This is a genomic window from Rhizobium sp. AC27/96, from assembly GCF_001692325.1.
GTDB lineage: Bacteria > Pseudomonadota > Alphaproteobacteria > Rhizobiales > Rhizobiaceae > Rhizobium.
The window spans coordinates 171,602-226,866 of record NZ_LXKN01000058.1 but is presented as its reverse complement, the minus strand read 5'-3'; the positions used below and the strand labels follow the sequence as shown (position 1 = coordinate 226,866).

Below are 55,265 nucleotides of genomic sequence, written 5' to 3'. Positions count from 1 at the left end.
CGCCTGCTTGGCCGCTCCGGCCTCAAAGTTTCCACCATCACCATGGGCACCATGACCTTCGGCGGGGTTGGCTGGGCCAAGACCGTCGGCGATCTCGGCGTCAAGGACGCCAAGAAGCTTGTCGACATGTGCGTCGATGCCGGCGTCAACCTGCTCGACACGGCAGACGTCTACTCTCAAGGAGCATCTGAAGAAATCCTCGGCGAGATCATCGGTGGCCCGCGCAAGAACGGCGTGCTCATCGCCACCAAGGCCCGCTTCCCGATGGGATCCGGCGTCAACGATGCCGGCTCCTCCCGCCAGCATCTTATCCAGGCTTGCGAGGCCAGCCTGAAGCGCATGAAGACCGACGTTATCGATCTTTATCAGCTGCATGAATGGGACGGCCAGACGCCGCTGGAAGAGACGATGGAAGCGCTCGATACGCTGGTCCGTCAGGGCAAGGTCCGCTACATCGGCTGCTCGAATTTCTCCGGCTGGCACATCATGAAGGCGCTCGCAGTCAGCGAACGCGACAAGCGCGAACGCTTCGTCAGCCAGCAAATCCACTATACGTTGGAAGCCCGCGACGCCGAAAACGAGCTGGTGCCTGTCAGCATCGACCAGGGCCTCGGCATCCTCGTCTGGAGCCCGATTGCCGGCGGCCTGCTGTCAGGCAAGCACCGCCGCAACCAGGCGACGCCGGAAGGCACGCGCCAGTTTGCCGGCTGGACGGAACCGCCGATCCGCGACGAGAACCGTCTCTGGAACATCGTCGACACTTTGGTGGAAATTGCCGATGGCCGCGGCGTCTCGGCAGCCCAGGTGGCGCTTGCCTGGCTCATCGGCCGCAAGGGCGTCACCTCGGTCATCATCGGCGGCCGCACGAAAGCCCAGTTCAAGGACAATCTCGCCAGCGCCGAGCTGAAGCTAACCGACGAGGAACGCAAGCGGCTCGATGATGTCAGCCTGCCGCCGCTGATGTATCCCTATTGGCACCAACGCAACACCGCCAGCGACCGTCTCAGCGAGGCCGACCTTTCTCTGATCGCTCCGCATCTGGCGAAGTAAGACACTCCTTCTCCCCCTCGGGGAGAAGGTGCCCAAAGGGCGGATGAGGGGGTGGCACGGGGCATTCGTTGTCCACCACAGTGGTGCAACGCCCCCTCAACCAGCGCCCCTTCGGCAAGCTTAGGAGCGCATCCTGCTCCCCGCCGGGGAAAAGGTAAATCAGGCCGCCAACACCCCGATTTCTCCTGAGATCAACTTGCCAAGCCGTGAAATGCCTTCTTCAACCATCTCGTCGCTTGTGGCAGGCCTGATGTTCGGCAATCAGGGACGATCGATATCGTAGATGATGCTTTTGTCGTATAACGCCTTCAATTCGTCGGCCGAATAGGTCGCCGTGTCATCCGCGTCGAAATAGCCGGGAATCTTATAGGCTGCCCCATTATAATCCTTCGAGACGCTTCTCTTCTTGTCATAACCATTATGTGCAATCTCGAAGGTAGCCTTGCCATCGGCAATTCCGACAATGCGCAAAAGGCCATAAACATGCTCATCGCTGAAACCCGAGGATATTTTCGAGATCTCAGCCTCGTAGATATCGCCGACCTTGGGTTCGGCCAGCATCTTTGCAACCTCACCATCATGCTGGACGCCAACCATCACAGCCAGGCCAACAAAGGCGACGATGGCGCCCAAACCGACCATCCAGCCACGCCGGTCCATAAAGGGTACGGGATCGGATGTAAGCTTGTCGGCAATCGCGGCACGTTCAATGACGTGACCATTGTTGCATCGATTGCAGTGGGCGGCATATTTGCGGGAGGTCACAAAGCGGATCAAATACCAGAAGTGGCGATAGCGGTAGGTCAGCATCGCGCGGTATGTCTGGTCGTCCTTACATATCTCGCAGCGTTGTACCCCGATGTCTTGCGCCGCTACCAAGGTTTTAGTGCCTGATCCCCAAACGTAAAGCATCAATCCCCCAAAGATTGCTTAGTCCTCGACCCAAAAATATCATATCGATATCACTTGTTTACGATCCATCACCTTATTCATGAAGCCGACAGTTCAGCAACCTGAGATAAGACCTCGGCGCGGACAGTAACCGCGAATGGAAGTCAGGACAAGCTTGCAAGGCCAACAGGAACGGGGCTCGTTTGGAGCGTTTGAGCGTCCGGGCTAAGTGAAAGTCCTGCCTGATTTTGGCTCAAATTCTGGAAAGCTGCGGCTCAACGATCGGGCAAGCAGGCCAACCTCTCGCTGATCAGCCCGCATCTGGCGAAGTAAATCGAAAACGGCGTGGCGGCTCAGGCCGCCAACGCCCCGATCTCTCCAGCAATCAGTTTGCCGAGCCGTGAAATGCCCTCTTCGATCATCTCATCGTTGGCGCAGGAGAAGCTGACACGGAACGTATTGGCGCCGGTGCCATCTGCAAAGAAGGCTTGACCGGGAACGAAGGCAACCTTGGCAGTCTCAAGCGATCTTGCCAGCAGCTTGGCGCCATCCATGCCCTTCGGCAGGGTGATCCATACGAACATGCCGCCCTGCGGTTTCGTCCAGCTGACCCCGTCCGGCATGTATTTGGCAAGGGCCGCCAGCATACAGTCGCGACGGTGGCTATAGGTCTTGCGAACCTTGGCAACCTGCGCGTCGAAACCACGTTCGGCAACCTGATGGATGGCGATCTGGTTGATGGTCGAGGAATGCAGGTCGGCCGCCTGCTTCATCAGTACAAGCTTGCGGATAACAGGCGCATTGGCGACAACGAAACCGACGCGAAGGCCCGGCGCCAAGGTCTTGGAAAAGCTGCCGCAATAGATCGTGCGCGTGTCGTTGATATTGCCCTTGCGGGCGATTTCCAGCGCCAGGATCGGCGGGATCGCCTCGCCATCATAGCGCAGCGATTGATAGGCGGCATCTTCGATGATGGCGATGTCGAGTTCGTCACCGAGATCGATGAGTTTCTCGCGAGCGGCCAGATCGACCGTTTCGCCGGTCGGATTAGCAAAATCGGCCGAGAGATAGGCGAATTTGACCCTACCGCCTGCCTTGGTCGCGGCGGCGCTGTAGGAGTCCGGCGTCCGGTTGCCGTTCGGCGTCAGCTGGTCATAGGTCGGCTCATAGGCATTGAATGCCTGCAGCGCGCCGAGATAGGTCGGCGCCGTCACCAGCGCCGTATCGTTCGGCGAAAGGAAGAGCTTGCCGAGATAATCGAGACCCTGCTGCGAGCCGGAGACGATGAAGACGTTCTCGAGTTCGCAGGGGACACCAAGCGCCGCCATCTGCCCAACGAGCCATTCGCGCAGCGGCTTGTAGCCTTCGCTGACCGAATATTGCAGGGCGGCGTTGACGGTCGGGCCGGAGAAAATGTCAGAATAGGCCTGCTTGAATTCCGCATCCGGAAACAGCGCAGGGTCGGGAATGCCACCGGCAAACGAGATGATATCCGGCCGCTCCAGCAGCTTCAGCAACTCGCGGATTTCGGAGGCGCGCATACGGCTCGAACGCGTCGCAAAGATATTTTCCCAATTCAACATGGGGCTTCCTCGTAATTTTTGGTCTTTCTAGCACAAGATCACGCAACAAAAGATAAGTCAACAATGCTGACCTAATTTGTTTGAGACGATGACAAACAATTCTTCGAGTTGGTCGATATGCGGTTGGCTGCTAATGGGCTGGAGCTCTCAATCGGGCCTACCCATTTTCATCTCCAGGTGCTATTCTTACCTAGTAACCATCGATAGGAAAAACGTAAGAATGGCCACCGCGACTCTCTCCTCAAAATTTCAGATATCGATCCCGAAGGAGGTTCGCGATCAGCAGCACTGGGATGCGGGGCAGGAATTCGTCTTCATTCCCAAGGGAAAGGGCGTGCTACTCATTCCCGTACCTGAGCTCGCCGACCTCAAGGGCATGGCGAAGGGCGCCAGCCCCAGCAATTACCGTGACCGGAAAGACCGGTTCTGATGCGCGTCGTTGACAGCTCCGCCTGGATCGAGTGGCTGACCCAAGGCCCGGCCGCGGATCGGCTGCAGGGCGAAATGCCAGCGCGAACCGAATGTATCGTCCCGACCATCGTCCAGCTCGAACTCGCCAAATGGTTGGAACGCGAGCGTGACGAGGAGGCGGTCGATTCCTTCTTCGCCTATACCGCCACCTGTATTATCGCACCTCTTGATACGGCCCTTGCCCGCCGCGCCGCGGAAATCTCGGCAAAGCACAAACTTGCACTCGCCGATGCGATCATCTACGCCACCGCTGAACTGCACAACGCTGACGTGCTGACGCTGGACGCTCATTTCAAGGATCTCGACCGAGTAGTCTATTTCAGCAGAGAGCAATAGCGGATATCCGCCATTTTCCGCTTGGTAATATGCATCCTAACCGAAGAAGAATGAGCACCAGCAAGATGAGCACCGACCCGACATCATCCTTCTACGCCGACAATGCCAGCATCTATGCGGCACGCGAACGCAACCTCCCGACAAGCCGGCTCGATGCCTTTCTTGCCGCCCTTCCCGCTGGTGCATCCATCCTGGAACTGGGCTGCGGAGCCGGTCAGGATGCGGCCTATATGCTGTCGCGCGGCTTCGACATCACCCCGATGGATGGTTCGGCTGAGCTTGCCAGTGAAGCCGAGAAGCTGATCGGCAGGCCAGTGCGGATCATGCGGTTCGAGACGCTCGACGCCCGTGCCGCGTTCGATGGCATATGGGCAGAGGCCAGTCTCCTTCACGTACCGCGATCCGACCTCCCGAATATCTTCGGCCGGATTCTGCGTGCTCTGAAGGACGGCGGCATCTTCCACAGCAGTTTCAAGGCCGGCGATGCGGAAGGGCACGATACCCTCGGCCGCTACTACAACTATCCCTCGGCCGAATGGCTGACGGCCCTCCTCGGCGACGGCGGATGGAAAGACATAGTGATGACCGAAGCAGATGGCGGCGGCTTCGACGGCAAGCCGACGAAATGGCTTTATGTCTCCGCACGAAAATAGAGGGGGGGGGCGCGGCCTTAATTGTTGCTCTCATCACCCAAAGTCGCGTGGAGTCGGCTCCGCTGGCCCAGGCGAAACTTACCCTGCCAGCCGCTCCAAACCCGAGTTAGCGGCAGGGCGTGCTGCGCAAAAAGACCAAGGCAGCCTCGATGGAATCGATGCGCCACATATCTCTCTCGGCTACATCGTCGACAACCGCTATTATGGCAGCTTGCAATCCATCGCCGCAAAGCCAATCGGAAATCGTCCGCCTGGTCGCCAAATCAAGGTCTTCCCAAAAAGAGCGACCATAAGGCAGCCCGTCCGAACGATTGATGACATCAGCGAGTTGCAGGGCAGAATTCGGTGTCAGATTGGACAGCCAAGACTCCAGAATGGAATTGACATTCCTTTCGAGACGAATTGCGCAGATAAACCAATCCATCGCATCGAGTTCATCCGGATGTTGCAAGCGTGCATAATCCCAAGACGCACGATAAACGTTCTCGATCGCAAGACGCTCTGATGCTGGCCATTTACACCAGTCAGCATATTCCAGCTTTGCCAGGATCTGTAGCGGAGCGAAACCCAGCCTGCCTCGAGTCAAAAGAGCGTGCTGCAGAATTCTCGGAAAATAATGTTTGTATTCCTCTACGCCACCCACCGTCGTTATTGCCCACATAGCGTAGCCACCCAGGGCGTTGCCGCTTAACTCCGGCATTGGTGCGGAGCGCAGATCCTGCAGAATCTTCGCCGGATCGCGCAATGGCGATGCATCTAGCGCCTCGGGAGGTGGATACTCAGCAAACGCGGCATAGAGCTCCTCCCAGCCGTTCTTGAGATTGGTGACAGTGCGCGCAAAATCGGTTTCAGCAGAAGTCATTACAACCCTATAGCGAATTCACAACCATCCCGCCAGCAGACCGCACTATCAGATAACGCAAAATAGAAAAAGGCCGGAGCATCGCCCCGGCCTCCCGCTATTCCGGCAGTGCCGAAAGCTTAGTTGACGGCCTTGTCGACCAGCTTGTTCTTGCCGATCCAGGGCATCATGCCGCGCAGCTTGGCGCCGACTTCTTCGATCTGGTGGCTGTCGTTCAGGCGGCGGATACCCTTGAAGCGGGCAGCGCCCGAACGGTATTCCTGCATCCAGTCCGAGGTAAACTTGCCGGTCTGAATGTCCTTGAGGACGCGCTTCATTTCAGCCTTGGTTTCGGCCGTGATGATGCGCGGGCCGGAGACGTATTCGCCCCACTCTGCCGTGTTCGAGATCGAGTAGTTCATGTTGGCGATGCCGCCTTCATAGATCAGGTCGACGATGAGCTTTACTTCGTGCAGGCACTCGAAATAGGCCATTTCCGGTGCGTAACCGGCTTCGACCAGGGTTTCGAAACCGGCGCGGATCAGCTCGACGAGACCGCCGCACAGAACGACCTGTTCGCCGAAGAGGTCGGTTTCGCACTCTTCGCGGAAGTTGGTTTCGATGATGCCCGAACGGCCGCCGCCAACGCCGCAGGCGTAGGAGAGAGCCAGCTCAAGAGCGTTGCCGGAAGCGTTCTGGTGAACGGCAACGAGGCAAGGAACGCCGCCGCCCTTCTGGTATTCGCCGCGAACCGTGTGGCCCGGGCCCTTCGGAGCGATCATGACGACGTCGACCGAAGCCTTCGGCTCGATGAGGCCGAAGTGAACGTTGAGGCCGTGAGCAAAGGCGATAGCAGCGCCGTCGCGGATGTTCGGAGCGATATCGGCCTTGTAGATGTCGGCCTGCAGTTCGTCCGGGGTTGCCATCATCATCAGGTCGGCCCAGGCAGCTGCTTCGGCAACAGTCATAACCTTGAAGCCATCGGCTTCGGCCTTCTTCACTGTCGGCGAGCCGGCCTTGAGCGCGATTGCAACGTTCTGAGCGCCGCTGTCCTTCAGGTTCAGCGCGTGAGCGCGGCCCTGGGAACCGTAGCCGATGACGGCGACCTTCTTCGACTTGATGAGGTTGAGATCGGCATCACGATCGTAATAGACGCGCATTGTTTGTCCTTCCCTTTGCTTGTCTGGGTATAAGTTAGATGTGTCAGACGGTCGCCGCTGCTTCCGCCAAAACCTTTTCCGTACCGTAAAGCCTGAGGAAGGCCGTAACAGCCTTCTCAGCCTGACGGCTGGAATCCTTCAAACCGGGCTCGCCAAGCAGCATGCGAACATGCAGATCGGAAACGATGAGCCCGTAAAGCGTGTGATATGCCTCGTCGGCATCCGCAAAGCGCAGCAGCCCTGCCCGCTTGCCGGCATCGATCAGGCCGCTGGCTCGGCGGTCGATCTGCCGGCGGCCGCGCTCCAGCAAAAGCTTGCCGAGCTTCGAGCCATCGCGGTTCGACTGGCCGATTGCCAGACGGTTCAGCGCGAGCGAAACATCGCCCGCCAAAACTTCCAGCAGGTCGCGGGCGAAAATGACGAGATGATCGTGCAGGCTTACCGTATTCAGCCGCTCGCCATTGCGCTCGAACGTGCGCACCTTGCTTGCCTGATAGGCGATCATTGCCGACAGCAGACCGTCACGGTCGCCGAACCACTTATAGAGACTTTCCTTGGAGCAATTGGCGGCGCGGGCGACGCCCGAGGTCGTCAGCGCCTTTTCGCCGCCGTCGACGAGCAGACGCAACGCCTGCTCCAGAACGGCGTTCTGGCGCGGCGAAAACTCGCTCGACTGTCCTACTTCGCTCAGCACGATGGCCACTCCCAAATGCGTACCGTACGGTACGGTTCGTGGCGCGTTATGCAGCACCCCGAAGCAGGCGTCAAGCGAAATTCGTTGCTGCACTGCGCCAAAAAATCGGAGCCGCTTGTCATGGCAGGCACACGACAGCTAGAGCTTGCCGGCATAGATATCTCTTCATCAGGACCTGGGTGATGAACGCCGCATTGACGCACCTTTCAACCATACCTCTTGCCTCCGCACCGGTTCATCTCGGCAAGGGCAAACGAGGAATGCTTGCCCGTGTCATAGGCATATGGTTCGCGACGGTCGTGCTTGGGCTGCCAACGGCAGAGGCCTCGGCGGCAAAACCTGCTGCCGGTCCGGCTGGGCACTATTGCGGCAAGCTCCTCTCCGCCGGATCGCTGGTGGATGTCGAAACATCATTGCAGGTTGACACACAGGGCCATATCGCCGGCACCTATCGTTTCCAAGACGATGGCAATACGACGATCGGTGCTCTCTCCGAAATCGGAACGGCGCACGGCAGGAAACGAACCCTGCGCTGGTTCGACAAATATGGGATGGGCTCGCTAACGATAAGGTTCGATGCCGAATATGATCGTTTCGAAGGCCTGTGGGGGCCGCAAGACGCCGTTCCGAGCTACACCTGGAACGGCGGCAATTGCCACGCGCCCATCAGCTAAGCCTATTCGGCGGCGACAGCATTGTTGCGCATCGCCTCGACATCCCTGAGCGGCGACAGACCATAGAGGCGGCTATATTCACGGCTGAATTGCGAAGGGCTCTGATAGCCGACGCGATGGCCGGCCGAACCCACATCGAGCTGTTCGACGATCATCAGGCGCCGCGCCTCATGCAGCCGGAGCTGCTTCTGATACTGCATCGGCGACATGGCCGTGACGGCCTTGAAATGATGATGCAGGGAGGAAACGCTCATGCCGATGCGCTCGGCCAGTTCCTCGATGCGCAGAGGCTGTTCGAAATTGCCGCGAAGCCAGGCAATGGCACGCGCCACCCGGTTGCTCTGGCTTTCCGCCATGGCGACCTGCAGCAGCCGCGGACCGTTCGGGCCGGTCAACAGGCGGTAAAGGATCTCCTGCTCGATCAATGGCGCCATCGCCGGAATATCTTCCGGCCGATCCAGCAATCTGAGAAGCCGCAACGACGCATCGAGCAATTCCGGCGAAGCCGTATTGATCGCGAGGCCACGCAAGGGCTCGGCCGTCACCGCCTGGCTTGGAATGTTGACGCGTGACAGAAGTTCCTTCAGGCGCTCGCTGTCCAGCGCCATGCCGAAACAGAGATAGGGCGTGTCACTGCCGACATTGGTCACCTGGGTCGATACGGGCAGATCGAGGGCAGTCAAAATATACTCGCCGACGCCATAGTGGTAGGTATCGGTGCCAACAGTCAGGGTCTTCCGCCCCTGGACGACAATGGCATAGCAAGGCCGATAAGCCCCGTGCTGCCAAACCGTCGCAGCCGATTGCCGATAGAGGTTGAGACCATCGATCGGGGTGCGGTGTTCTCCATCCCCCGTGGCGAAACGAGCAACGATGGATGCGAGTTCCTGATTTGGATTGAAAGGCAGTGTCATTCGCAACCAACTGTTTTCGAGTGGATATCAAGGCATATCTAGGTAACGGAAGTCCGCTGCAAAAGAGCGGCCGCACATTTAGATTCGCAGGATCGTACATAAAGCTTGCAGGATCGCTCTAACGCTGTGGCCCCTTCCCGATGCATAGTCGGACATCCCAATTCCACTCCCACCTCCTCCGAAAACCCCACCTCCTCCGAAAACAAGGAAGTCTCCCATGCCTATCGCAAAGGGTTATGCCGCCACTGACGCCTCCAAGCCGCTGACGCCGTTCACCTTCGAACGTCGCGAGCCGAATGAGGATGACGTCGTCATCGAGATCAAGTTCTCCGGCATCTGCCATTCCGACATTCACCAGGCCCGCAACGAATGGGGCAATGCAAAATATCCGATGGTACCCGGTCATGAGATCGCCGGTATCGTCAGCGCCGTCGGCTCGAAAGTGAGCAAGTTCAAGGTCGGCGACCGCGTCGGCGTCGGCTGCTTCGTCAATTCCTGCACGACCTGCGCCACCCGCGACCTCGACCTGGAACACTACATGCCGGGCGTCGTTCAGACCTACAACGACTTCGAGGCCGATGGCACGACGCCAACCTATGGCGGCTATTCGGACTCGATCGTCGTCAAGGAAGGCTACGTCCTCTCGATCCCCGAAAATATCCCGCTCGACGCTGCTGCACCGCTGCTCTGCGCCGGCATCACGCTCTACTCGCCGCTGCACCACTGGAAGGCGGGTCCCGGCAAGAAGGTCGCAATCGTCGGCATGGGCGGCCTCGGTCACATGGGCGTCAAGATCGCCCATGCGATGGGTGCCGAAGTCACCGTTCTCAGCCAGTCGCTTTCCAAGAAGGAAGACGGTCTGCGTCTCGGCGCTGACCACTATTATGCCACCAGCGACGCCGAGACCTTCACGACGCTCGCCGGCACTTTCGACCTGCTCATCATGACGGTCGGCATTGCGCTCGACTGGAATGCCTATCTTGGCCTCTTGAAGGTCGATGGCAGCATGGTCGTGGTCGGTGCGCCAGAGCATCCGGTCCCGGTCCATGCCTTCTCGCTGATCCCCGGCCGTCGCAGCCTCTCGGGCTCGATGATCGGCTCGATCAAGGAAACCCAGGAAATGCTGGATTTCTGCGGCAAGCACAACATTGCCTCGGAGATCGAGGTGATCAGCATCGATCAGGTCAACGAAGCCTATGAGCGCGTGCTGAAGAGCGACGTCCGTTACCGCTTCGTCATCGACATCGCATCGCTGGCGTAAGCGTCACCGCATTGTGACTCATAAGGAAAGGGCAGCCACTACGGCTGCCCTTTTTCAATCCTCGCGCATGGTTTCCCGTTGCGTGATCAGCCGGGCACTGTGCTGCCGGCTGATATAGATCCACAGCCAGCTCCAGGCGACGGCGATGCGCCAGCGGGTGCCGATCAGGAAATAGATGTGGGCGAGACCCCAGACCCACCAGGCAAGCCATCCCTTTAATTTGATCCAGCCGAAGTCGATGATCGCGGCACTCTTGCCGATCGTCGCAAGGCTGCCCTGATGCTTGTAGCGAAACGGCCCCGGCGCCGGCTTGCCGGCCAGCTTCGCCCTGATCACCCTGGCGACATAATCTCCCTGCTGCTTGGCGGCCGGAGCGATCCCCGGCACCGGACTGCCATCCTCGCGCAGGACCAATGCCGTGTCGCCGATGACAAAAATATCGTCCTTGCCCGGCGCCCTCAGCTCCTTGTCGACGACGGCACGACCAGCGCGATCGGCGGGTATGTCAAGCCATTTCGCCGCCGGCGATGCCTCCACACCCGCCGCCCAGACGATGGTGCGGCATGGCACGAAGCTATCACCGATCACGACCCCCTCCGCGCTGCATGAAGTGACCGGCTTGCCGAAATGGAGCTCGACGCCGAGGACCTCCAGCTCCTTGCGCGCATAGTCGGACAGTTCCTCGGCGAAAGCAGCCAGCACCCGCGGCCCGGCCTCAACGAGAATGATCCTGGCCTTGCGCGTGTCGATATTGCGGAATTCCTTCGGCAGCGTCGTCCTTGCCAGTTCCGAGATGATACCGGCAAGCTCCACCCCCGTAGGACCCGCGCCGACGATGACGAAAGTCAGTAGCGCTTCACGGACAGCCGGGTCGGTTTCCAGCTCCGCCTGCTCGAAAGCAAGGAGAACGCGTCGGCGAATGGTCGTGGCATCTTCCAGCGTCTTCAGGCCCGGTGCTACCGGCTCCCATTCGTCATGGCCGAAATAGGCGTGTGTCGCGCCCGTCGCCAGCACCAGTGTATCGTAGCCGATCTTCTGGCCATCCTTCAGAAGCACCTGATGCGCCTCGCTGTCGACGCCGACGACCTCGGCCAGCAACGTCGTGACTTCGGGCCGATCCCTGAAGAAGCTGCGGATCGGCCAGGCGATCTCCGATGTGGCAAGCAATGTCGTCGCGACCTGATAGAGAAGTGGCTGAAAGAGGTGGTGATTGCGCCGGTCGATCAGCGTGATGCGGACAGGCGCGCCCTTCAGATCGTTGGCGAGCTGCAACCCGCCAAAACCGCCTCCGACAACGACAACGTGATGATCCTGCATCGTAACACCTCATATCCACGGTTCATCGAAAACGTAGAGTTGCGAAGGATGAGCGGCAATCATCTTTTATGCATGGCACCCCTGCGGCTGCCACCTTGCGCTGATGGTCAAGATGCTTTCATCGATTGCGCCCGCTGGATGATATTGAATGTGTCGCGCACCTCGCGGATGCCGAGAAATTGAGGCACATCCGAAAGCGCCGGAGTCCAGGCGCTCAGCCCATTGCGGCGGCCATAGCCGGCCTGGATATCGCTTCCAAAACTGATTGTCCCTGTTCCATCGCCTTTCTGATCCAGATCCAGAGCAGGCAGCCGGTCCAACGACATGGTCAGAAGTTTGGAAAACCAGCCCTCGCGCAAGACTATGATCCGTTGATCACTGACCGCATACTGGGTCCTCGCGCGAACAAACGCATCCAGCGCAAACCGACCGACGATGAGATAGAGGCCAATTAATATAAAAGGCACGCCCCACAATCTGAAAAAGAGCGGCGCGTTGGCCTGGCGCACAGCCATAGTCTCCCAGAAAATAGCAAAGCCGCCCCACATGAGCGAGAACGGCACCTGCAGCACATCCCTCTTGCTAAACATCAGGCCCTGTTTCGGTCGACCTAGCCACAATAGCTTTTCACCGGGCAGGAAGTAATTCTGAATGTCTGTGTTGCGCATGGCATATAGCCCCTAAAGCGATAACCGCGACAGTAATTCTACAACTGAAAGCCCTTAACCCTCTCATGCCACCTTGACTGACGTGGCATGCAAAATCAGCACGCGGCTATGTGAACCTACTGCGCATAGCCTACGGGAATGGAAGCACCGCTTTTCAGCTCTTCCATCGAGATCGACGCCGATACGTCGAACAATTCGACCCGGCGCACGAGCTGCTTGTAGATGACGTCATAATGTTCGACGCGGGGCAAGACGATCTTCAGAATATAGTCGTGATTTCCGGTGAGCCGATGCGCCTCGACGATCTCGGGAATATCGCCGATCGCCTTGCGGAAAGCCTCGATCCACTCGTCGGCATGGTGCGCCGTCTTGATCAGCGCGTAGACTGTCGTCGGCACTCCCATCTTCTCCCGGTCGAGCACGACGATGCGCCTGGCGATATGACCGCTCTCCTCCAGCCGCTGGATACGGCGCGAGCATGCGGAGACCGACAGGGCGACGCGATCGGCAAGCTCGGTCACCGAAATGCCGGCATCGCCCTGCAAAAATTCGAGAATCTTTCGGTCACGTTCGTCCAGCATGTGCAATAATCTCCATCAGAGCGCCGTAATTTTGCACAAAACTCCGAAAATACGCAAATCGTTGCAGATTGAATTGTCAAAATCACAAAGATTGCAAACACACGGCGCGTGAATCGCAGCACTATTCCTGCATTCACATTCAAGAGCGGAGAACAGCATTATGCGCACCATTGGCCTGATCGGCGGCATGAGTTTCGAAAGTTCGGCGGTCTATTATCGCCAGATCAACGAAATGGTCCGCGACCAGCTGGGTGGCCTCTCCTCCGCCGAAGTGCTGATGTACTCCGTCAATTTCGCCGAGATCGTCGCCTTGCAAAAGGCCGGCCGTTGGGATGACGCCGCCGCCCGCCTTGGTGATGCGGCACATCGCCTGCAGGTAGCCGGCGCCGAATGCGTGCTCATCTGCACCAACACCATGCACCTGATCGCGCCGGAAGTCGCATCCCGCGTCTCCGTGCCATTGATCCACATCATCGACGAAACCGCTGCCGCGCTGAAGGCCGCCGGAAGCGTAAAGCCGCTGCTGCTCGCCACGCGCTACACCATGGAACACGGCTTTTATGCCGAGCGCATGGCTGAGAACGGCGTCTCCATCATGGTGCCCGGCCCTGAAGACCGCACGATAACCCACGACATCATTTTCAACGAACTCTGCGCTGGCATCATCAAGGACGAATCGCGCCGGAAGCTGAATGCTATCATCGAGCGCGCCAAGGCCGAAGGAGCCGATAGCGTCATCCTCGGCTGCACCGAGATCTGCCTCATTCTCGATCCGAATGCCTTGATCCTCCCCGGCTTCGACACGACGACCATTCATGCCCAGGCAGCTGTCGATTTTGCGCTCGCCGACGAAGGTGTCCGCAGCAGCTGTGCCGCATAGGTCAAGACCAAGTTACTTGACTCAGTCCAATAAATAATGGACATCGTCTCTTATACCGAGGAGACGATGTTCCATGACCATTGCCGACGAATTCACGACCATTGATGCCGTCCGTAACTTCAATCGCTTCTACACCAATTTTCTCGGCGTCCTGAACAAGGCCTACCTCGACAGCCCCTATACGCTGACGGACGTGCGCGTGCTGTTCGAAGTCGGCTTTCGCGGCGGTGTCGCCGCCTCCGCATTGACCCGCGACTTGCATCTCGATCCCGCCTATCTCAGTCGCATCGTCAAGCGCTTCCGCGAGGACGGGCTGATCGAGACGACGCCCGACCCCGAAGATGCGCGCAGCCAGGTCATAAAAGTCACTGACAAAGGACAGGTGCAATTCCAGGAATTCGTCCGCCGCTCCCGCGCCCAGATTGCCGGATATTTCGATGGGCTGGCCATTGGCGAGCCCGAGCGCATCGTCGAAGCGATGCAGACGATCCTGGAGACGCTCGGCGCTGACCGGAGCGCGCCTTCTCCGGCAATCATCCGCTCTCCCCGGCCCGGTGATATCGGCTGGATCGTGCAGAGCCAGGCGCGTTTCTATACCGAGGAGTTCGGCTGGGATCATCGCTTCGAGGCGCTTGTCGCCGAAGTCGCCGGCAAGTTCCTGTCCAGCTTCAATCCGGACAAGGAACGCTGCTGGATCGCCGAACGCAACGGCCTGAACGTCGGCTCGGCCATGATCGCAGATGGCGGAGATGGTGTCGCGAAACTCCGGTTGCTCTATGTCGACAAGACGGCACGCGGCCTCGGCCTCGGCAAGCTGCTGGTCGACGAATGCATCCGTTTCTCGCGCGACGCCGGCTACACCAGGCTTTCGCTCTGGACCAACGACATTCTCGACGCGGCACGGGCCATCTACATCAAGGCCGGCTTCAGGCTCGTTGCGGAAGAAAAACACCGCATGTTCGGCCCGGAATTGAACGGCCAGACGTGGGAGCTTGATCTGTGAGCGTCGGCTGGATGCGGCGATAGACAGGGCGAGGGTTGATCCCTATCCTCGATACATCCCTGATTTGCATCGAGATATTGCCCCATGACCGCAAGCGCCGGTATCACTGTCCTGCCCATCGCCAGCGAGCACATCGAAGGCTTTCACAAGGCGCTCGATACCGTCGCGCGCGAGCGCGAATATCTGACGATGCTCGAAGCATTTCCGCTGGAAGAGACGCGCGCTTTCGTGCTCGGCATGATCGCGAAAGGCAATCCGCAATTCGTTGCTTTGGCGGGCAGCGATGTTGTCGGCTGGTGCGACATCAGCCGCCACGCCTTCCCCTCCCATGCCCATGCCGGTCACCTTGGAATGGGAATCATCCCGGCCTATCGTGGTCAAGGCCTTGGGCGCAGGCTGATCCAGACGACGCTGCAAGCCGCACGCAACACCGGCATGGAGCGCGTGGAACTCAGCGTCCATGCCGACAATATCAGGGCGATAGCGCTTTATGAGAAGGTCGGCTTTGTCCGGGAGGGTCTCGCGCGTAGATCCGTGCGCATAGATGGGCGTTACAAGGACGCGATCCACATGGCCATCATTTTCCAATAACGTCAATAAAAAAACAACTTAACACCGACACCCGATAGTGGCGGCCGGTAATAGTTCTGTTGCAGTGCAAAAATTCGCTTGATTTGGAAACGATCATTTCCTAAAAGAGTCGCATGACAACGGACACCATCGATATCGCGCCGAAACTTCGCGGCCGCCCCAGGGAATTCGACATGGACGCAGCGCTCGACGAAGCGCTGCGGGTCTTTTCCGAGCGCGGCTATTACGCCGCCTCAATCAGCGAATTGACCGAGGCCATGGGTCTGACTGCGGGCAGCGTCTACAAGGCCTTCGGCGACAAGCGCGGCGTCTTCCTCGCCGCCTTCGATCGCTATCGCCATGTGCGCCAGCACATGCTTGACGACTGCATTGCTGCCGCGCCCAATGGATACGAAAAGCTGCGTGCGTTGATGACATTCTTCGCCGGATCATCATGGGGCGACATTGGCCGCAGGGGCTGCCTCGCCGTCGGTAGCGCCACCGAGCTTGCCCTTTTTGACGATGACGTCGCCAAGCGTATCGGCGTGGCCTTCGACTTTGACGAACGGCGCATTCTCGATCTGATCCGCCTCGGACAGGAGGATGGCTCCATCCCGAAGCATGTCGACGCCGAGAGCACCGCCTGCGCGATCCTCTCCCTCACCAAAGGCATGCGGGTGGTCGGAAAGACCGGCCGCACGCAAGAACACATGTTTGCCGCCGCCGAAGCGGCCATGAAACTACTGAACTGATTTTTCATCGAAATTTCGGGGAGCACGCTCCCAAGCCCCCATCGAGGACAAGACATGCCTGCAACTGCTGCCGCCAGACGGGAGAGCATACCGCTCCCGGAGAAGACCATTTCGCCATTGATGACCTTCATGTTCGCCGCCGCCTGCGGGCTGGTGGCTGCCAATATCTACTATGGTCAACCGCTCGCTGGCCCCATCAGCCAATCGCTTGGCTTCTCCCCAGCCGCGACCGGCCTAATCGTGACGCTGACACAGATCGGCTACGGCCTTGGCCTGCTCCTGATCGTGCCGCTTGGCGACCTGCTCGAAAACCGGAAGCTGGTGCTGATGCTGGTGGCGCTTGCCGCCCTCGCCCTTATCGGCGCTGCCTTCGCCTCCTCCCCGTCGCTGTTCCTGCTGGCTTCGCTCTGCATCGGCCTGGCATCCGTCTCCGTCCAAGTCCTGGTGCCCTTCGCGGCCCATATGGCACCTGACGCCAGCCGTGGCGCGGTCGTCGGCAACGTCATGAGCGGCCTGCTCTGCGGCATCATGCTGGCCCGCCCGGCAGCGAGCTTTCTCTCCGAGCTTCTTTCATGGCACGCGGTCTACATCATCTCCGCCGCGATCATGATCGGCCTCGCCGTCATCCTGCGCGTCGCGCTGCCAACGCGTGTGCCGCACACCAAGCTGCACTACGGCCAGCTGCTCTCTTCCATGGGCCATCTCGCCCTGAATACGCCGGTGCTGCAGCGGCGCGCACTCTATCAGGCCTGCATGTTCGCCGCCTTCAGCCTTTTCTGGACGACGACGCCCCTGCTGCTGGCGAGCCCGGCCTTCGGCCTGACGCAGAACGGCATCGCGCTCTTTGCATTGGCAGGTGCCGCCGGCGCGGTCGCCTCACCCATCGCGGGCCGGGTTGCCGATCGTGGCTGGACGAAGCTCGCCACCGCCTTCGCCATGGTGCTCGCCATAGTCGCCTTCTTTATCGGCCATGTCTCAGGCGGCGGTTCGCTGCTGGCACTGATCACGCTGACGCTCTCCGGCATCATGCTCGATTTCGGCGTGCAGACCAATCTCGTGCTTGGCCAACGCGCCATCTTCGCGCTCAGCGCCGAGCATCGCAGCCGCCTGAACGGCCTCTATATGGCAACCTTCTTTGGCGGCGGCGCCATCGGTTCGGCGCTCGGCGGCTGGGCCTATGCGTCAGGCGGCTGGAACCTCGCCTCCTGGTTTGGCATCGCCTTCCCGGTGATTGCGCTGCTGGCTTTCCTGACCGAGCGCAAGAACTGATCAGGACGGCTGCGGAACAACATTCCGCAGCCAGTCGCATTCACTGAGGCCGGCCGCCGCAAATGGATCGACCAGCGTGCCGGAAACGATCGCAGCCAGGATCTGCGGTGCCGGCGGCACCTTGGCGATAGTCGCGACCAGCCGGTCGCGGACCCAGGCCAAGGCAGCCGAATCCGACTGGTAGAATGGCGTGAATGCCAGCGACAGCAGCTGGAACAGCCGCACATGCATTCGCCGCGCTCTCGCATAGGCGGAGAATGCCGCTTCAATAGTCTCGTAGCTCGCAAGCGCATGCGCCAGCGCCGCCACATCAAGCAGTGCCATATTTGCACCCTGCCCGAGCTGCGGGCTGGTGGAATGTGCGGCATCGCCGACGAAAACCGTTCGCCCGCTATAGGGTAGCCTCAGAGTTCGATGGGCATAGCGCGCCAGCGTCAATTGCTCCCAATCCGTGATCTGCGCAAGCAATGGCTCGCATTCCGGCCAGTAACCACGGACGGTCCGCTTCCAGCGGTCGAGCCCGCGCCTGCGGACCTCGTCGGCATCACCGACCTTCAGACTCCAGAACAACGCCGCCTGCTTCGGCATTTCAGGCTTTCGGCTGCCAACCGGCAAAACACCGATCATCACACTCGCCTTATCATAACGCTGCGTCAGCGCCGCCTGATCCACCAGACCATCAGGACAATCGAGCGTCGCCCAGAAGGCGCCGTAGACGAGATTTCGCACGCGCGGCGCCGCCGGCGAAGCCGCCACCAGTTCGGATCGCGCGCCACTGGCATCGATCACAAGATCATAGGGTCCAAGCCGCTCGCCACCTTCGACTGAAAGATAGCTGCGGCCCCCTTCTTCTGTCACGGCGACGACTTTCTGCCCCGTAAAGATCGGATGTCTTCGGGCGGAGACTTCGTCATAGAGCGTATCGAACAGCGCTGCGCGATGGACGCCAAGTCCATAACGGCCACCCGGCAGCGCATTGTAGCGCACGTCGAGAACGGTGCGACCACGGGTGGTTTCCGTGCCGAACAAGCGATCGATACGGTTGCCGGCGGCATGAATGGCGGGACCGAGCCCGAGCGTTTCAAGCACGGTCAATCCCGTCGGCTGCAGCATCAGCGCCGAGCCGACCGCCGCAGGGCTGTCGAAACGTTCAATGATATCCGTCGTATGACCGGCGCGCGTGAGAAAGAGAGAGGCGGCGAGACCGGCAGGTCCGGCGCCGACGATGGCGATCTTCAAAGGCTTCACGGCAAGGCTCAGTCCGGCGATTGATCGAAACGGACGCGTGCTGCGCGCACGGCCTCATGATTGGCCTCCGCCCAGTTCAAAAGCATGGCCAGCGGCTCATACAGCGAACGGCCGAGATCGGTCATGCTGTATTCGACGCTTGGCGGCTTGGTTGGGAAAACCTCGCGGTCGACATAGCCATCGCGCTGCAGGTCGCGCAGCGTCTGCGTCAGCATGCGCTGGGAAATATCAGGTACAAGGCGTCGCAACTCGCCGAAACGGTAGGGCCGCTTTGCCAATGTTTCGAGAAGCAGCACCGACCATTTGCCGCCGATCTGAGAGATCAGATCGCGCACCGGACAATTGGAGAAATCGAGATTGCTGAGATCGACGTCGCGCAACGGCGGATCTATGCTGCGCAGATTGACGACGGTGCTGGCGCTCATGCCGGTTCCCTTTTGGTAACGTTGAGCTAAAAAACTGCCTCCTTTACAGGTCGAAGTCAAACACCAATGTAGTGCTAGTCTCTTTTTGAGAGCAACCAACCTCTGCAAGTCCGCGGCGGTCAAACAAGGATAAAGTCATGAGCAGCACTCTTCTCGTCACCGGTGCCGCAGGCCAGCTCGGCCAGCGCGTCATTCATCACCTGCTGGAGACATATAAGGTCGCCCCCGGCCGCATCGTCGCTGCCACGCGTAGCCCCGAGAAGCTGGCCGACCTCGCTGCCAAGGGCGTCATCACCCGCAAGGCCGATTTCGACGATGCTGCCAGCCTGAGCGATGCTTTTGCCGGTGTCGACCGGCTGCTGATCATCAGCACCGACGCGCTTGCCGTTCCCGGCCTGCGCCTGAAGCAGCACACGGCTGCCGTCGAAGCTGCGAAGAAGGCCGGCGTGAAGCACATCCTCTACACCTCCATGCCGGCACCGGAAGGTTCGCTCGTCACCTTCGCGCCCGACCATCTCGGCACGGAAAACGCCATCAAGGCCAGCGGCATCGGCTTCACGATCCTGCGCGACGCCTGGTATTTCGACAATTATCTCTTGGGCCTGCCGCATAGCCTCGAAGTTGGCAAGTGGTACACCGCCACCGGCAATGGCCGTGTCAGCAACATCAGCCGCAACGATTGCGCGCTCGCCATCGCCGCCGCTTTGGCTTCCGACACCACGGACAACGCCACCTACACGCTCACCGGCTCGACCGCCTCGACCATCGAAGATGTAGCAAGCGTCGTCAGCAAGATCACCGGCCGTCCGCTCGAAGTCGTACAGGTCAACGACGAACAGTTCGCCGCCGGCCTCACCGGCGCCGGCCTGCCGAAATTCGTGGTCGACATGCTCGTCTCCGCCGACGCCAACACCCGCGCCGGCAATTTCGACATCCTGACGAATGATTTCAACAAGCTGACCGGCAAGGAACCACAGACGCTGCGCAGCTTCGTCGAAGAACACAAGGCCGCATTGCTCGGCTGAGTTTACGGGATAGTCGGGTGAGGCCCGCGTGGCGGTATCGGTTGCGCTCGCCCGACGCATCTTCTTCCTCCCCCCTTGCGGGGAGGAAAATTCTTGCTTTAGTGGGCAAAAAATATCGCCAGTTTGCTTGGAGCATCCAGGCCGTCGAACATAGTCAGGCTTTTGCCATCCGCAACTTATTCCTGGAAAAAGCTCAGTTGGTAATCCCCGAGCTCTTCCTTGTCGTCAGGCCTAGCAAATTGCACCACGAATTTTCGATCCGGAAACTGCCACTGCAGCTTTGCTGCATAGATTTCCGTCATTCGCTCACCCAGAAGAATAAGCTTATCGCTGGATATATCAGCACATTCCGAATGCTGAATGTCGGCAAGATGAAGATGGTTCATAACCCATTCAACAGATTGTCGAGTTGCACCCGGACCACCGTCAAAAGATCTCAGACTTTCCTCGGAAAAACCGGCCATCAAGATATATTCCCGATGCTCGACGAACCGTGGCCAAAATATCGAGGAATATCCCACAGCAAGTGAAAAGCTGCCGACGCAGCCAGTCCACGTATCGATGCCGATACCACGACCATTGTTCCACTCAGCCAATTCCGGCTTCATGCTTTCAGGAATCTCTGTCACCGCATTCCTCCAACTTTCCCGAACTGCGGATGAACCAGCCTTTTATTGTAACCAATTCGATGCTCACTGCCCTGCAGAGGGGCTGACCGGTTCGTGGGCACTCTTACCCCACAAATCGCTCAATCGGACCTGTCGTCTTATGGAAGGTTGCCGCTGATTAGACCACCTGCCCGCAAGCGCGGCGGAAGCGCCGCACCGTTTCGGCCATGCCATATTCCAGCGCATCGGCGGTCAGCCCATGGCCGATCGAGGTTTCGGCGAGCTTCGGAATGCGCTTCACGAGCGCCGGCAGGTTGGCAACCGTCAGGTCGTGACCGGCGTTGACGTCAAGGCCGTTGGCGAAGGCGGCGTCGGCTGTTTTGCCGAGCGCTTCGAGAATGACGGCCGCCTTCTGCGAATCATCATAGCAACCGCCGTAAGGGCCGGTGTAAAGCTCGATGCGATCGGCGCCGACTTCCCTGGCGATTTTTACAGCGTCAGCATCACCATCGCCATCGGCAAACAACGACACGCGACAGCCGATCTTCTTGTATTGGGCAACCACATCGACCAGCAGGTCGCGGTTCTTGCGGAAATCCCAGCCGTGATCCGATGTCGCCTGTGTGGGATCGTCCGGCACCAGCGTCACCTGCTCCGGCTCTGCCGAAGCACACAGATCGAAGAATTCATCGGACGGATAGCCCTCGATATTGAATTCGGCCTCCGGAAACTCGTCATCGATCAGCGCGCGGATTTCGGGCAGATCGGAGAAGCGGACATGACGCTGGTCAGGCCGCGGATGCACCGTGAGACCGCTCGCGCCCGCCGCAAGCGCAATACGACCGAGCCCCGTGACGCTCGGCCAGGGAAGGTCACGCCGGTTGCGCAGCATAGCGATGGCATTGAGGTTCACGGAAAGCTTGACGGGCATGATCGAAATCCCTGATTTTCAGACCGGATGGTAGCGCCGTTTTATGCCATTATGGCCAGCAAAACCAACGAGATTCCGACATCAACCCATGCAAAACTTTGATGGGCGTTCGGCACATCCGTCACCACTCGGTGACAGATAGGCCGCAACACCTCAAGCGCGATGTTATCGGACGATCGTCAGCGTCTCGGCGGCGCGGGTGATAGCCGTATAAAGCCAGCGTTCACGCGTATCGCGGAACGCCCAGCTTTCATCGAACAGCACCACATTGTTCCACTGCGAGCCCTGCGCCTTGTGCACTGTCAGCGCATAGCCGTAATCGAACTCGTCATAGCGTTTACGGGTCGACCACGGGATCTCGCCCTCGACATCCTCGAAGGCCTGCTTCAGCAGCTTGATCTTCGCCGCACCCCTGTCCATGTCGTCGTCTTCCGGCCGGATCAGGAGGTTGATGCCGGGCTTCGTCGTTTCCTTGGAAGAGGTCATTACCTGCCAGAGCGAACCGTTGAGCAGGCCCTTGGCGGGGTCATTGCGCAGACAGACGAGCTTGTCGCCGGATTGCGGATATTCGGTCGAAAAGCCCTTGAGTTCGCGCAGGCGCTGATTGTAGCGCTTGCGGGTGCGGTTGGTGCCGACGAGCACCTGATCCGCCTCCATGACCAGGGCCTGCGTGACCTCATTCTTCGAAATCACCTGCGCCGTGCCGTAATCTCCGTGCATGATCTCCTTGCCTTCACGCACATGCATGGCGAGTTGGATGATCGGGTTGTCGCGGGCCTGGCGGTGAATATCCGTCAGCAGATAATCCGGCTCCTGATCGGTGAAGAAGCCACCGCCCGAGATCGGCGGCAACTGGCCGGGGTCGCCAAGCACGAGGATCGGCGTACCGAAACTCATCAGATCCTTGCCGAGCGCCTCGTCCACCATCGAGCATTCGTCGACAATGATCAGCGCAGCCTTCGCAACCGGGCTCTGGCGGTTGATCGTGAACATCGGCGCAATTGAAGTCTTGCCGGTTTCCTCGTCCTCGACGGATTCTTCGCCGCGCGGACGATAGATCAGCGAATGGATTGTTTTGGCATTGCTGGCTCCGCGCGAACGCAGCACCTGCGCCGCCTTGCCGGTGAAGGCCGCAAACAGGACTTCGCCATCGACATGCTCGGCAAAATGCCGTGCAAGTGTCGTCTTGCCCGTGCCGGCATAGCCGAACAGGCGAAACAGCGGGGAGCGCCCTTCCTTCAGCCATTTGGCAACGGCCTTGAGCGCTTCATCTTGTTGTGGCGCAAATTGCATCGGTCGACTTGGCAGGATTCGGTCTCCGGACGCAAGCCGTAAAAAACATGCCCGCGGCCGGGAATAAAATAAGAACGGAGCGTGTCTCACATCCGGCAGCGCAGAATGCGAGGCCTGGACGGATATGCGTCCATCACCCGAGGAGAGATATCATGAAGACCGTGACATTCCTGGCGGCGCTTGCCGCCGCATCCGCCTTTGCCACAGTCGCCTTCGCCGCTGCGCCGGTGAAGACAGTCGACAGCGCCAAGGGCAAGGTCCTTGCCGGCGAAAACGGCATGACGCTTTACACCTTCAAGAACGACAAGTCGGGTGAATCCAATTGCAACGGCGATTGCGCAAAGGCATGGCCGCCGTTGATGGCCGATGACAAGGCCAAGGCGGAAGGTGCATATTCCGTCATCACCCGCAAGGACGGGATGAAACAGTGGGCAAAGGACGGCATGCCGCTCTATTTCTTCGTCAAGGACGCAAAGGCCGGCGACGTCGCCGGCGATGGCTTTAAGGGCGTATGGGATGTCGCAAAGCCCTGAGGGGACAGGAAAGGGCGCGGCGGCGACAGCCTCCGCGCCCGATAGTTTCGAGGCGGAGGTGCTGACGCTCCTCCCCTCGCTGCGACGCTATTCGCGCAGTCTCACGCGCTCCGACGCCGACGGCGAGGACCTGTTGCAGGACTGCGTGGAAAAGGTGTTGACGCGACGCGACCAGTGGCGCGGGCTGAACCTGCGCGGCTGGGTTCTCACCATCATGACCAACCTCTATCGCAACGGATTGCGCCAGCAGGGCAACCGCAGCTTCGTCGACATCGACGACAATAATCATCTGCATGCGACCGAAACGGATAATGACCCGCTGGAACGCTCGCGGCTGGAGACAGCCCTCAATAGCCTGAGCGAGGAGTATCGCGCAGTGCTGATGCTCGTCGTCGTCGAAGGCTACAGCTATCAGGATGTCGCCGACATGCTGGATATCCCGATCGGCACCGTCATGTCGCGCCTGTCTCGCGCACGCCAGAAGATGACCAGCCTGATGAGCGCCGACAATGTCATTACGCTTCGGAGGCCAAAATGACCGAACGCAACCCCACCGTGACCGAAGCGGATCTCCACGCCTTTGCCGACGGCCAGCTGCCGCCGGAAAGACAGGCACAGATGGAGGCATGGCTTGCCGAAAATCCCAAAGACGCCGCCACCGTCGCCGCATGGCAGGCCCAGAGCGATGGTATCAGGGCCTTGTTCGCACCCTATGGGATCTCCATGGAGGGCGATGCGGATCTGATCGCAAGAGGCAAAAGAGCTCTACCTGAAGACAAGGCTGCTCCACATAAATTTCGCCGGCTAATTATGTTTGCGGCCTCGCTGGCGCTCTTTCTCGCCGGCGCCGTGGCCGGCCATTTCGGTCCGGACCTGTTTGCAAGACCCGAATTGCAACTGACCGCCATGGAAGCATGGCCGCAACAGGCGCATTCGGCCTTCATCGTCTATGCGAGCGAAGTGCGCCATCCCGTCGAAGTCGGCGCGGATCAGGAAGCGCATCTCGCCACATGGCTCGGCAAGCGCATGAATGTTGCCGGCCTCAAGGTGCCGAGCCTGCAGGTACTTGGCTTCCAGCTGGTTGGCGGCAGGCTGCTACCGATCAACGGCACGCCGGGCGCCATGTTCATGTATGAAAATGCCAGCGGCCAACGCCTGACCGTGCTTGTCGGGCACAACAACGCTAACACGACGACCAGCTTCCGCTTCGCCAGCAACGGTGACGTCGAGACCTTCTACTGGATCGATGGCAGCCTCGGTTACACCGTCACCGGCGAAATCTCCCGCGAGATGCTTCAGCGGGTTGCGGACGAATGCTACAAGCAATTCTCGTCTTAGGCACAGCCAAGTCATTCTATTGAAGTCTGAATTGTTTGCTATTCAATCGTAAGGGCCATCTGTCATGCGAATATCGGAGAATATTCTGGCACTGGTCGACAGGCTTTTCCAAGCTCAAGCAACATGGCCGGAACTTATCAAACAGATAAGGGCTGAATCGGGGGCGGATTTGTTTACAGCCCAGAAGATCGCGCTTTCACATCAAGGTTGGCGGCGATTATGCAACCAGCGCATCAATCGTGATCGCGATTGCCGAAAGCAGGCGATCGGCCACATCAAACATTATGGTCCAAATTCGCTGATCACATTGTCAATAAATGAAACGCTCGCCATTGACGAGCCTCCGGCGGATTAACCGTGAGGGAGGCATGCGACCAGCAGTCCTCATCCTACGAATCGTCGCGGCGTTATGAGCTTCAGAGCGCAATGCCATTCTTGATCGCCCAGGCAGTAAAGTGCGCTTTGGCCGCGGGCCTGCCCTCTATTGCCTCTTTTAACCGCCGGGTTGCTTCCTCCTTGTCACCGGCAAGCAAAACTGCGCTTGCTGACAGCACAGACGGACTATCCCGGAGGGCGGCAGCGATATGCGACAAGTCGCGGTGAGATTCGAGCCAAGGCATGCCGAAGGACCTCATCTTTTCCACAAGATCATCGGAGATCGAATTCAGGTTCGAACCTGCTTCAATTGTCCACCAATGGTCGCGGCCATACGCGAGGGTCCCCAGTCTTTCGCGTACCGTCGAATCCATTTCTCTCGGCTTTCCGCTGATCGGGGTCTGCCCTGCAAGAGAGGCAACCGCCGCGAAATAAATGCCGAGATTGATCGTAAACTTTCCACTTTCACCGAAATTCCCGCTGCTCGCCTGTACGTTGACGATCAACCAGTTTTCACCATCGGCCCGATGCCAATTGCGTCCGGATTTTCTAAATTCGTGTGCCTTCAGCAGATCCGCAAATCCAAGTTTGATAACCTCGTCGATGCTGTGGGCAATGTCGCTCATGGAATCTCTCTCAAATATCTTTCGCCGATGAAACGGATCAAGGATTTCAGGGACAAGCCGTATCACCGCATCTTAGCATTCCCTCTTGGCGGCACCACAATCCATGCGCTCGCACTTTCGTCAGCGCTGCGGATCGTTTTCCAAGACGATCGGCTTGCCGTGCGGCGTAGCCTCCGCCGCGCGCTGCCAGCTTCTCTGCAGATCAGCAATCACATCCGCATCCGCGATACCTTTGGCCACCAGCAGGCCGGAAAGCGCCGCCACCCAGCAATCGAAATAATCGCTGCCGTCAGGCGCACGACCCGGCTTGTGCAACTCGGCCGAAAGCCGTTCTGCCCATTCGCTCCACGCAAACAGGCCTTTCTCATGCAGATGCACGGTCATGGCGAAGGCTTCGGCAGCCCAAGGCTCCGGAAAAACCGGTTCGCCATCGACAGATTTCGGCAGCTCCGGTGACTGCGCCAGCGGCGAAGCGACCTCACACGCGCTCAAGATAGCTCTCCCAGACGTCGATGGAGATCGTCAGCGAGGGATCGGCGCCCTCACCCCAGATTTCCAGACCATCGAAGACGACTGTGTAAACCCATTGCGGATTCTCGCCGCGGCCATGGGCATTGTCGTCCGGAAAGACAAAGGAGCCCTGCACCGCCTCGATGACACCGGTCTTGGCCCGAGCATATCGCGGCAGCCTTGTATGGCCGGTCGGATTGAAATTCCTCGTACGCACGCGATCGCCGGCGGAAAACAGCGGTGGCGTATCGACGGGCCGGTCACAGGGGCCACCCTTGGCAAGCACCGCATCGACCATATCGGCCTTCAAAACCCGCTTCGGCGCTCGTCCCTGCTGCTGGGAATGGCCGGTTTGAAGCTCCGCGGCCGTGGCAAAACCATGCCGCTCCAGCAGCGTATCGATGCCCCTCGTCCAGATTTCATAGTAGCTGGCGGCGAGATAGTCTGATGGCGGAATGTTCTCACGCGCATGCCGGCTCTCGTCAATGTTCCAGGCGCCGAAAGCGCCGCAGGAGAGCGTGATGCCGAGCGCGCGCTTTTCCCATTCGGCATGGAAATACGGTTCGTTCTGTTCCGGTGCGACCGGGCCGAAACCCATCTGCCCGCCGAGATCGTGCGGCCCGTTCATAGCGCTGCCTCCGGGGATCTCGCGAGCGCCGTTCCGATCATCGCATCGCGGCTGACGAGATCGGCCAAATCAACCTCGTCCAGGTCTTCGGAACCGGCAGGCCGCTGCGGGATGACCAGATAACGCAGCTCCGCCGTCGAATCCCAGACGCGGACCTTGGTTTCCTGTGGCAATGCCAGACCAAACTCGGCCAGCACCCCACGTGGATCGATGACGGCGCGCGAACGATAGGCCGGCGCCTTGTACCAGACGGGCGGCAGCCCGAGCACGGACCATGGGTAACAGGAGCAAAGCGTGCAGACGACCAGATTATGAGTCTCCGGCGTATTGAACACGGCGCGCATATGCTCGCCCTGTCGGCCAGTGAAACCGAGGCTCGCGATTGCAGCCGTCGCATCGCGCCGCAGCCAGTCGGCAAAGGCAGGGTCGTTCCAGGCTTTTGCCACTACCTGCGCCCCGTTGCGCGGCCCGACCTTCGTCTCATAGGTCTCGACGATCCGGTCGATCGCAGCCGGATCGATCAACCCCTTTTCCGTCAGCAGCGTCTCCAAAGCCTTCACGCGCGCCTGCATGTCGGAATAGCTGTTATCATGGTCATGATGATGGTCGTCGTCATGATCGTGCATCATGGATCTCCCTGTGGCCGAGACTCGAATTTAAGCCCTCGCCAGGCAGCAGCCAAGCCTCTTCTTTATCGTTTCAAGCGCGCCCAGATGCCGCAACCCGCTACCTTTGCTTGCCCTTTTGGCTAGTCTGCCCTCCATGAACATTCTGATTCTCGGTGCAACTGGTTTCATTGGGTCTGTAGTCGCGGCGCGTCTCCGCGCCGAGGGGCATCTCGTTACAGGCATTGCCCGCAATCCCGGCCGGTCACGGATCAAATATCCGTCAACCGCCTGGATCAAAGCCGATCTGGCGACGATGACTGATCCTTCGAGCTGGCAGGCGCTATTAAGCGGCCACCAGGTCGTCATCAATTGCGCCGGCGCGCTTCAGGACGGGCTTTCGGACGATCTGGCCGCCACACAGGAAAAAGCGATGCGCGCCCTTTATGTCGCGGCGAAACAATCGGCGATCGACCTTATCGTCCAGATTTCGGCGCGCACCGATGGCAGCGGCAAACAGCAACCGTTCCTCGCGACGAAACGCAACGCCGATGAAGCCCTTGCGGCCAGCGGGCTCAACCATGTGATCCTGCGACCAGCCCTCGTTCTCGGCCGCAATGCGCATGGTGGTACGGCCCTCCTTCGGGCGCTTGCCGCCATGCCCTTTGTCTTGCCGCTCATCCATGCCCAGAGCCCGATGGAAACAATCTCGGTCGACGACATCGCAGCGACCGTTTCAAAGGCGATCGACGGTCAGTTTCCATCCGGCGCCGATATCGATCTTACCAATGACGATGCGCTGACGCTCCGCGAACTGGTGGCACTTCATCGAAACTGGCTCGGCCTGGCGCCCGTGCCGGTCGTGGCGATATCGGCCAGCCTCGCAAGGCCGATCACCTGGGCCGCCGATATCGCCGGTCGGCTCGGATGGCGCTCTCCACTCCGCTCGACCGCGATGGCGGTGATGTCGGAAGGCGTTCTAAGCCGTCGGAGCGCGCAAAACCGCCTCAGCCAGCGCCTGGCGACAACGGCGGAGATACTCGATGCCAATCCTTCCGGCATTCAGGATGTGTGGACCGCCCGTCTTTATGTGCTGAAGCCCCTGATGATCGTGGGCCTGGCGCTATTCTGGATAGCGTCTGGAATCGTGCCTCTATTGGCCCCGATCACCGCAAGCCGTCATTTCCTGCCCTTCATGTCGCAAGACATGGCAATGGCACTGACGATCACCACCTGCTTTATCGATATCGCCCTCGGCATGCTGATCCTGATGCGGCCATCCGCACATATGGCTCTGTACGGCATGCTCTCAATCACACTTGCCTATCTCGTCGGCGGTACAGCACTTGAGCCGACCCTTTGGCTCGATCCGCTGGGACCGCTTGTCAAAGTCCTGCCGTCGATCCTGCTGACGATTGCCACGCTTGCGACATTGGAGGAACGCTGATGCTGCCGGAGGAAATTCTTCGTCTCGCGCATGTCGTCGGCGCCACGGTGCTTCTGGGCACCGGCGCCGGCATTGCCTTCTTCATGGTCATGGCGCATCGCACCGGAGATCCCAAGCTCATTGCACATGTCGCCGGAACGGTCGTCATTGCCGACACGATTTTCACCGCAACGGCTGCCATTTTCCAGCCGATAACCGGCTATCTCCTGGCACAATCGATCGGATGGTCGCTTCAGGAGGGATGGATCGCCCTCTCCCTGCTGCTCTACATTCTGACGGGCATTTTCTGGTTGCCGGTCGTCTGGATACAGATCCGGCTTCGCAATCTCGCCCGTTCGGCATCAGCAGCAGAATTGCCTCTGCCTGCAGCCTATCACCAGCTCTACCGCATCTGGTTTGCCTGCGGCTTTCCCGCATTCTTTTCAGTGATCGGAATATTCTGGCTGATGCTCAACAAACCATCCATAGCACTACTTTAGCATCGGCCAGAGACTGAGTACCAGCAGCACCGCCATGGTGATGTTGAACCATTTCAGCCGAACCGGAACCGACAGCCAGTCTCGCAGGGCCGAACCGAAGCCGGCCCAGGTCGAGACGCTTGGAACATTCACCGCTGCAAAGGCCAGGCCGACCACCAGCACGCTGAAGAGATAGAGTTGCTCATTGGTATAGGTCGCCATGGCGGTGACGGCCATTACCCACGCCTTGGGATTGACCCATTGAAAGGCCGCGGCACTGAGGAAGCTCATCGGCTGCGCATTGCTTTCACTCTCACTCAGGCTGCGCGACGTGCCGATCTTCCAGGCGATCCAGACGAGATAGGCCCCGCCGGCGAATTTCAGCACGGTATAGAGCAGCGGTACGGTGTGCAGAACCGCGCCCAATCCCAATCCAACAGCAATCAGCAGCACAAAGAAGCCGACGCCAATGCCGAGCATATGCGGGACGGTGCGCCGGAAGCCGAAATTAACGCCGGATGTAAACAGCATCATATTGTTCGGCCCCGGCGTGATCGAGGTCGTGAATGCAAACAGAAGAAGAGCCAGAAATGTATCCAGCGCCATGCAGCCTCCCCGGACACCGTATGTGACAAAGGGCGGCATCCAAAATTTTTCTCAATAGATATTGTCCACGCGCGGATAAACCGACGCATGCCTGAGGCGACATTAATTCGCGCCAAATCCGAAAGCCATAGGGCGATTGTCACGGTGACATCAGTACTGTCGATTGAAAAGCGGCAGAATGAACCTATCCTTCGCTCCTAGAAGTGAGGACATATCATGCGAGACCCGATTCCCACCGTCACTCTCCCCTCCGGCATTGCCGTTCCCGCGCTTGGCCAGGGTACGTGGAACATGGGCGACAATGCCACCAGTGCCCGGGATGAGATCACCAGCCTGAAAACCGGGCTTGATCTCGGCATGACGCTGATCGACACCGCCGAAATGTATGCTGATGGTGGCTCAGAAGAAATCGTCGGGCAGGCCATAGAAGGTCGGCGCGACGAGGTTTTTCTCGTGAGCAAGGTCTATCCTGCCAATGCAAGCCTCAAAGGCGCCGTGCAAGCCTGCGAGCGCAGCCTAAGGCGCCTGAAGACCGATCGCATTGATCTTTACCTGCTGCATTGGCGCGGCAATCATCCGCTGGAAGAAACGGTGGAAGCCTTCGAAAACCTCAAGGCCGCGGGCAAGATCGAGGCCTGGGGCGTGTCGAATTTCGACGTCGACGATATGGATGAACTACTCTCGGTGCCGAACGGCGGCAATGTCGCGGCCAATCAGGTGCTCTACAATCTGGCCCGGCGCGGCATCGAATATGATCTGCTGCCCTGGTGCCAGGAGCGCAGCATTCCGATCATGGCCTATTCCCCCATTGAACAGGGCCGCCTGCTCGACCATCCGGATTTGATCCACATCGCCAAGACCTATCAGGCCACGCCCGCCCAGGTCGCGCTTGCCTTCCTGCTGGAACGCGACGGCGTGATGGCCATTCCGAAATCCTCGAACCCGCAGCGCATCGAGGAAAATCGCGGCTGCATTGACCTCGACATTACCGACGAGGATTGGGCCGTGCTCGATGCCGCTTTCCCGCCGCCATCGCGAAAGAAGTCGTTGGACATGCTGTAGGCTGTGTAGACGAAATCAACGTAGCGTCGCACCCAAACTGACCAAGCCGTCTTGCGAGGTACAGCTAGCAAGTTTTTCGATTGAGAATACTGTGAGAGCGCCGTTACCGAGGTTGCCAGCCCGGCGCGTTTTCCAAAACGGGTGGCCAATGCGGCTCGTGCTCGTGATCGGCCCACGGTGGATCAACTACATAGTCCGGGTCGCAATACTGACGAAGCCATTGAGCGGCACGCTCCTCGCAGTATCGGGAGTTCAAAGGGGCTCCTTCCTCATTTAACTCCATGTTGTTCGTAAAAACGGTGAAAAGTGTTTCCATTGCACTAGGTTCATGGAGCACTTCCGAATAATCCACGCCCTCAAGCAACGGGTATCCAACCGAACCGTTCGCAATCCAAAGGGAAAATCTAGCTATTGCTCCGCGAAGATCGGGATGCATCCGGCGAGGCTTACCCTCTTCTTTTAAGCTATCCATTCATACCCTCCATCTTTCGCGCATTTAAAAAACACCTCTCTCGATCTGAGAGGTCAAGCAACACCTGTCGTCTGGAAAAAAATGCCTCCGATGTCCCATTGGCAATAGGCGAGCGCACTTTCTCTGCGGCTGGTGTGATGGGAAGGTTGGCAGCTCCATTCGCAAATTGCTTTCCCGAAAGCAGTAAGTCGCAAACCTTCCATGACAATCGGTGTCCTTGAATAGGAGATGCATGTCTTATCGGTCGAAGACTATGTTCGGGACCTAGCCAAGAGCCGCCGCCTTCTGCTGCGCGACGATCAGTTCGATGGCCTCGAAGACGTCGATCTCTCGCCAGTCGGTCGGATCGCGATAGGTCGGATAAAGCGAAAAGGCGGCAGCAGCGATCTGATCGACGGTCCGCAGCTTCGTGCGCCTGCCTGCCAGCACCGCCTTGGTGTAGACGCCATAGTGATCCTGCGTTACGCCCCAGCCGGCATAGAATGGCGCGGCATAGCAGCGGACCGGAAGCCCGCGCAGCAACGCATCGAAACCGAACTGGCTGGAGACTGTCCAGACCTCGTCGACAACTTCGAGGATCGAGGCCACGGATACGGCATCGTCGACCAGCACTGCATCCCCCTTTGCGGCATCTGCGGTCAGATATCCCTTGCGAAGTCCGGCCATGACATCGGGATGGGTGCGGATCAGGCATTGCGCGCCGCTTGCCAGCCCATCGGCCAACATCTTCTTGAAAGAAGCTTCCGAACCGAGCGCCCTGCCGACCGACACATCCCCGACCACCTGATCGACCAGCAGGATGCGGCGCTTGCCCGTCCGTTCGATCCGGGGCGGTCGATGCGGCAAATGATTGTATTTCGATAGCCTGTTGAAAACGATCTGCTCTCGAATGGCTGCTCCGAGAGCACCCGCATCGGCGGCGCCCTCTATGAGACGCTCAAGGCGCGACGGCCTGCTGGCATCGACGGGCAGGCCGAGATCGTCAATCACGATGGAAAGCGGAATGGCCCCAGCCTTGCCGAGGCCGACGGAACGGAGAAAACCGTCCTCCAGATACCAGTGCGGCAGGTGACGAAACCGGGCAATCGTCGCCGCCGTCTTGGCCGATATGCGGCCACTCCAAGAAACGATGCCGCCTATGCCGGGCGAGACAACCGAGGCAAGCCTCTGCTTCCGGAAATATTGGTTGAGCCAGGGAAAATCATTGCGCACGAAGAAGGCGGCGCCGAGCCGCATGTCCGCCGGCGGATGCCAGGGCCTTTCGCCGATATCGGGAAAAATCTCGCCAGCGACGGCCGCCACCTCTGCTACCCCCGTATAAATCAAGCCGTCGATCGGCCCGAACGTCGCAAAGGCTAGGCGACGCCCGCAAGCCGGTCAATGACAGAGGGTCGTTACATCCCCTGCGAGCCGCGATTCATCGCTGCGATGCCGGTACGGCAGACTTCGATCAGGCCCAGCGGCTTGATGATGGCGATGAACTGATCGATCTTCGAGGACTTGCCGGTGATCTCGAGAATGAAGTGCTCGACGGTTGCGTCCACCACCTTGGCATGGAAGGCGTCGGCCAGCCGCAGCGTTTCGGCGCGGGTTTCGCCGCTTCCGGTCACCTTCAGCAGCGCCACTTCGCGCTCGATCGGCCGCTCTTGGCCGAGTTCGCGGGCGCGCACGGTCAGATCGACCACACGGTGAACGGGAACGATACGCTCAAGCTGTGCCTTGATCTGCTCGAGCACCTGCGGCGTGCCACGCGTGACGACGGTGATGCGCGACAGATGTGCCTGATGTTCGGTTTCGGAAACCGTGAGGCTTTCGATGTTGTAGCCCCGGCCGGAAAAGAGGCCGATGACGCGGGCGAGAACGCCAGGCTCGTTGTCGACAAGCACCGAAAGCGTATGGCTCTCCGCCGCCGCAGTTTCGGGCGAAATGAAATAGGCGGAGCCCGTGGGTTGAAGGTGTGCGTTCATTATCCTTGTTCCGTTTCCTCGGTTCTTGTTCGGTCTGCCAGCAAGATCGGACGGGGCGCAGCTCCTGCCGCGCCCCGGTTACCGATCAAACGAGCTGACGACCCTTGGCGTCGATGGCGTTGGCAACGGCCTCGTCGGTGGCTTCGTCCGGCAACAGCATCTCGTTATGCGCCTTGCCCGAGGGGATCATCGGGAAGCAATTGGCGAGATTGGCGACGCGGCAATCGAAAATCACCGGCTTGTCGACGTCGATCATCTCCTGGATCATGGCATCGAGATCACCAGGTTTTTCGCAGCGCAGGCCGACAGCGCCATAGGCTTCGGCCAGTTTGACGAAATCGGGCATCGCTTCCGTATAGGAGTTGGACAGGCGGTTGCCATGCAGCAACTGCTGCCACTGGCGAACCATGCCCATGTACTGGTTGTTCAGGATGAAGATCTTGATCGGCGCATTGTGCTGGATCGCGGCCGACATTTCCTGAATGCACATCTGGATCGAGGCATCGCCGGCAATGTCGATGACCAGGCTTTCCGGATGAGCGATCTGAACGCCGAGCGCCGCCGGCAGGCCATAGCCCATGGTGCCGAGGCCGCCCGAGGTCATCCAGCGGTTCGGCTGTTCGAAACCGTAGAACTGCGCCGCCCACATCTGGTGCTGGCCGACTTCGGTGGTGATGTAGGTGTCGCGATGCTTCGTCAGCTCGTAAAGACGCTGGATCGCATATTGCGGCATGATGACATCGTTGCTCGGCTTGTAGGCGAAGGAGTTGCGCGCACGCCAGCGGGCAATATCCGCCCACCAGTCGCCAAGACGTTCCGCAGCCGGCTTCTGCGGCAGCGCCCGCCACAAGCGAACCATGTCTTCCAGAACATTGCCGACATCGCCGAGGATGCCGATATCGACGTGAACGTTCTTGTTGATCGACGACGGGTCGATGTCGATGTGGATCTTCTTCGAATTCGGCGAGAAGGCATTGAGGCGGCCGGTAATACGGTCGTCGAAGCGCGCGCCGATACAGACCATAACGTCGCAATCATGCATCGCCATGTTGGCCTCGTAGGAGCCGTGCATGCCCAGCATGCCGAGCCAGTTCTTGCCCGATGCCGGGTAAGCACCGAGGCCCATCAGCGTCGAGGTGATCGGGAAGCCAGTCAGCTCGACCAATTCGCGCAGCAGCTTGGAAGCTTCCGGGCCCGAATTGACGACACCACCGCCGGAATAGATGACCGGCTGGCGCGCATTCTTCATCAACTCGATGGCCTGGTTGATCTTGTTGAGATCGCCCTGAACCTTCGGCTGATAGCTCTTCTGTGCATCATGCGCTTCCGGCGGCGTATAGGTGCCGGTGGCGAACTGAACATCCTTCGGGATATCGACAACGACCGGGCCTGGGCGGCCTGATTGCGCGATGCGGAAGGCTTCATGGATGACGGCGGCGAGCTGATTGACGTCCTTGACCAGCCAGTTGTGCTTGGTGCACGGCCTGGTGATGCCGACCGTATCGCATTCCTGGAAGGCATCCGAGCCGATCAGCGACGTCGGAACCTGGCCGGTCAGGCAGACCAGCGGGATCGAGTCCATCAGGGCATCCTGCAGCGGCGTGACGGCATTGGTCGCGCCGGGCCCGGAGGTAACCAGCATAACGCCGACCTTACCGGTGGAGCGGGCATAGCCTTCGGCCGCGTGGCCGGCGCCCTGCTCGTGGCGAACCAGAATGTGCTGGATGTCGTCCTGCTGGAAAATCTCGTCGTAGATCGGAAGCACCGCGCCGCCCGGATAACCGAAGATGTGTTCGACGCCATTGTCCTTGAGCGCCTGCAACACGATCTCCGCGCCTGTCATTCGATTGCCGCTCGCCTGATTATCTGTGCCGGTCATACGTTTGTTCCGCTGTCTACTGGAGGTTTGGAAGGATGAAATCTCAATTTCGGGCATAAAAAAAGGCCCCTTAGGGAGCCTGTCATCTAGCGCATGGGTGGCTATCGCCGGATGGTTACACCATCCTGCCCATGCGCCTTCCCACCACGATAAGAACGATCGAGATTTTCATGGGGTGGAGTGATAGACAGAAAATTTCGAAGCGTCAACGTATTAAGCAATAAAAAATCCCGACCTTTCCCGGTCAGAATAAAAAGCGCGCGATGCCGAAAGGGTTTTGTTAAGCCGCTCTCCCTATGCTTCGGCATCCAACGCTTGGGGTAGCCGTTTGCTCAACAATGATCTGCAGACATCTGGCAAGGCCGGAGACCTTGATCGCCGCGATAGACTGAAGCCGGGAAACCGCTTCCTCGGCCGTGTCGTCGCGTGCAACGGTTCAAGAGCAACGATCGCCGCCGTCGCCGAAGCCGGAGGCACCGACCTGACCGAGCTCTGGTCGGTCGGCAAGCTGATTTCCATCAGTGTCGGGTCAAACCGCGTCGCCGCCCTCGTCTATTCCATGAATACCAACAGCATCGGCTGGGGCGAAGGGCAGGACAACCTCTTTCGCATTGAGGTCGAGCTTTTGGGCGAAGTTCGCGTCGAACCAGACGGCCGCGAAGAATTCTCCAGCGGCATTTCCGCCTATCCCTATCTCGGCGCGATCGCGCATCGTATCCGCGCCAGCGACCTCATCCGCATTTTCGATGCCGGCAAGGGCAATAGCTGTGTCATCGGCAAGCTGACGCAAGATGAAAGCATCGATGCCGCCATCCATATTCCGTCGATGCTTTCAAAGCATTTCGCTGTTGTCGGCTCGACCGGTGTCGGCAAATCGACGGCCGTCTCGCTCCTGCTGCACAAGGCGATCAGCACCGATCCGAAGTTGCGGGTCCTGATCCTCGACCCCCATAACGAATTCGCCGCCGCCTTCCCGCGGCATGCCGTCGTCATCGATACCGATACACTCGACCTGCCCTTCTGGCTGATGCGGCTGGAGGAATTCGGCGAAGTGGTCTTCCGCGGCCGGCCCGCAGTTCCGGAAGAACTCGATGCGTTGCGCGATCTCATTCCCGAGGCGAAGCGCGCCTTCCGCGGCGGCAGCGATTCCGCTTTCATGCGCCGCCAGACGGAAAAAGCATCCGTCACCGCCGACACGCCGCTTCCCTACCGCATGGCCGACCTGCTGGCGCTGATCGATGAACGCATCGGCCGGCTGGAAGGTCGTCAGGAGAAGCCGCATCTGCGCTCGTTGAAGATGCGCGTCATCTCCGCGATCAACGATCCCCGTTATAATTTTATGTTCTCCAACAATACGATCACCGATACGATCATGGAGACCATAGCCAAGATCTTCCGCATCCCCGGCGACGGTAAGCCGATCTGCACCTTCCAGCTGGCGGGCATCCCGTCCGAAGTCATCAATTCCGTCGCCTCGGTCCTCTGCCGCATGGCATTCGAACTGGCGCTCTGGAGCGACGGCGCGATCCACATGCTTGTCGTCTGCGAAGAAGCGCACCGATATATTCCGGCCGATCAGAGCCTCGGCTTCTTCCCGACACGGCAGGCGATCGCCCGCATCGCCAAGGAAGGCCGTAAATACGGCGTGTCGCTTGGCATCATCACCCAGCGCCCGGGCGAGCTCGACCAGACGATCCTGTCGCAGTGCTCGACGCTGTTTGCGATGCGCCTTGCCAACGACCACGATCAGGACATTATCCGCTCGGCTATCCCGAACTCCTCGATCTCGACGACCAGCTTCCTGTCTTCGATCGGCAATGGCGAAGCCATCGCATTCGGCGAAGCCATTGCCGTGCCGATGCGCATGCGTTTTTCGCGCGTCGAGGGGCATATGCTGCCGAAAGCGAATGGCAATGCGGCGAAAGCCAGCGAGGAATCGCCTGACACCGTCGACCTGCGCACCATCGTCAGCCGCATGCGCTCGATTTCGAGCCCCGATATCAGCGCCTTGCAGCAAAGCTATAGCGCCGCCGCCGATATCGGAAACGCAGTCAGCGATCTAGCCATTGAGCAGACGTCGGTACGTGTCGCGGAGATGGACGCACCGTTAAACGAACCATATCGCCCGGATATGCTACCGCGCGCCGCCGGCCTGCAGGCTGAACTGCCGGTACAGACATCGATCGAAAGCAAGCTTGCGGAGCTTCGCCGCGAATTCCGAGGCGATGATAGTGCGGGCACGCGCACCTTGCCGCCCCGAGAAGCTCCCCCGTCGCTGCGGCGCGAGCCCGGCCTTTCCTTGCGGGACAGCATCCTGAAGAAGCCGCTCAGCAGCTTTTACGACAAGGATTGACTCAGCTCAGGGGCTGACGCGCTCCCAGCTTTCATCCATCTGGTTGCGAAACCAGGTCATCTGCCGCTTGGCATATTGCCGCGTTGCCGCTGATGCGGTTTCAAGAACCTCATCGCGCGTCATTTCGCCCCTCAGCATCGCCGCGATCTGCGACACACCGATCGCCTTCATGACAGGCATCTCTGCCGGCAGGTCCAGCGCCAGCAGAGCACGCACCTCCTCCGCGGCCCCCATCGCCAGCATCGTCTCGAAGCGGCCGTTGATGCGCTGATGCAGCACGGAGCGTTCGGGCAGCACCACGATCTTTTGCGCGCGGTCAGGATCGATCACCACAGGCCCGGTCTTGCCTTGATAGGCGGCGATGGATTGTCCCGTTGCTTCGATCACCTCAAGAGCACGGACGATGCGCTGGCCATCCTGAGGATTGAGGCTTTCCGCAACGGGAGCGTCGCGATCGGCAAGCTCGCGATGCAGGATCTCAGCTCCTTCCGCGAGTAGCCGTGCGCGCAGGCGGTTGCGAATCTCCAGGGGAATGGCCGGCATATCCGAAAGACCGCCGGTCAGCGCCTTGAAATAAAGTCCTGTTCCGCCGACGAAAACGGGCAATTTCCGCTCACCGCGCAGGCGCGCGACCAGTTCGGTGGCCTCACGCAGCCAGACGCCGGTGGAATAAGCCTGTCCGGCCGGAACGTGACCATAGAGATGATGCGGAATGCCTTCTATATCCTCTTCGGAAGGCCGTGCAGTCAGCAGCCGCAGCGTATCATAGACCTGCATGCTGTCGGCATTGACGACCACGCCGTCATGCGCGCGGGCCAATTCAACCGCAAGCGCGGACTTGCCGCTGGCGGTCGGCCCGGTTATCAGGATCGCGTCGATATCGCTCATAAGGTTTCTGCTCATGGCCTTCGTTGCCACGCTTATTGCCAATCCGTCAAACCCCGTTCTTGTTCCGGCGATTGCCGAACGGGCAGCAGAGGCCGCCAAGGCTTCCGGGCTCTACTGGCTGGCCGACGGCATTGCCTGCGATATCGCGCTACGCGACGATGCCGATCTGCAGGCGGCCGAAGCCAATATTCTCGCCGCGATCGACGGTGAGCCGATCGACCTTGTCATTCAGAATGCCGAGACCCGGCGCAAGAAATTGCTAATTGCCGACATGGATTCCACCATGATCGGCCAGGAATGCATCGATGAGCTCGCAGCCGAAGTCGGCCTGAAGGATAAGGTCGCCGATATTACCGCCCGCGCCATGAACGGCGAGATTGCCTTCGAACCGGCGCTGCGCGAGCGCGTGGCTTTGCTGAAAGGCCTGCCGCTCTCCGTCGTCGACGATGTCATCGCCAAGCGCATCACCCTGACGCCGGGCGGCCCCGAACTCATCGCCACGATGAAGGCGAAGGGCTATTACACGGCCCTCGTTTCCGGCGGCTTCACCGTCTTCACCAGCCGCATCGCCGCGACGCTTGGCTTCGACGAGGATCGCGCCAATCTCCTGCTGGAGGAGAATGGCGTGTTGACCGGCTTCGTCGAGGAACCCATCCTCGGCAAGCAGGCCAAGGTCGATGCACTCAACGATATCGCTGAAAAGCTCGGCATCTCCACCGATGAAGCACTCGCCGTCGGCGACGGCGCCAACGATCTCGGCATGCTGCAACTCGCAGGCTCCGGCGTCGCGCTGCACGCCAAGCCGACGGTTTCAGCACAGGCAAGGATGCGCATCGACCACGGCGATCTGACCGCCCTGCTCTACATCCAGGGCTACCGAAAGAGCGACTTCATCAAACCATAGAACCGGCAGAGCTGCCGAAATCGGGGGCACCGATGATCATCACCGAAACCGAACGTCTCATCATCCGCAATTGGCGCGAGACCGACCGCGACCTTGCCTTCGAGATCAACTCCGACGATGCGGTCATGGAGTTTTTTCCGTTCCGCCGCAACCGCACGGAATCGGATGCCTTCTTCGACCGCGTCCACTCGATGATCGCCGAGACCGGCCTTGGTCTCTATGTTCTCGAACTCAAGACAACTGGCGAGGCAATCGGCTATTGCGGGCTGATGCGAACGGATCACCTGGAGCCATACATCGCGGCCGGAACGATCGAAATCGGCTGGCGGCTGGTGAAACGGCATTGGGGCAAGGGCCTGGTCAGCGAGGCGGCGCGGGCACTTTTTGCCCATGGCTTCGAAAAGCTCGGTCTCGACCAGATCGTCTCTTTTGCCGTGCACAACAATGTCAGGTCGACCGCCGTCATGGAGCGGATCGGCATGCATCGCGTCGCCGGCGGCGATTTCGATCATCCGAGCGTGCCCGACACCTACCCGCACCTCAAACACCATGTCCTCTACCGCCTGACGGCGGCCGAGTGGCGCGCCGGGCGATGACATCGGTTGAAACATCGCGGTTGATCTTGCGGCCCTGCCGGGAAGAAGATCGCGATCTCTTCTACGAACTCAGCTCCGATACCGCCGTCCTCGAATTCTTTCCTTTTCGCCGCAGTCGTGAAGATACCGATGCGATCTTCACCATGATCCGGGAGATCACGCCGCAGCCGGGATTCGATCTTCTGGTGATGACCCTGAAGCAAGGCGGTGCGGCAGTCGGGCTTTGCGGCCTGTCGAAGCCGCAACTCCAACCTCATCTGCCCGAAGGCGCGGTGGAGATCGGTTGGCGGATCTCGGCGAGCCATTGGCGCAACGGCTATGCTACCGAAGCTGGCATGGGGCTTCTGCACCATGCCTTCGAGACGCTCGACCTCGATGAGGTCCTGTCGATCGCCGTGCATGACAATTACCCTGCCCTGGCGGTCATGCGGAAAATCGGCATGCATGCCGACCCATCAAGCTATTTCGACCATCCACAAATTCCGGACACTCATCCGCATTTGAAGCGCCATGTCGTTTATCGCCTGAGCGCCACGGCGTCGCGTTCGCTCCGGACCGGGCCAGCCAAAGGCTGAGCGCTATTCCAATGGGACGGCGATAAAGCGCAAGTCACCCTTCGGAGACGCAATCATCATCTGCGCGTTGCGGCGTCCTTCGCGCTTCAGCGACGATACCTTTTCCGAGGCAGCACTCGGCGTCTGCACGAACTCCTGAGCGACCTCCACGACGACATCGCCCGGCTTCAAACCCTTCTCGGCCGCAGCCGAACCCGGCGCCACTTCAGTGATGACGACACCGTCGACACTGTCGGCAATCCCGAAGCTCTTGCGGTTTTCCGCGGTCAGCGTCGCCAGTTTCATGCCGAGTATGGCCGAACTTGCCTGGGCCGGTGGCTGAGCCTGCGGCGACTGCTGCTGGTTGTCGCCCTGATCCTCTCCATCAGCGCCGTCATCATTGCCATCATCGCTCCCATCGGGGTTGATGATGCCGTCACGATTGCCGTTGCCGTCGGGCGCAAGCTGCGGCTTCTTGTCCTTGTCGGTGCTGGCTGCTGCCGCCTGATCGCTATCCTCAAGTCGCCCCAGCGTGACCTTGACGGTCTGTTCCTTGCCATCGCGGAAAATGATCACATCGACAGCCTTGCCGACCGGGCTTTCGGCCACGACGCGCGGCAGGTCGCGCATCTCCTGGACGTCCTTGCCGTCGAACTTCAGGATGATGTCACCCGCCTTGATGGTGCCGTTGTCGACCGGGCCACCCTTGATGACGCCGGCCACGAGCGCGCCCTTGGCGCTGCCGAGACCGAGACTCGTGGCGACATCGTCCGTTACCGGCTGGATGCGCACGCCAAGCCAGCCGCGGCGGGTTTCGCCGAAATCTCTCAGCTGGTTGACGACGCCTTCGGCCAGTTCCGAGGGCACGGCAAAGCCGATGCCGATCGAGCCGCCGCTCGGGGAGATAATGGCCGTGTTGATGCCGATCACCTCGCCCTTCATGTTGAAGAGAGGGCCGCCGGAATTGCCCTTGTTGATCGCGGCATCCGTCTGGATGAAATTGTCATAGGGGCCGGCATTGATGTTGCGCCCACGGGCCGAGACGATGCCGATGGTAACGGAGCCGCCGAGACCGAAAGGATTGCCGATCGCCATCACCCAGTCGCCGATCCGCATCTTGGCGGAATCGCCGAACTTGACGGCGGTCAGCGGATGCTTCGGCTCGACCTTGAGAACCGAAAGATCGGTCTTCGTATCCGTTCCAATCAGCTTTGCCTTCAGCTTGGTGCCGTCAGGAAAGATCGCCTCGATATCGTCAGCGCCCTCGATGACGTGATTGTTGGTGACGATATAACCCGCTGGATCGATGACGAAGCCGGAGCCGAGCGAGCTGACCTTGCGGTTGCTGTCGTCATTGTTCCGGTTCTTGAAGAAATCGTTGAAGAAATCCTGGAATGGAGAATTGTCCGGCACCTTCGGCGTCGCCGGTCCATCGCCCTCGTCCTTCACCTTCTGCGAGGTGGAGATATTGACGACGGCATTGAGCAGTCCAGCCGCAAGATCGGCCACGGAAGCAGGGCCGGCGTTCATTGCCGGATTCATCGACATCGTCGGCGTATTCGCGGGCGGCGTCTGGTTGTCGGCAGCGGCCGGGGCCTGAATACCAGCGGCCACACCGCTATTCTGTGCCTGAGCGAAAGCCTGTTCCGCGCCGCCCGCAACGGGGCCGGCAATCAACGCGATGCTGGCCAGCAAAGCGAACGAACGTCTGAAGGGCAGGCTATTGGTCGAAGCCATCAGGCATCCTCATCGAATTCGGGAAATCTTGTATAAGCATCAGCATAAGGCGGAATGATGAAGCATGAAATCACCTTTTTGCGATATCCCCGAACCTCCGCCCGGCCCTTGGCTTTATGGTAAAGGTGTGGCCTCGTCACATAAAGAAAAGGGCCGCCGTGAGGCAGCCCTTCGATTTCAGCGCATGACCCCTCAGTTCGCGGGGGCCGTCGTCGGATTGGCAAGTGCCGGCGCGGCGGAATCGGTCGCCGTGCCATTCGGACTATCAAAGAACTTGAAGAAGTCCGACTTGTTCGGCGGCAGCACGAGCGTCTTGCCACCGTTGACGAATGCCTTGTTGTAGGCAGCCATCGTGCGGTAGAACTCATAGAAGTTCGGATCGCGCGAGGAAGCATCGGCAAAGATACCGTTGCGCTCTGCTTCACCCTGACCACGCAGGACTTCCGAATCCTTCTGCGCATCCGCGACGATCTCGACGACCTGACGGTCGGCGATGGCGCGGCGGCGCTGGCCTTCTTCGTTACCCCGTGCGCGGATCAGTTCCGCTTCCGCCAGACGTTCCGCCTTCATACGGTCGTATGTCTGCTGCGAGACTTCCTGCGTCAGGTCGGTGCGGCGAATGCGGACGTCCTCGATGTTGAGGCCGAGCGTTTCGGCATCGCGATGCAGATCGTCACGCACTTCGGTCATCATCGATGCGCGTTCGTTGGACAGCGCCGCTTCGAAGCCGCGCAGACCGTAGACACGACGCAGCGAGGCATCGAGGCGGGTTCTGAGACGCGATTCCGCCGCGTCGCGATCACCCGACACCGTTTCGCGGAACTTCCGCGCATCGGTGATCTTGTAGACGACGAAAGCATCGACTTCGTAGAACTTGCCGCCCGAAACCTGGACGCGGATATTGTCCAGATCGAAACGAAGCTCCTGCTGCTGGATGTACTGGACGCGGTCGGCATCCATGAAGGCGAAGGGCAGCTTGAAATAGAGGCCCGGCTCCGTCTTGACTTCCCGGATCTGGCCGAAGCGCAGGACGATGGCCTGCTCCTTGGCGTTGACCACGAATACGGACGAATAGACAAGCAACAGTATCACCGCAAGCGCGATGAGAATGGCTGGCAAACGGCTGGACGTCATTATTTGGCCTCCGGCTGAACTGCAGTGGCAGGCTTGCCCGCCTGCGTCGTGGACTGCTTGCCGACTTCATTCAGCGGCAGGTAGGGAACGACGCCCTGCTTGTCGTCGATGATGACACTGTTGGAATTGCCGATAACGGTCTCCATGGTTTCAAGGAACAGCCGCTTGCGCGTCACTACCGGTGCCTTGATGTATTCGTCATAGATCGAGATGAAGCGCTGAGCCTCACCCTGAGCTTCCTTCACGACACGGTCCTTGTAGGCAGCCGCTTCTTCGCGAACCTGGGCCGCGCGACCGCGGGCCTGACCAAGCTTCTGGTTGGCGTATTGATTAGCCTCTTCCACCTGCTGGTCTTCGTTCTGCTCGGCGCGCTGCACTTCATCGAATGCATCTGCCACTTCACGCGGCGGCGATGCATCCTCGATCGGCACGGCATTGATGGTGATGCCGGCGCCATAGCGATCCATCGTATCCTGAATGATCGCCCTCACCTGAACGGCGATTTCCTGACGGTTGTCACGATAGATGTCCTGGGCGGGACGACGGCCAACGACTTCGCGCATGGCGCTTTCGGAAACCTGCTGCAATGTCTCGTCGGGGCTTTCGAGATTGAAGAGGTATGATTGCGGGTTGGTCACCGCATAAAGAACCGAAAACTGTACATTGACGATGTTCTGGTCGCCGGTCAGCATCAGGCCGTTGGTCGAACCGGCTGTCGAACGGCTACCGATATTGCGCTGCTGTTCCGTCACTTTGACGAACTCGACGCGATCCATCGGCCAGAAATGGAAATGCAGGCCGGGCATCGAAACTTCCGTGTTCGGCTTGCCGAAACGCAGTTCCACGCCGCGCTCATCGGGCTGCACCGTGTAGACGCACTGAATGAGCCAGAAAACACCGATAACCGCGGCAATGATGAGGAAAACGCCGGCGTTGAAGCCACCGGGGATGAACCCCTTCAGCCTGTCCTGGCCGCGGCGAATAATATCCTCAAGATCCGGAGGACCACCGTTACCGTTTCCTCGCGGCCGGTTCGGTCCCTGTCCCCAGGGTCCCTGGTTATTTCCACCACCGCCGCTGCCGCCGCCGCCCCACGGGCCGCCACCGCCGCCATTCTGATTGCTCCAAGGCATCAAGACCTCTTTGTTTGTTGAACCCCAATATCGCGCCGAACCCACGAAGTTCGCAGGCGGCAGCGATTGTTTCCCGTTATAGGTATCGACACACCTGCTTTCAACGCGACTTGAGGAAGTTCGTCGGATTAACTGGAAAATATTTGCTTTTTCGCCGCCGCTTTCATGCTTTTCGCCTAAGATAGGTGACGAACCGTGTCGGATAGGTGTCCTTTTCACCTGCCGGCAAGGCAAGCTCGCTATCGACCCGCCAAAGGGCCGGATCGATGATCGGAAAGGATGTATCGCCATCCACTTCCGCCTCGACATGCGTGATAAGCAATTGGTCAGCCAGACCGATCGCCTGCCGATAGATCTCGCCGCCACCGAGAATGCAGATTTCGTCAATGCCGCTTTCCGCAGCCATGTGGGTGGCGGCATTAACGGCCTCTTCGAGTGAGTGCACCACCGTCACGCCTTCGGGCGAAAAGCTTGCATCACGCGTAATCACGACATTCGGACGGCCAGGCAGCGGCTTGCCGATCGATTGGAAGGTCTTGCGCCCCATGATGACAGGTTTGCCGAGCGTCATCGCCTTGAAGCGCTTGAGGTCGGAAGACAGCCGCCAGGGCATATCGCCCTCGCGCCCGATAATATTGTTGCGCGATACGGCAACGATGATGGTCTTGATCGGCTGGGTCATGCGTCTTCCTCAAACACGGGCGCTGCCGTCATATGCGAGTCGGCCTTGCGATTCCGCCGCATGATAGTCTGGACGAGGGATCAAGAGCACCCCTTTCAACGCCCCGTCAGATGCCTTTATTGAGCCCGTTGAGCTGCTCGGCCAGCACGCCGCCGCCTTCCTGGTCCTCCGCCATCTTGCGATAAAGACCGGCCATGCCTTTGAATATCAGGGATGCGGGATCGTCCTTACCAAGGAACTCCGAAATCTCTTCCATCTCCGCAACCCAACGATAGGCCTTCGGGTACATGTCCGGAATGCCCTGCACCAGTTTTGCATCGAGATCCGGCTGGCTGTCCTGAAGTTCGCGCTTCAGCGCCTCGTCCGCACCGGAACGGATCGCGGCAAGCAGCATGGCCGTGCCCAGACCCGTCACGCCCTTGTTGATGCCGGCATAGCACATCTTCAGGGCCGAGGCGGCACCGATCGCCCCGTCGACGCGGCGCACCTCGAGGCCTCGTTCGGAAAGCACGGCGCTGCTGTTGGCCTCGTCGCCGCTCACATAAAGCTTTGGCCCCTTCTGTCCGGTCTTCGGCGGCCCGCCGATGATGCAGCCATCGAGAACGACGCCGCAATCATCGCCGAAAACGGCCGCGACCTGCATCATCGTCTGCGGCGAAATCGCGTTGCAGTCCATGAACACCGTTTTCAAGCCGCGCCGGCGTATCGCGGCAGCGACCTGTTCGGCAACGCTGATGGCGGTGGCAGGCGGTACGATGGAGAGAATGAGACCCGCGCCGGCGATAACGTCCAGCCCGACGGGCTCCATACCCGCAGCCTTCGCACGCTCGATGGTCGCCGGTGAGCGGCCCTCAAGGTAAGTCAGCACCTTCGCACCGTTTTCGACCAAACGCCTTGCAATGGCGCTGCCCATCGCGCCTGCTCCGATGACTGCAATATCCACGACCGCACTCCTTCTCCACGCAAGGCGACAACATAGCGCCTCGGGCATGACCGGACGAGCGGAATGGCTAGCGGTAACGATAAGTTTTACTGCGCGTGGAGAACTTTCCGCGGCCTACTTTGCACCGCATGGCGGGCGGGCTGTCGCTAGACGTTGCGCAGGACAAGAACGGCATAGGTGCAGGGCTTGTCGCCTTCGTTTCTGAACACACAATCCGTCGGTGGGCCGAGCTCGAGGCAATCGCCTGCCGACATGTGATGCCTTGCCGCGCCCTCGATAAAGGTCAGTTCACCCTCCAGCACCCAGATGAGCTGCCGCACGAACGCATAGGCCGATGCCGGCATCGGAACGTCCGCACCCGCAGGCAATTCGATGCGAACGAGATCCAGCGGCAGGTCCGACTTTGGGGAAACATGCCGCCGCTCATAACCGGTCTGCGGATCGACCCAGACGGGCTGATCCTCCTTCTTCAGGAAACGGCCCTGCTGCATTTCCGCACGGGCCATCAAGGCCGACATACTCAGGCTGAAGGCGCCTGACAGCTTGCCGAGCAGCGTCGCTGTCGGACTGCTTTCCCCGCGTTCGATCTTGTGGATCATGGCCCGCGAAACGGCGGAGCGCTCCGCAAGTTCCGTCAGCGACCAGCCGCGGCTCTCGCGCTCGATGCGAATGCGTGCGCCTATCCGCCTGTCTATATCGTCAAGATGGGACATATGTGCTACTATAGTAGACTATTGGAAAGCCCGCAATCAGCTAGGCAAGCTTAATAATATCATAGACAATCGCTGAAATCGGCGTATGAGAGACGTAAGGATCAATCCAACATTCATCCAATTTAGTGGATAGCTTCACGGAGCAGTCGATGCAGATTCGCGATGCCAATGATGCCGATATTGCGGGAATAACCGCGATCTACAATGACGCTGTCGTCAACACGGCCGCGATCTGGAACGACACGCAGGTCGACATCGACAATCGCAGGCTATGGCTGCAGGATCGGCGCAAATTGGGCTATCCGGTGCTTGTCGCCACCAACGACCATGGCGAGGTCGTCGGCTATGCCTCGTTTGGCGATTGGCGCGCCTTCGACGGTTATCGCCACACGGTCGAACATTCCGTCTATGTCCGCAACGACCAATATAGAAGCGGTATCGGCAAGGCGCTGATGGTCGAACTGATCGAACGTGCTAGAGCGATCGGAAAGCATGCGATGGTCGCCGGCATCGAGGCCGGCAATGCAGCCTCGATCAGGCTTCATGAAAAGCTCGGCTTCCAGCAGGTTGGCCTGCTCCCGCAAGTCGGCACGAAGTTCGGCCGCTGGCTTGACCTCGCCTTCCTGCAATTGCTGCTCGACGAGCGTACTGATCCCGATTCAAAACCCGCGGCCTGAAAGCCGCGGCATCACTCTGCTCACAGAGGCCGGCGCCGGCTAAACCGCGACTTCGGCCGCGATCGCGGCGTGCGGTTCGTAACCGAGAACTTCGAAATCCTCAATACGGTAGTCATCGATGCTGTCAGGCCGGCGCAGCAGGCGCAGTGTCGGGAAGGGCTTGGGATCGCGGCTCAACTGCTCGCGGATCGCATCCAGATGGTTGAGATAGAGGTGGACGTCACCACCCGACCAGACCAACTCGCCCAGATCCATGTCGACCTGCTGCGCGATCATCGCCAACAAGATCGCCTGCTGCGATATGTTGAAGGGATTGCCGAGGAAAAGGTCGCATGAGCGCTGGAAGACCATCAGGCTGAGGCGCGGACGGCTGCCATCTGCATTGGAGATATTCGACACATGGAACTGATAGACCATGTGGCAGGGGTGCAGCGCCATCTCGGCAAGCTCGCCGACATTCCAGGCATGAAAGATCATGCGACGGCTGCTGGGATTGGTCTTCAGATCCCTGATGACGGATGCCAGCTGATCATGCACGCGGCCCTCGGCATCGCGCCACTGGCGCCATTGTTTGCCATAGACCGGACCGAGATCGCCCCACTGAATCGCAAAATCTTCGTCTTCCAGAATCCGTTTCTCGAAGGCGACCTGGTCGATGTCCTCGCCGGTGGCCTTGCGATATTTCGCGAGCGGCCAATCCGTCCAGATCCGCACATTTTCCTTCAACAGATTGCGGATATTGGTGTCGCCGGTCAGAAACCAGAGCATCTCCTTGACGGCGAGCTTCCAGTAGACGCGCTTGGTCGTGAAGATCGGGATCTGCCCCTTCGACAGATCGAAGCGCATCATCGCGCCGAGACCGCTCAAGGTGCCGACGCCCGTCCGGTCGATGCGCCTGTCACCATGTTCGAGCAGGTGCGCCATCAGGTCGAGATATTGATACTCCGGGTGGCGAACCATCTTCAGCTCCGAAATCGCTCTTGAAGTTTTGCAGTCGGCGCGAAAACCGCCAGCGGCAATTCATCGGCCTACGATCGACCGATTCCTTTTTCGCAAGTTTAATGACAAGCCGGCACGAAACCAACCATAGCGCGGCGTAATCCCGGCCAAATGTCGCATCCGGCGTCGCCGACCGCTGTTTTGGCAAAGCATTTATGACAAATGCCCTTCCCTTCGCCCGCGGAAAACACTATATCACCCTTGCCGGTCTTCGGGCCGGCTATGGCGATAAATGAGCGGTGTAATAAACCTATTGGACCCGGGGGCGGTACCCGGCGCCTCCACCAAAAACCGGCCGGCCAAATCGGCGGCAGACCGGCTTTTGATGGGGGCGAAACAGGATCGACAAGGGTGTAAAGATCGACTTTTTGCTCGGCATTGTACCGCCGTTATCGGGCTAAAATTGTAGTTGCAAACGACAACTATGCGGAAGCTCGTCTCGCTGCTTAATCGCGGTGTGACACTTCAAATAAAGTCCTAAGGGGTCGCACTCTTAGGCGGGGTTCGAAGGCACCTGGCAACAGAAGCCTTCACCTTATCCTCCAGTGCTATATTATAGTAAGACAAGGCGATGACTCGCGCACGGGGCTTTCCCCTTGGCGCCGAGCGTGGCATAAGCCTTTAAAAAAACATGGGCTAACGAAAGACAGGAAAGCATGGCGCAGGATCACATCCGCTACGACATTTTGGCACAGGACGCCCTGCGTGGAGTCATCCGTAAGGTGTTGACTGAAGTCGGCGCTACCGGCCGTCTACCCGGTGATCACCATTTCTTCATCACCTTTCTGACGGGCGCGCCTGGCGTGCGCATTTCGCAGCACCTGAAGTCGAAGTATCCGGAGCAGATGACCATCGTCATCCAGCATCAGTTCTGGGATCTGAAAATCACCGAGAGCCTGTTCGAGATCGGCCTGTCCTTCTCCGACGTTCCGGAAAAGCTGGTGGTCCCTTTCAACGCCATTCGCGGTTTCTACGACCCGTCGGTCAATTTCGAACTGGAGTTCGACGTTCCCCTGGCCGACGACGAGGAGGAAACCACGTCCGGCGAGATCACCGCCTATCCGGTTCCGGCCGAAAGCGCGGAAGAGCCCGCGGCAGCCAAGGATGGCGAGGAAAAGAAGCCGGGATCTGTCGTATCCCTCGACTCGTTCCGCAAGAAACAATAGCCGTATCAGGGGGGAGCATCTGCTTCCCCTTTCCACATCGCCAATAGGAAGAGCTCGATGAGCGCGGAAATCGTCAATCTGCGTCAGTTTCGCAAGAAGCAAGCCCGTTCCGAAAAGGAAAAGGAGGCTGAGCAGAACCGCATCAACTTCGGCCGCACCAAGGCAGAAAAGAACCTGACGAAAGCGCTCAACGACAAGGCCGCGAAGAGCCACGAAGCCGGCCGGATGGACACGCCGAAAGCAGACGAATAATTACTGCGCCGGCATAAAAAAACTTCAGAAATCAGTTGCTTACTAAAGCATTTTGAATCATTTTCAGAAACACCCTACCCTTTCCGATTTTTGATCGATCCACCGATGATCCGTAAACATTCCGCGACGCTGCATGGCCATCGCACGAGCTTTTCCCTTGAGGACGCCTTCTGGACAGAACTGAAGGCGATCGCCAATGCGCGCGGCATTTCGCTCGCAGCACTGATCTCCGAAATCGACGACGGGCGTGAGGCCGGCAGCAATCTCTCCTCTGCGTTGCGCCTTTATGTTCTCAAATGGCTGAAAGACCGCCATTAGAACATTTCGGCTTTTCTTCGAATCGCGAAAACGCCCTATCTTTTTGTTTCCTGACGCATTGCGGACGGAAAACCGCTGCGCACTTTTCCTGGAAGTGCTCTGGCAATTTCAGGAAAATACGCAGCGCTCCTTTGGCAGCTTGGCCGCCACGGCTGCGAACAGGCTTGCAAGCGCGGATGACTACTGAGCCACACCAGGCAATTCGTTGAAATTCAGGGGTGATCCGGCTTTTGGAGCCTCGCCGCTCGGCGCGGGCGCCTGCTGGGCTTCGGCCTTGGCCTTTGCCTCTGCGGCAGCCTTAGCCTTCGCCTCCTCGGCGGCGGCTTTCGCTTTGGCCTCGTCCGCTACCTGTTTGGCCTTAGCCTCATCTTCCGCCTGCTTCTGCGCAGCCGCTTGCCGGGCGAGATCGCGCAGCCGGATCTCCTCGGCACGGCGTTGCTGCTCAACGGCCGCATCCCGCTGGCGCTGCGCCTCACGTACGCCGGCGGCATATTTGTAGAGCGCCACCTCGCGCCGGAGCCGCTGCTTCTCCAGCACATTGGCCTGCAGGCGCTCGACCCGACGGCGCTCGCGCTCGAAAGCACGCACCGACAGGAAGCTGGTGACGTCGGTGATATTTATCGTCCGGCCCGGCGATGCCAGCGGGCCGGCAAAATCGAGGCGCACAGCCGGTTCTGCGCCGCTCTGCGTCTCGCTTCCGGCATTGAAGTCGATGCCGAGCGACCCGCGCATGCGCTCGTCCGGCAGGCTGATTTCGGCATTACCGGAAAGCTTGGCCAGATCGTTGCCAGCAGCAATATTGGCCGCCCGCACGACGCCGGCGGAAATGTTGAACGGTATACTCGTGGCCGGCAGCACCGCTTCGCCATTGTTCAGCAGCGTCTGCACGATCGGCAGCACCTTGTCGGCCGTGATGTCACCCTGGATCTGATCCGTCGCAGACAGCAATGGCGGCAGGACGGCAAGATTGAGGCCACGCACATGCGTTTCACCGAGCTTGATCTCGCCCGAACCGCTGGCATTGGCCGCAAGCTCGGCAAGGCTCTTGCCGCTTGCCTCGACATTCATTCCCAGGCCAAAGCGGCCGCTGGCGAGCGGCGCGCCGTCACGCTGCCAGGCAACGACAGCGAGATCGCCGTCGGCAAGGTTCAGCTTCGTTTGCAGCAGCCCGGTGCCGTCGGAGTTGGCAAGCATCAGGCTGCCGCTCACCGTGCCGCCGTTCCAGCCGCCGGTCAGATCGTTCAACCGAAGCTCCTCGCCCTTATAGGCGGCATTACCGGTGAAATTCGATATTGGACCGAATACGCCAGGCCATAGCTGCTTTGCAGACAGCTTGACGCCGATATCGAGCCCGGTGAAGGCCGGCAATCCGAGCTTCTCCCTGGACAGATTGCCAGTCTTGGCATCCGTCATCGGCCCGTAGATCGACTCCGCCAGCCAGCCAAGATCCACCTTGTCGAGCGCCAGCGCACCGGTCGCCTTGATATTGGCAGCCTTTCTGTCAAAGGTCAGTGCACCCGACACATTATTGTCGGCGAGCAACCCCTTCATATCGGACAGAACGATCTTGTCGGGACTCAGCACGGCGTTGGCTTGGAACTTCACCGGCAAGCCGGTGCCCATTTGCGGCGTGCCGATACCGTTCATCACGAAATATGGATCGAGATCAGCGCTTTCGAGCGACAGCGCGATAGTGCCATTGAGGAAGCTGTCGGGCCGCACATCGACCTTGCCATTCGCGGTGAACGACGTCTTGTCCGTCGCAAAGGTCAGCGCGGCATCGGCGGGATCGGTACCGCTCGCAGACACTTTAAGTGTCATGCGGCCATTGGCATCGGCTTCCACCGGCAATGGATCAAGACCCGCCTGACCGAAGAGGATCGAGGTAATCGAGTTTTCGAGCGTTCCCTCAAGCGTCGTCGTGCCCTTGCCCGTAAACGCCGAGAGATCGGACATGCGGTAATCGAAATTGACACGGCTACCGTTGGAAACGCCGGCGAGCGTCACGGTCAAGGCATTATCCTGGTCGCCGCCGAGCGTCACCGCGCCGCGAAGCGCCGTGTTTCCATACCAGGCGGCATTGCGCACCAGCCGGTCCATGACGGGATGATGCGGCAGATGCTGGCGCAGCATTTCGAAGAATGGGCCGGGATCGGCCGCCTTGAAGGTGATTTCGCCCGAACCCTTGTAATCCGAGGGCGAGCCATCGGCACGCCCCGTTGCGGTGATTTCCGCTCCAACGACATTGCGCACGGCAAGCTTGTCGATCGTCAACGCACCACCCGCGATGGAAAACGACGTGTCGACATTATCGGCCGGCACACCGAAGGCGACGAACTTGCCTGCCTGGAGATGCGCGGTGATCCGGTGATCGAACAACGATACCCCATTGTCCTGGCCGGTGAAGAGGCCGGTCAGTGCTCTCAGCGCATCGAGATCGAGCGTATCTCCCGTGAGATCGACGGCGAGCTTGGGTGCATCCTTCTCGTTCGGCACCTGCCGATCGATCCGGCCCTTGAGCGTCGCCGGGCCGATGGCGATCTCGAGGTTCTCAAAGCGCTGCTCTTCATGGCGCAGGCTGACATCGGCGGAGAAGCCCGCCTGCCGCAGCTGCCGGATTGACGGATCGACAGACCCGACCAGCCACGAAGCAAGCCCGGAGGGCTGGTTCGATGCGACGACCAGGTTGCCGATGAAGTTCGGCTCCCCCTGCAGCATCAGGTTGCCGCGTGCCTCGACCTGCGTACGCCCAGGGAGCGTGCCGATCGCATGATCGATCTTCCACCCTGTTCCCGCCGGCTCGAGATCGAGCTGCACGTCACGTACGGTGGTGTCGCCAGCGACGATTGCCGGCAGACGGAAGGTCGCCTTGCCGGGTACCTGCGGCACGGGGATTTCGGCGGCGATCGCAATCAGGCTATTAAGGCGCTGGCGCGCCGAGACCGCCGGGTTGCGGTTGGTCTTGCCGTTGGTACCCTTGTTGTTGCCGAGACGGTTGACGTCGATCTGCTGGCCGTCGGCGGTCAGCAGAAACTCTGGCTTGGTTCCCGTATCCAGCGTCGCCTCGCCCGTCACCACATAGGGGTCGTCGGTAGCACCGACTTCCAGGCGGTACTCTGGCACACGAATGCGATCGTTGGTCAGCTCGAAGCGACCCTTTATGCGAGGCTGGACTTGCTGCTCGCCGGAATTGCCGGAGCGCTTATCGTCGACCCCGGCATTGAACGAACCCATATAGTCCGGCTTGCTGTCGACCAGCTTCAGCTCGCCATCGAGATCGACATTAAGGGGATGACGATCGGGCATCAGCCGGGTACGGACCCGCAACACGCCATTGTCATCCGGCTGGCTGCTGGAAACGGTGAAATTGCCGTGTTCACCATCGAGCGCCGCATCGCCTTCGATGCGCCAAGGACCGGCCAGCGACTTGGCGGACATTTCGGCATTAAGGCCGGTCACATGCCGAGTGCGGCCGGATTGCTCGTCGATGAACAGCAGATCACCGTCTTCCACATGCACGCTTTCGAGCACCACTGACTTTGCGGGAATCTCGGGCTGGCTGCCGCGCATCCAGTCGAGTGTGCCATCCTTCAGCAGCCGCAGGCGCACCTTCGGCTTCGACACGCGCATGTCGAAGATCAGCGCTTCGCCGGACAGGAAGGGAGCAAGCTCCGCATCCATGGAGAATTCGTCAATCTGCACCAGCGGCGTGCCATCGGTCTCCTGGCCAACGCGGACATCATGCAGGGTTACGGATGGGAAAGGCAGGAGACGCGCGTCGACAGTGCCGTGAACCGTCACCTTCTTGCCGATAATGCGGCTCGCCTGATCCTCGAAATTCTTACGAAAATCGGTCCAGTCTATGAAGAGCGGAGCGAGCAGTGCCACGAACAGCACCACTACGAGCAATCCACCCAGAAAAACCAGGACCCTACCTAACAATGCGCACCGTCTCCAATCTGCATTCCAAATAAGCGATAAACCGTGACCTATCGGAGCACATACACCACATCGCCCCGGATACGCACGTTTCTATTGAACCCCATTTCAAAATCGCACCATTTTTCCAGGGCCTGCCGCATGATCTAGCGCATCCTGGCCGCTTTCCATGACATAAGTTGGGAAAAGCGGCTGCAGCCTAGAACATGATGCCGAAAAGTGTAAGCGGTTTTCAGACGGCATCGGGCTCTACCTGTTTGATTCTAGTGCGGATTCAGATTTCAGGTCGGTTCGACCCAAAATAGTCCGGCTCTAGCCTCATTCGCACCGGCAGCAAGGCAGGATCGTGGGAACGCTCCCCTTGTCAGTGGGGATGGAATATCTTTCCGGGGTTGAAAATCGCATCGGGGTCGAGCGCCTCCTTGATCTGGCGCATCAGATCGACGGCACTGCCGAGTTCCTGCTCCAGAAACGACATCTTGCCCTGTCCGACACCATGCTCGCCGGTGCAGGTGCCGTCCATGGCGAGCGCGCGCGCATTCAGGCGCGCAACGAAATTCTCGACCGTGGCAATCCCTTCGGGCGTCTTGTCGTCGAACAGCACAAGCACATGGAAATTGCCGTCACCGGCATGACCGACGATCGGCGCCAGCAGTCCATGCGCCTCGATATC

Annotated in this window: 60 protein-coding genes and 1 other RNA gene (2 of these 61 running past the window's edge); 28 read left to right on the top strand and 33 right to left on the bottom strand. The window is 59.5% G+C overall.

The features are described 5' to 3' along the window. A protein-coding gene (locus A6U86_RS28865; protein WP_068398680.1) for an aldo/keto reductase crosses the window boundary here: on the top strand, window positions 1–1,050 show its 3' portion. 9 nt of this gene lie to the left of the window's left edge; the window shows 1,050 of its 1,059 coding nt (coding positions 10–1,059); its start codon lies beyond the left edge, outside the window; its stop codon occupies window positions 1,048–1,050. A gap of 261 nt (window positions 1,051–1,311) precedes the next feature. On the opposite strand, the gene A6U86_RS28860 is transcribed toward A6U86_RS28865, so the two are convergent. Both A6U86_RS28860 and A6U86_RS28855 read right to left on the bottom strand, forming a co-directional pair. Continuing rightward, complete coding sequence (locus tag A6U86_RS28860; RefSeq protein ID WP_068398677.1) at window positions 1,312–1,860, bottom strand: hypothetical protein; 549 nt, start codon at window positions 1,858–1,860, stop codon at window positions 1,312–1,314. Window positions 1,861–2,294: 434 nt separating this feature from the next. After that, entirely contained in the window at window positions 2,295–3,524 is a 1,230-nt protein-coding gene (locus A6U86_RS28855) for a PLP-dependent aminotransferase family protein (RefSeq protein WP_068398675.1), read from the bottom strand. A gap of 220 nt (window positions 3,525–3,744) precedes the next feature. Here A6U86_RS28855 and A6U86_RS28850 point away from each other — a divergent pair, with 220 nt between their 5' ends. The 3 genes from A6U86_RS28850 (at window position 3,745) to A6U86_RS28840 (ending at window position 4,984) form a co-directional block, all read left to right on the top strand. After that, window positions 3,745–3,954: an AbrB/MazE/SpoVT family DNA-binding domain-containing protein gene (locus A6U86_RS28850; protein WP_068398945.1), complete on the top strand. Its 210-nt coding sequence runs from the start codon at window positions 3,745–3,747 to the stop codon at window positions 3,952–3,954. Further along, complete coding sequence (locus A6U86_RS28845; protein WP_068398672.1) at window positions 3,954–4,331, top strand: type II toxin-antitoxin system VapC family toxin; 378 nt, start codon at window positions 3,954–3,956, stop codon at window positions 4,329–4,331. The genes A6U86_RS28850 and A6U86_RS28845 overlap by 1 nt, the downstream gene beginning before the upstream one ends. Before the next feature lie 65 nt (window positions 4,332–4,396). After that, complete coding sequence (locus A6U86_RS28840) at window positions 4,397–4,984, top strand: bifunctional 2-polyprenyl-6-hydroxyphenol methylase/3-demethylubiquinol 3-O-methyltransferase UbiG (protein WP_068398940.1); 588 nt, start codon at window positions 4,397–4,399, stop codon at window positions 4,982–4,984. 106 nt (window positions 4,985–5,090) lie between these two features. On the opposite strand, the gene A6U86_RS28835 is transcribed toward A6U86_RS28840, so the two are convergent. The 3 genes from A6U86_RS28835 to A6U86_RS28825 form a co-directional block, all read right to left on the bottom strand. Next, window positions 5,091–5,846, bottom strand: coding sequence for a hypothetical protein (locus tag A6U86_RS28835; protein ID WP_068398669.1), 756 nt, complete (start codon window positions 5,844–5,846; stop codon window positions 5,091–5,093). A 119-nt stretch (window positions 5,847–5,965) separates the two neighbouring features. Beyond that, a complete protein-coding gene (ilvC, locus tag A6U86_RS28830; RefSeq protein ID WP_068398665.1) occupies window positions 5,966–6,985 on the bottom strand; it encodes a ketol-acid reductoisomerase in 1,020 nt (339 codons plus the stop codon). 43 nt (window positions 6,986–7,028) lie between these two features. Further along, the gene (locus tag A6U86_RS28825) at window positions 7,029–7,679 is read right to left on the bottom strand and encodes a TetR/AcrR family transcriptional regulator C-terminal domain-containing protein (protein ID WP_068398939.1); all 651 of its coding nucleotides are present in this window, start codon (window positions 7,677–7,679) and stop codon (window positions 7,029–7,031) included. Window positions 7,680–7,861: 182 nt separating this feature from the next. Here A6U86_RS28825 and A6U86_RS28820 point away from each other — a divergent pair, with 182 nt between their 5' ends. Beyond that, complete coding sequence (locus A6U86_RS28820) at window positions 7,862–8,353, top strand: hypothetical protein (protein WP_141683836.1); 492 nt, start codon at window positions 7,862–7,864, stop codon at window positions 8,351–8,353. A 2-nt stretch (window positions 8,354–8,355) separates the two neighbouring features. On the opposite strand, the gene A6U86_RS28815 is transcribed toward A6U86_RS28820, so the two are convergent. Next, window positions 8,356–9,267, bottom strand: a complete 912-nt coding sequence (locus A6U86_RS28815; RefSeq protein WP_068398663.1) for an AraC family transcriptional regulator — start codon at window positions 9,265–9,267, stop codon at window positions 8,356–8,358. Window positions 9,268–9,484: 217 nt separating this feature from the next. On the opposite strand from A6U86_RS28815, the gene A6U86_RS28810 reads away from it, so the two are divergent. After that, entirely contained in the window at window positions 9,485–10,528 is a 1,044-nt protein-coding gene (locus A6U86_RS28810) for an NAD(P)-dependent alcohol dehydrogenase (protein ID WP_068398660.1), read from the top strand. Window positions 10,529–10,582: 54 nt separating this feature from the next. Here the strand turns inward: A6U86_RS28810 and A6U86_RS28805 are convergent, their stop codons facing one another. The 3 genes from A6U86_RS28805 to A6U86_RS28795 all read right to left on the bottom strand — a co-directional run bounded on the left by A6U86_RS28805 (window position 10,583) and on the right by A6U86_RS28795 (window position 13,094). Then, window positions 10,583–11,845 carry an NAD(P)/FAD-dependent oxidoreductase gene (locus A6U86_RS28805; protein WP_068398657.1) on the bottom strand — a complete coding sequence of 421 codons (1,263 nt, stop codon included), beginning with the start codon at window positions 11,843–11,845 and terminating at the stop codon, window positions 10,583–10,585. Between the two features lie 107 nt (window positions 11,846–11,952). Beyond that, entirely contained in the window at window positions 11,953–12,513 is a 561-nt protein-coding gene (locus A6U86_RS28800; RefSeq protein WP_068398654.1) for a PH domain-containing protein, read from the bottom strand. A 116-nt stretch (window positions 12,514–12,629) separates the two neighbouring features. After that, complete coding sequence (locus tag A6U86_RS28795) at window positions 12,630–13,094, bottom strand: Lrp/AsnC family transcriptional regulator (protein ID WP_068398651.1); 465 nt, start codon at window positions 13,092–13,094, stop codon at window positions 12,630–12,632. 160 nt (window positions 13,095–13,254) lie between these two features. Between A6U86_RS28795 and A6U86_RS28790 the strand changes: the two genes are divergently transcribed. The 5 genes from A6U86_RS28790 to A6U86_RS28770 all read left to right on the top strand — a co-directional run bounded on the left by A6U86_RS28790 (window position 13,255) and on the right by A6U86_RS28770 (window position 17,568). Next, the gene (locus tag A6U86_RS28790) at window positions 13,255–13,974 is read left to right on the top strand and encodes an aspartate/glutamate racemase family protein (protein WP_068398648.1); all 720 of its coding nucleotides are present in this window, start codon (window positions 13,255–13,257) and stop codon (window positions 13,972–13,974) included. 73 nt (window positions 13,975–14,047) lie between these two features. After that, window positions 14,048–14,977, top strand: a complete 930-nt coding sequence (locus A6U86_RS28785; RefSeq protein ID WP_068398645.1) for a helix-turn-helix domain-containing GNAT family N-acetyltransferase — start codon at window positions 14,048–14,050, stop codon at window positions 14,975–14,977. Window positions 14,978–15,061: 84 nt separating this feature from the next. Then, complete coding sequence (locus tag A6U86_RS28780; protein ID WP_068398643.1) at window positions 15,062–15,568, top strand: GNAT family N-acetyltransferase; 507 nt, start codon at window positions 15,062–15,064, stop codon at window positions 15,566–15,568. A gap of 113 nt (window positions 15,569–15,681) precedes the next feature. Then, entirely contained in the window at window positions 15,682–16,299 is a 618-nt protein-coding gene (locus A6U86_RS28775; protein WP_068398640.1) for a TetR/AcrR family transcriptional regulator, read from the top strand. 54 nt (window positions 16,300–16,353) lie between these two features. Beyond that, entirely contained in the window at window positions 16,354–17,568 is a 1,215-nt protein-coding gene (locus A6U86_RS28770; RefSeq protein ID WP_068398637.1) for an MFS transporter, read from the top strand. On the opposite strand, the gene A6U86_RS28765 is transcribed toward A6U86_RS28770, so the two are convergent. Together A6U86_RS28765 and A6U86_RS28760 are read right to left on the bottom strand one after the other, a co-directional pair. Further along, window positions 17,569–18,816: an NAD(P)/FAD-dependent oxidoreductase gene (locus A6U86_RS28765; RefSeq protein WP_068398634.1), complete on the bottom strand. Its 1,248-nt coding sequence runs from the start codon at window positions 18,814–18,816 to the stop codon at window positions 17,569–17,571. An 8-nt stretch (window positions 18,817–18,824) separates the two neighbouring features. Next, window positions 18,825–19,241, bottom strand: coding sequence for a helix-turn-helix domain-containing protein (locus A6U86_RS28760; RefSeq protein WP_068398631.1), 417 nt, complete (start codon window positions 19,239–19,241; stop codon window positions 18,825–18,827). A gap of 137 nt (window positions 19,242–19,378) precedes the next feature. On the opposite strand from A6U86_RS28760, the gene A6U86_RS28755 reads away from it, so the two are divergent. After that, window positions 19,379–20,266, top strand: coding sequence for an SDR family oxidoreductase (locus A6U86_RS28755; protein WP_068398629.1), 888 nt, complete (start codon window positions 19,379–19,381; stop codon window positions 20,264–20,266). A 176-nt stretch (window positions 20,267–20,442) separates the two neighbouring features. Here A6U86_RS28755 and A6U86_RS28750 read toward each other — a convergent pair whose 3' ends face one another. From A6U86_RS28750 to A6U86_RS28740, 3 genes are all read right to left on the bottom strand, one after another. Further along, window positions 20,443–20,895 (bottom strand): hypothetical protein, encoded by a 453-nt coding sequence (locus A6U86_RS28750; protein WP_141683835.1) that lies wholly within the window; start codon window positions 20,893–20,895, stop codon window positions 20,443–20,445. Window positions 20,896–21,052: 157 nt separating this feature from the next. Then, window positions 21,053–21,805: a pyridoxine 5'-phosphate synthase gene (locus tag A6U86_RS28745; protein ID WP_068398623.1), complete on the bottom strand. Its 753-nt coding sequence runs from the start codon at window positions 21,803–21,805 to the stop codon at window positions 21,053–21,055. Window positions 21,806–21,970: 165 nt separating this feature from the next. Next, window positions 21,971–23,098: an ATP-dependent RecD-like DNA helicase gene (locus tag A6U86_RS28740; RefSeq protein ID WP_068398620.1), complete on the bottom strand. Its 1,128-nt coding sequence runs from the start codon at window positions 23,096–23,098 to the stop codon at window positions 21,971–21,973. Window positions 23,099–23,250: 152 nt separating this feature from the next. Between A6U86_RS28740 and A6U86_RS28735 the strand changes: the two genes are divergently transcribed. The 4 genes from A6U86_RS28735 to A6U86_RS28720 all read left to right on the top strand — a co-directional run bounded on the left by A6U86_RS28735 (window position 23,251) and on the right by A6U86_RS28720 (window position 25,324). Continuing rightward, entirely contained in the window at window positions 23,251–23,631 is a 381-nt protein-coding gene (locus tag A6U86_RS28735) for a hypothetical protein (RefSeq protein WP_068398617.1), read from the top strand. Then, entirely contained in the window at window positions 23,615–24,169 is a 555-nt protein-coding gene (locus A6U86_RS28730; RefSeq protein WP_068398613.1) for an RNA polymerase sigma factor, read from the top strand. The genes A6U86_RS28735 and A6U86_RS28730 overlap by 17 nt, the downstream gene beginning before the upstream one ends. Next, on the top strand, window positions 24,166–24,969 hold the full coding sequence (locus A6U86_RS28725) for an anti-sigma factor (RefSeq protein ID WP_068398611.1): 804 nt from the start codon (window positions 24,166–24,168) through the stop codon (window positions 24,967–24,969). Before A6U86_RS28730 ends, A6U86_RS28725 begins: the two co-directional genes overlap by 4 nt. Before the next feature lie 64 nt (window positions 24,970–25,033). Further along, entirely contained in the window at window positions 25,034–25,324 is a 291-nt protein-coding gene (locus A6U86_RS28720) for a hypothetical protein (RefSeq protein WP_068398609.1), read from the top strand. Between the two features lie 61 nt (window positions 25,325–25,385). Here the strand turns inward: A6U86_RS28720 and A6U86_RS28715 are convergent, their stop codons facing one another. From A6U86_RS28715 to nthA, 4 genes are all read right to left on the bottom strand, one after another. Then, window positions 25,386–25,970, bottom strand: coding sequence for a DUF4304 domain-containing protein (locus A6U86_RS28715; protein WP_068398606.1), 585 nt, complete (start codon window positions 25,968–25,970; stop codon window positions 25,386–25,388). A 120-nt stretch (window positions 25,971–26,090) separates the two neighbouring features. After that, window positions 26,091–26,462, bottom strand: a complete 372-nt coding sequence (locus A6U86_RS28710; protein WP_068398603.1) for a nitrile hydratase accessory protein — start codon at window positions 26,460–26,462, stop codon at window positions 26,091–26,093. Continuing rightward, entirely contained in the window at window positions 26,449–27,108 is a 660-nt protein-coding gene (gene nthB / locus A6U86_RS28705) for a nitrile hydratase subunit beta (RefSeq protein WP_068398601.1), read from the bottom strand. Before nthB ends, A6U86_RS28710 begins: the two co-directional genes overlap by 14 nt. Next, entirely contained in the window at window positions 27,105–27,734 is a 630-nt protein-coding gene (gene nthA / locus A6U86_RS28700; RefSeq protein WP_068398936.1) for a nitrile hydratase subunit alpha, read from the bottom strand. The genes nthB and nthA overlap by 4 nt, the downstream gene beginning before the upstream one ends. A 136-nt stretch (window positions 27,735–27,870) precedes the next feature. Between nthA and A6U86_RS28695 the strand changes: the two genes are divergently transcribed. Together A6U86_RS28695 and A6U86_RS28690 are read left to right on the top strand one after the other, a co-directional pair. Then, entirely contained in the window at window positions 27,871–29,160 is a 1,290-nt protein-coding gene (locus A6U86_RS28695; protein WP_068398598.1) for an SDR family oxidoreductase, read from the top strand. Between the two features lie 2 nt (window positions 29,161–29,162). Then, window positions 29,163–29,639 (top strand): DUF2269 domain-containing protein, encoded by a 477-nt coding sequence (locus A6U86_RS28690; protein WP_068398934.1) that lies wholly within the window; start codon window positions 29,163–29,165, stop codon window positions 29,637–29,639. Here the strand turns inward: A6U86_RS28690 and A6U86_RS28685 are convergent. Then, on the bottom strand, window positions 29,631–30,224 hold the full coding sequence (locus A6U86_RS28685) for a LysE family translocator (protein WP_068398595.1): 594 nt from the start codon (window positions 30,222–30,224) through the stop codon (window positions 29,631–29,633). The genes A6U86_RS28690 and A6U86_RS28685 overlap by 9 nt on opposite strands. A gap of 213 nt (window positions 30,225–30,437) precedes the next feature. Between A6U86_RS28685 and A6U86_RS28680 the strand changes: the two genes are divergently transcribed. Next, entirely contained in the window at window positions 30,438–31,286 is an 849-nt protein-coding gene (locus A6U86_RS28680) for an aldo/keto reductase (protein WP_275507333.1), read from the top strand. Between the two features lie 103 nt (window positions 31,287–31,389). On the opposite strand, the gene A6U86_RS34990 is transcribed toward A6U86_RS28680, so the two are convergent. The 4 genes from A6U86_RS34990 to A6U86_RS28665 form a co-directional block, all read right to left on the bottom strand. Beyond that, the gene (locus A6U86_RS34990; protein WP_083197012.1) at window positions 31,390–31,758 is read right to left on the bottom strand and encodes a hypothetical protein; all 369 of its coding nucleotides are present in this window, start codon (window positions 31,756–31,758) and stop codon (window positions 31,390–31,392) included. Window positions 31,759–32,022: 264 nt separating this feature from the next. Beyond that, the gene (locus A6U86_RS28675) at window positions 32,023–33,060 is read right to left on the bottom strand and encodes a capsular biosynthesis protein (RefSeq protein WP_083197011.1); all 1,038 of its coding nucleotides are present in this window, start codon (window positions 33,058–33,060) and stop codon (window positions 32,023–32,025) included. 92 nt (window positions 33,061–33,152) lie between these two features. Continuing rightward, on the bottom strand, window positions 33,153–33,725 hold the full coding sequence (gene ilvN / locus A6U86_RS28670; protein ID WP_047633834.1) for an acetolactate synthase small subunit: 573 nt from the start codon (window positions 33,723–33,725) through the stop codon (window positions 33,153–33,155). Between the two features lie 85 nt (window positions 33,726–33,810). Beyond that, window positions 33,811–35,604: an acetolactate synthase 3 large subunit gene (locus tag A6U86_RS28665; RefSeq protein WP_068398588.1), complete on the bottom strand. Its 1,794-nt coding sequence runs from the start codon at window positions 35,602–35,604 to the stop codon at window positions 33,811–33,813. A gap of 328 nt (window positions 35,605–35,932) precedes the next feature. Between A6U86_RS28665 and A6U86_RS28660 the strand changes: the two genes are divergently transcribed. Next, window positions 35,933–37,957, top strand: a complete 2,025-nt coding sequence (locus A6U86_RS28660; RefSeq protein WP_068398586.1) for an ATP-binding protein — start codon at window positions 35,933–35,935, stop codon at window positions 37,955–37,957. Window positions 37,958–37,963: 6 nt separating this feature from the next. On the opposite strand, the gene miaA is transcribed toward A6U86_RS28660, so the two are convergent. Continuing rightward, complete coding sequence (gene miaA, locus A6U86_RS28655; protein WP_068398583.1) at window positions 37,964–38,860, bottom strand: tRNA (adenosine(37)-N6)-dimethylallyltransferase MiaA; 897 nt, start codon at window positions 38,858–38,860, stop codon at window positions 37,964–37,966. Here miaA and serB point away from each other — a divergent pair. From serB to A6U86_RS28640, 3 genes are read left to right on the top strand one after another with little or no spacing between them, the layout of a single operon-like run. Beyond that, the gene (gene serB, locus A6U86_RS28650; RefSeq protein ID WP_068398580.1) at window positions 38,859–39,749 is read left to right on the top strand and encodes a phosphoserine phosphatase SerB; all 891 of its coding nucleotides are present in this window, start codon (window positions 38,859–38,861) and stop codon (window positions 39,747–39,749) included. The genes miaA and serB overlap by 2 nt on opposite strands. A gap of 32 nt (window positions 39,750–39,781) precedes the next feature. After that, a complete protein-coding gene (locus tag A6U86_RS28645) occupies window positions 39,782–40,345 on the top strand; it encodes a GNAT family N-acetyltransferase (RefSeq protein ID WP_068398577.1) in 564 nt (187 codons plus the stop codon). Further along, window positions 40,342–40,920 (top strand): GNAT family N-acetyltransferase, encoded by a 579-nt coding sequence (locus A6U86_RS28640; RefSeq protein ID WP_068398928.1) that lies wholly within the window; start codon window positions 40,342–40,344, stop codon window positions 40,918–40,920. The genes A6U86_RS28645 and A6U86_RS28640 overlap by 4 nt, the downstream gene beginning before the upstream one ends. 3 nt (window positions 40,921–40,923) lie before the next feature. Here the strand turns inward: A6U86_RS28640 and A6U86_RS28635 are convergent, their stop codons facing one another. From A6U86_RS28635 to A6U86_RS28610, 6 genes are all read right to left on the bottom strand, one after another. Further along, the gene (locus tag A6U86_RS28635; RefSeq protein ID WP_068398575.1) at window positions 40,924–42,636 is read right to left on the bottom strand and encodes a DegQ family serine endoprotease; all 1,713 of its coding nucleotides are present in this window, start codon (window positions 42,634–42,636) and stop codon (window positions 40,924–40,926) included. 192 nt (window positions 42,637–42,828) lie between these two features. Next, window positions 42,829–43,770 carry a protease modulator HflC gene (gene hflC / locus A6U86_RS28630; RefSeq protein ID WP_068398572.1) on the bottom strand — a complete coding sequence of 314 codons (942 nt, stop codon included), beginning with the start codon at window positions 43,768–43,770 and terminating at the stop codon, window positions 42,829–42,831. Continuing rightward, window positions 43,770–44,903, bottom strand: a complete 1,134-nt coding sequence (gene hflK / locus A6U86_RS28625; protein WP_068398569.1) for an FtsH protease activity modulator HflK — start codon at window positions 44,901–44,903, stop codon at window positions 43,770–43,772. Before hflK ends, hflC begins: the two co-directional genes overlap by 1 nt. Window positions 44,904–45,066: 163 nt before the next feature. Beyond that, a complete protein-coding gene (locus A6U86_RS28620) occupies window positions 45,067–45,585 on the bottom strand; it encodes a dihydrofolate reductase (protein WP_068398566.1) in 519 nt (172 codons plus the stop codon). A gap of 106 nt (window positions 45,586–45,691) precedes the next feature. Continuing rightward, on the bottom strand, window positions 45,692–46,528 hold the full coding sequence (locus A6U86_RS28615) for an NAD(P)-dependent oxidoreductase (protein ID WP_068398563.1): 837 nt from the start codon (window positions 46,526–46,528) through the stop codon (window positions 45,692–45,694). 146 nt (window positions 46,529–46,674) lie between these two features. Then, the gene (locus A6U86_RS28610; RefSeq protein ID WP_068398560.1) at window positions 46,675–47,241 is read right to left on the bottom strand and encodes an XRE family transcriptional regulator; all 567 of its coding nucleotides are present in this window, start codon (window positions 47,239–47,241) and stop codon (window positions 46,675–46,677) included. Window positions 47,242–47,390: 149 nt separating this feature from the next. Here A6U86_RS28610 and A6U86_RS28605 point away from each other — a divergent pair, with 149 nt between their 5' ends. After that, the gene (locus A6U86_RS28605) at window positions 47,391–47,918 is read left to right on the top strand and encodes a GNAT family N-acetyltransferase (protein WP_068398558.1); all 528 of its coding nucleotides are present in this window, start codon (window positions 47,391–47,393) and stop codon (window positions 47,916–47,918) included. Window positions 47,919–47,957: 39 nt separating this feature from the next. Here A6U86_RS28605 and A6U86_RS28600 read toward each other — a convergent pair whose 3' ends face one another. Beyond that, window positions 47,958–48,878, bottom strand: coding sequence for a thymidylate synthase (locus A6U86_RS28600; protein WP_068398555.1), 921 nt, complete (start codon window positions 48,876–48,878; stop codon window positions 47,958–47,960). A gap of 203 nt (window positions 48,879–49,081) precedes the next feature. On the opposite strand from A6U86_RS28600, the gene ssrA reads away from it, so the two are divergent. The 4 genes from ssrA (at window position 49,082) to A6U86_RS28580 (ending at window position 50,653) form a co-directional block, all read left to right on the top strand. After that, window positions 49,082–49,452, top strand: a transfer-messenger RNA (tmRNA) gene (gene ssrA, locus A6U86_RS28595). 121 nt (window positions 49,453–49,573) lie between these two features. Further along, window positions 49,574–50,083 (top strand): SspB family protein, encoded by a 510-nt coding sequence (locus tag A6U86_RS28590; RefSeq protein WP_068398552.1) that lies wholly within the window; start codon window positions 49,574–49,576, stop codon window positions 50,081–50,083. A 57-nt stretch (window positions 50,084–50,140) separates the two neighbouring features. Further along, window positions 50,141–50,335: a DUF4169 family protein gene (locus tag A6U86_RS28585; RefSeq protein ID WP_068398548.1), complete on the top strand. Its 195-nt coding sequence runs from the start codon at window positions 50,141–50,143 to the stop codon at window positions 50,333–50,335. Window positions 50,336–50,440: 105 nt separating this feature from the next. Next, window positions 50,441–50,653, top strand: a complete 213-nt coding sequence (locus tag A6U86_RS28580; RefSeq protein WP_068398545.1) for a ribbon-helix-helix domain-containing protein — start codon at window positions 50,441–50,443, stop codon at window positions 50,651–50,653. Between the two features lie 180 nt (window positions 50,654–50,833). On the opposite strand, the gene A6U86_RS28575 is transcribed toward A6U86_RS28580, so the two are convergent. After that, window positions 50,834–54,595, bottom strand: a complete 3,762-nt coding sequence (locus A6U86_RS28575; protein ID WP_068398541.1) for an AsmA family protein — start codon at window positions 54,593–54,595, stop codon at window positions 50,834–50,836. Window positions 54,596–54,956: 361 nt separating this feature from the next. Continuing rightward, window positions 54,957–55,265, bottom strand: the 3' portion of a protein-coding gene (locus A6U86_RS28570) for an FAD-binding oxidoreductase (RefSeq protein WP_068398538.1). The gene runs 1,104 nt beyond the window's last position; only the last 309 of its 1,413 coding nucleotides appear in the window; its start codon lies beyond the right edge, outside the window; the stop codon is at window positions 54,957–54,959.

Coding starts and splice junctions, on each gene's coding strand:
- A6U86_RS28580 (WP_068398545.1), top strand. CDS start 50,441: ATGATCCGTAAACATTCCGCGACGCTGCATGGCCATCGCACGAGCTTT.
- A6U86_RS28730 (WP_068398613.1), top strand. CDS start 23,615: ATGTCGCAAAGCCCTGAGGGGACAGGAAAGGGCGCGGCGGCGACAGCC.
- A6U86_RS28685 (WP_068398595.1), bottom strand. CDS start 30,224: ATGGCGCTGGATACATTTCTGGCTCTTCTTCTGTTTGCATTCACGACC.
- A6U86_RS28665 (WP_068398588.1), bottom strand. CDS start 35,604: ATGACCGGCACAGATAATCAGGCGAGCGGCAATCGAATGACAGGCGCG.
- A6U86_RS28620 (WP_068398566.1), bottom strand. CDS start 45,585: ATGACCCAGCCGATCAAGACCATCATCGTTGCCGTATCGCGCAACAAT.
- A6U86_RS28590 (WP_068398552.1), top strand. CDS start 49,574: ATGGCGCAGGATCACATCCGCTACGACATTTTGGCACAGGACGCCCTG.
- A6U86_RS28820 (WP_141683836.1), top strand. CDS start 7,862: ATGAACGCCGCATTGACGCACCTTTCAACCATACCTCTTGCCTCCGCA.
- A6U86_RS28715 (WP_068398606.1), bottom strand. CDS start 25,970: ATGAGCGACATTGCCCACAGCATCGACGAGGTTATCAAACTTGGATTT.
- A6U86_RS28810 (WP_068398660.1), top strand. CDS start 9,485: ATGCCTATCGCAAAGGGTTATGCCGCCACTGACGCCTCCAAGCCGCTG.
- hflK (WP_068398569.1), bottom strand. CDS start 44,903: ATGCCTTGGAGCAATCAGAATGGCGGCGGTGGCGGCCCGTGGGGCGGC.
- ilvN (WP_047633834.1), bottom strand. CDS start 33,725: ATGAACGCACACCTTCAACCCACGGGCTCCGCCTATTTCATTTCGCCC.
- A6U86_RS28745 (WP_068398623.1), bottom strand. CDS start 21,805: ATGCCCGTCAAGCTTTCCGTGAACCTCAATGCCATCGCTATGCTGCGC.
- A6U86_RS28795 (WP_068398651.1), bottom strand. CDS start 13,094: ATGCTGGACGAACGTGACCGAAAGATTCTCGAATTTTTGCAGGGCGAT.
- A6U86_RS28610 (WP_068398560.1), bottom strand. CDS start 47,241: ATGTCCCATCTTGACGATATAGACAGGCGGATAGGCGCACGCATTCGC.
- serB (WP_068398580.1), top strand. CDS start 38,859: ATGGCCTTCGTTGCCACGCTTATTGCCAATCCGTCAAACCCCGTTCTT.
- A6U86_RS28855 (WP_068398675.1), bottom strand. CDS start 3,524: ATGTTGAATTGGGAAAATATCTTTGCGACGCGTTCGAGCCGTATGCGC.
- A6U86_RS28800 (WP_068398654.1), bottom strand. CDS start 12,513: ATGCGCAACACAGACATTCAGAATTACTTCCTGCCCGGTGAAAAGCTA.
- A6U86_RS28720 (WP_068398609.1), top strand. CDS start 25,034: ATGCGAATATCGGAGAATATTCTGGCACTGGTCGACAGGCTTTTCCAA.
- A6U86_RS28835 (WP_068398669.1), bottom strand. CDS start 5,846: ATGACTTCTGCTGAAACCGATTTTGCGCGCACTGTCACCAATCTCAAG.
- ilvC (WP_068398665.1), bottom strand. CDS start 6,985: ATGCGCGTCTATTACGATCGTGATGCCGATCTCAACCTCATCAAGTCG.
- A6U86_RS28785 (WP_068398645.1), top strand. CDS start 14,048: ATGACCATTGCCGACGAATTCACGACCATTGATGCCGTCCGTAACTTC.
- A6U86_RS34990 (WP_083197012.1), bottom strand. CDS start 31,758: ATGGATAGCTTAAAAGAAGAGGGTAAGCCTCGCCGGATGCATCCCGAT.
- A6U86_RS28585 (WP_068398548.1), top strand. CDS start 50,141: ATGAGCGCGGAAATCGTCAATCTGCGTCAGTTTCGCAAGAAGCAAGCC.
- nthA (WP_068398936.1), bottom strand. CDS start 27,734: ATGCACGATCATGACGACGACCATCATCATGACCATGATAACAGCTAT.
- A6U86_RS28740 (WP_068398620.1), bottom strand. CDS start 23,098: ATGCAATTTGCGCCACAACAAGATGAAGCGCTCAAGGCCGTTGCCAAA.
- miaA (WP_068398583.1), bottom strand. CDS start 38,860: ATGAGCAGAAACCTTATGAGCGATATCGACGCGATCCTGATAACCGGG.
- A6U86_RS28760 (WP_068398631.1), bottom strand. CDS start 19,241: ATGAGCGCCAGCACCGTCGTCAATCTGCGCAGCATAGATCCGCCGTTG.
- A6U86_RS28850 (WP_068398945.1), top strand. CDS start 3,745: ATGGCCACCGCGACTCTCTCCTCAAAATTTCAGATATCGATCCCGAAG.
- A6U86_RS28815 (WP_068398663.1), bottom strand. CDS start 9,267: ATGACACTGCCTTTCAATCCAAATCAGGAACTCGCATCCATCGTTGCT.
- A6U86_RS28755 (WP_068398629.1), top strand. CDS start 19,379: ATGAGCAGCACTCTTCTCGTCACCGGTGCCGCAGGCCAGCTCGGCCAG.
- A6U86_RS28640 (WP_068398928.1), top strand. CDS start 40,342: ATGACATCGGTTGAAACATCGCGGTTGATCTTGCGGCCCTGCCGGGAA.
- A6U86_RS28600 (WP_068398555.1), bottom strand. CDS start 48,878: ATGGTTCGCCACCCGGAGTATCAATATCTCGACCTGATGGCGCACCTG.
- A6U86_RS28805 (WP_068398657.1), bottom strand. CDS start 11,845: ATGCAGGATCATCACGTTGTCGTTGTCGGAGGCGGTTTTGGCGGGTTG.
- A6U86_RS28775 (WP_068398640.1), top strand. CDS start 15,682: ATGACAACGGACACCATCGATATCGCGCCGAAACTTCGCGGCCGCCCC.
- A6U86_RS28790 (WP_068398648.1), top strand. CDS start 13,255: ATGCGCACCATTGGCCTGATCGGCGGCATGAGTTTCGAAAGTTCGGCG.
- hflC (WP_068398572.1), bottom strand. CDS start 43,770: ATGACGTCCAGCCGTTTGCCAGCCATTCTCATCGCGCTTGCGGTGATA.
- A6U86_RS28735 (WP_068398617.1), top strand. CDS start 23,251: ATGAAGACCGTGACATTCCTGGCGGCGCTTGCCGCCGCATCCGCCTTT.
- A6U86_RS28695 (WP_068398598.1), top strand. CDS start 27,871: ATGAACATTCTGATTCTCGGTGCAACTGGTTTCATTGGGTCTGTAGTC.
- nthB (WP_068398601.1), bottom strand. CDS start 27,108: ATGAACGGGCCGCACGATCTCGGCGGGCAGATGGGTTTCGGCCCGGTC.
- A6U86_RS28770 (WP_068398637.1), top strand. CDS start 16,354: ATGCCTGCAACTGCTGCCGCCAGACGGGAGAGCATACCGCTCCCGGAG.
- A6U86_RS28840 (WP_068398940.1), top strand. CDS start 4,397: ATGAGCACCGACCCGACATCATCCTTCTACGCCGACAATGCCAGCATC.
- A6U86_RS28605 (WP_068398558.1), top strand. CDS start 47,391: ATGCAGATTCGCGATGCCAATGATGCCGATATTGCGGGAATAACCGCG.
- A6U86_RS28725 (WP_068398611.1), top strand. CDS start 24,166: ATGACCGAACGCAACCCCACCGTGACCGAAGCGGATCTCCACGCCTTT.
- A6U86_RS28645 (WP_068398577.1), top strand. CDS start 39,782: ATGATCATCACCGAAACCGAACGTCTCATCATCCGCAATTGGCGCGAG.
- A6U86_RS28845 (WP_068398672.1), top strand. CDS start 3,954: ATGCGCGTCGTTGACAGCTCCGCCTGGATCGAGTGGCTGACCCAAGGC.
- A6U86_RS28860 (WP_068398677.1), bottom strand. CDS start 1,860: ATGCTGACCTACCGCTATCGCCACTTCTGGTATTTGATCCGCTTTGTG.
- A6U86_RS28635 (WP_068398575.1), bottom strand. CDS start 42,636: ATGGCTTCGACCAATAGCCTGCCCTTCAGACGTTCGTTCGCTTTGCTG.
- A6U86_RS28780 (WP_068398643.1), top strand. CDS start 15,062: ATGACCGCAAGCGCCGGTATCACTGTCCTGCCCATCGCCAGCGAGCAC.